The sequence below is a fragment of the Mycobacterium sp. NGS45 genome (assembly GCF_059812645.1).
Genome location: NZ_JCALDB010000030.1, coordinates 1 through 41,432, shown reverse-complemented (window position 1 = coordinate 41,432; position 41,432 = coordinate 1). Strand labels below are relative to the sequence as shown.

The window sequence follows — 41,432 nt, the reverse complement described above, 5'->3', positions numbered from 1 at the left end:
GCTCAATTCCGACATGATGCTGCACCTCGCTGCGCGTTGGGGTTGCCCTCAACGTACTCGTCCGGACCGCGATGACCTAGCAAAGCCCGAGGTTCGGGCCCGGATTGGCCGAGACGGTGCGGCGCACGGCTCGGGCTATTTGGTCAGCGTGAACTGGTGCACGCTGATGTGGCCCGAGGCGAAATACTTCTGGCAGCCGTTGAGGTACTTGTGGTAGCGGTCATAAACCACCTGCCCCTGGATGGCGATGGCCTCGTCCTTGTTCGCTTCCAGCGCGTCGGCCCAGATCTCGAGCGTGCGCACGTAGTGCGGGCCGATCTCCTGCAGCTGGCTGATTTTGAACCCGGCTTCGGTGGCCTTTTCCCGCTCCAGCTCCACCGAGGGCAGCCGCCCGCCGGGGAAGATCTCGGTCATGATGAACCGGGCGAACCGGGCGTCTTCGAAGGTCATGTGCAGGCCGAGCTTCTTGCCCTGGCGCAGGTCGAATCCGGTGATGTTGTGCAACAGCATGACGCCGTCGTCGGGCAGCGCGTCGTAGGCCATCTCGAAGAACGCCGGATACCGCTCGAACCCGAAGTGCTCGAAGGCGCCGATCGACACGATCCGATCGACCTTGTCGGTGAACTCTTCCCAGCCCTGCAGTCGGACCTCGACATTGCGTTCGGTGCGGACCTTGGCCAGTTTGTCGATGGCGTACTTGCGTTGCTCACCCGACAGGGTCAAACCGATCACGTTGACGTCGTACTTCTCGATGGCCCGCTGCATGCAGGCACCCCAGCCGCAGCCGATGTCCAGCAGCGTCATTCCGGGCTCGAGTCCGAGCTTGCCCAGTGCCAGGTCGAACTTGGCCAACTGGGCTTCGTCGCCGGTCATGTCTTCGCGCTCGAAGTAGCCGCAGGTGTAGCCCATGGTTGGCCCCAGGAACAGTTCGTAGAACTCGTTCGAGATGTCGTAGATGGACTGCAGCTCGTCGTACTTCGGTGTCAGCTTCGACGTTTGTGCCACAGAAAGCTCCCGCCTGTGTGTGTACCCAGAGCCGAGCATACGACACCGAAGTGGCCCGACGGCGGCTCGAACCGCCGAGCAAACTCACTAAAATCCCAGGTCAGGTGGGGCACTATGGGGTGCCTCGGCGCGCCGGGGGAGCCTGGTTTCGGGGCACTCACCTGGGCCGGGAATCAGCGGGCGGCGCTGTTGAAGGTCAGCGCCAATTGATCGATCACCGGGTCCCAAAGTTCTTCCGGCAAATCGTGTCCCATGCCCGGGAAGAGCACCAGACGGGCTCCGGTGATGTTGTTGGCCACCGCTCGGCCGCCGGCCGGGCGCATCAGCCGGTCGGCCAGCCCGTGGATCACCACGGTGGGAGCTGCGATGCGCTGGTCGTGCCGACGCAGGCTGCCGCTGCCCAGGATTGCGCCGAACTGCCGCGCGACGCCGACCGGGTAGAAGCTGCGCTGGTAGCCGCGCTCGGCGTCGGCGCGCAGTTGGGATTCGGGTTTCGGGTAGGCCGGGCTGCCGATGATCCGCGACACCCGCACCGCGTTGTCGATGATCACCTCGCGCGGGGAATCCGGCGCCGGGCCCTTGATGACCGCGAACAGCGCACGCGGGTCCGGCGGCGGCAGCGCGGCCTGGTTGTTGCTGGAGAAGATCACGCCCAGCGAGGCCGTGCGCGGCGCATGCCGCGCCGCGAACACCTGCGCGATCATCCCGCCCATCGACGCCCCGACGACGTGCGCGTGCTCCAGGTCCAGATGGTCGAGCAGCGCGGCGGCGTCGTCGGCCATGTCCTCGAGGGTGTAGACCGCCGGGCTGGGCCGGCCGATCAGCGAGCGCAGCATGCTCGGATACTGCGAGCCTGCCACCCGCTGACCGTCCAACTTGCTGGACAGGCCGACGTCGCGGTTGTCGAACCGGATCACCCGCAGGTCGCGGTCGACCAGGCGTTGGCAGAACTCGTCGGGCCACAGCAGCAGCTGGGCGCCCAAACCCATCACGAGCAGCACCGGCGGCGCGCCGATATCGCCCATGTCTTCGTAGTAGATGTCCAGGTCGCCGGATTTGGCGAAGCCGGTGCGGATCAGTGAGGTGGACACGACTAGACCTCGACCTGCTTTCCGTCCTCGTCCAGATCCGTGCTGTGCTCCCGGCTGACCTCCACCATGAAGTTGGCGAAGTAACCGGAGAACTGCGGATCGTTCATCATCTGCCACTTCGGCGCCAGCAGTTTCATGTACCGCTCGACGTAGAGGAACTGCTTGCCGATCAGCACCAGTTCGCGGGGCAGCTTGACGTCGTAGGCGTCGGCGAGCGTGGACAGCTGCTTGCCGATCTCGGCGTAGCTCATGTCGCCCAGCGTCTTGAGGGTCAACGGCTGGGCGAAGGACTCCAGATCCTTGGCGGCCTGGGCTTCGGGTTTGACCGTGCCGACCGCGCCGAGCAGCACCACGATCTTGCCGGCCGCCGCGTGATCCTTCTTGACCAGCAGCGAGTAGATCAGCTCGCGCAGCAGCCAGCGGGTGCGCGGATCGATGCGGCCCATGATGCCGAAATCCAGGAACACCACCCGGCCGGTGTCGTCGACCAGCAGGTTGCCGGCGTGCAGGTCACCGTGGAACAAGCCGTGCCGCAGGCCGCCCTCGAAGGTGGAGAACAGCAGCGCCTTGACCAGCTCCTCACCATCGAAGCCCTGCTTGCGGATGGCGGCGACGTCGTCGATGCGCACGCCGTGCACGCGCTCCATGGTGAGCACTCGTTCGGAGGTGAACGGCCAGTGCACCTCGGGCACCTTGATGTTGCGGCCCAGCGGGGAGGCGTGCAGGTGGCTGACCCAGGCCTCCATGGACTGCGCCTCGATCCGGAAGTCGAGCTCTTCGGCCAGGTTGTCGGCGAAGTCGGCGACCACGTCCTGCGCCGAGAGCCGCCGGCCCAGCTTGGCCACCTCGACCAACCACGCGAACCGCTTGAGGATCTGCAGATCGGCGGCGACCCGGCGGCGGATGCCGGGGCGCTGGATCTTGACCACGACGTCCTCGCCGCTGTGCAGCGTCGCGAAGTGCACCTGGGCGATCGACGCCGACGCGAACGGCTTGTCCTCCCAGTGCTTGAACAGGTTCTGCGGCTCGTCGCCGAGGTCCTCCTGGATGAGCTTGTGCACTTCGTCCGGATCGGCCGGCGGCACCGCGTCCAGCAGGGTGCGGAACTCGCGGGACAGCGGTTCACCGAACGCACCCGGGCTGGAGGCGATGATCTGGCCGAACTTGACGTAGGTGGGGCCGAGATCGGCGAAGGTCTGCGGAATCTCCTTGACCACCTTGGACTGCAGGCTGCCGCGGCCGCGCAGCTTGGTGAGCACCCGGCCGGCGGTGCGGGTGAGCTGCCAGCCGGTGGTGCCGACCCGGATGGCTTCGAACGGCAGCGGCACCCGGTCCAGCTTGGCGACCTCCCGGTGAGGTTTGGTCGGACTCATTGTTGTAGTGTGCCAAACCCGCTGTGCCCGGTCCCAATTCTGGTGAGCTGAGCCACAGCGCACGACCGGGGCTATGTCCGACTCGGCTGCCAGGGCGTCAGCCACGGCTGCGGTGCCCAGCCCTCTTGACCAGCGATCAATTCGTACATGGTGGCGCCGTCGATGTGTTCGCGGATGATGTCGGCGTGCCCGGCGTGCCGGGCCAGTTCGTTGATCACGTGCAGGAACACCCAGCGCACCGACCAGGCGTCGATGTCGGGAGGAAACCACGGCGCGTCGCGGGGCACCGGGACGGCGGCGTCCAGGTCGGCGGTTTCCACCAGCCGCAGTGTTTCGGCGTTCTGCGCGGCCAACCGGTCCAAGGCGGCGGCCAGGGTGTCGTCGGCGGCTAGCCGGTACTCGTTCTCGCGTTCGGCGACCCGCAGCTCGAACGGCCGGTCGTCGACCGGCGGGATGCCGGGGGCGGCCGCGACCCGGGCCATCCAGGCGCGCTGCACACCGGCGGCGTGCTGGACCAGACCGCCGATCGACAGGGCACTGCACGTCGGCGTGGCCCGGGCTTGCGCATCGGTCAGCCCGTAGGCCACCGCGGGATAGGCGGCCTGGTGATAGGCCAGGTAGCTGCGTAGCGCGTCGCGCTCGTCGTGCACGGGTGGGGCCAAGGCGGGCATCCGGTTCCTCTCAGGATCGGCGGTTCGGTTGGTGGGTGTAAAGATCACGGATACAGGCGATTTCAGCGCCGTGCCAATGCAACTCGAGTTGTCCGGCGAGGTGCGCTGCCAGGGCCATGAACTCAGCGTGCCAGCAACAAAGGACAGTTTCTGTCCTTTGAATGCGAAAGACTGGGTTCCATGGCGGAGACCACGGCCCGGGTGCTGCAGCTGCTCGGGTTGCTGCAGTCGCGCCGGGTGTGGGGCGGGGCCGAGCTGGCCGAGCGGCTCGGGGTCACGGTCCGCAGCGTGCGTCGTGACGTCGACCGGCTGCGTGAGCTGGGCTATCCGGTGCTGGCCAGCAGAGGGCACGGGGGCGGCTACCAACTGGGCGCCGGGGCGGCCATGCCGCCGCTGCTGCTCGACCCCGACGAGGCGGTCGCCGTCGCGGTGTGTCTGCGGCTGGCTGCCGGCGGCAGTGTCGCCGGCGTGGCGGAGACCGCGTTGCGCGCGCTGTCCAAGTTGGACCAGGTGCTGCCGCCCCGGCTGCGCTCCCAGGTCGGTGCGGTACACGCCAGCACCGTGACGCTGACCGCGGAGTCGGCCGTACCCGTGCAGCCCGAGGTCCTGATGACGCTGGCGCGCGCCTGCCGCGACCATGAGCACGTCGAAGCCGATTACACCGACCGGGCCGGGGCTGCCACGCAGCGCCGGTTGGAGCCTTATCAGCTGGTCACCACCGGTCGGCGGTGGTATCTGCTGGCCTTCGACCGGGACCGGGCCGATTGGCGCACCCTGCGGCTGGATCGACTGGCCGGCGTGCGAGCCTGCGGAACCACCTTCGCGCCGCGCGCGGCGCCCGACGCCGCCGCGTTCGTCAGCCGGTCGTTGAGCAGCTCGCCGTACCGCTACGTGGCGCGGGTGCGCTACCGCTGCGCCGCGGACGTGGTGGCCCGCTACTTCTCGTCGAGTGCGGTGACCATCGAGGCCGACGGCCCGGATGCCTGCGTGGTCAGCGCCGGCGCCGATGATCCGGCCCGGCTGGCGTTGTACCTGGCCATGGTGGACGCCGAGTTCGAGATCCTGAGTCCGCCCGAGGTGATCGCGGCAGCACAGCAGCGCGCGGCCCGGCTGGCCCGAGCCGCGCAATAGCTCGCTGCGCGGAGACGTGCCATCGCAGCCGCAGCAGCAGCAGGCCGCGATGGGCCTGCCAGCCCAGCGACAATGGGTCTCGCCAGCTGCGTTCGCCGTGGTGTCCAGCTTGTTGCTCGGTCACAATGTCTCCACCGTGCCACGGGTTCGGCCACTCGGCATGCCACGCAGGTCAGCCGGGGTGTGAACGATTTCCGAACAATCGGCGAGCCGGGGAAAGTCGGCCCGGACCCGGCGTGTCGAGCGACCCCGGTCAGCCCGGCGCGGGATGGTGAGGTGTGCTCTCTGCGGAGGCGACCGAACTGTTCGTCGGGCCCGATGACGCACCGCTGCAACTGGTCCGGGTGACCTACTGCGGCCTGACCGAGGCCGCTTCGGTGCAGGTGCGCGGCGACGGGCTTTCCACCCCGGAACCGGGGCGCGCCGAAGCGGGCGACGGGGTGGTCGACGTCGCCGTCGTGGTGCGTGATCCCGAACCCGGTCGGCGCCGCGCGGCCCAGGTCGAACTCGGCGCCCAGCGCTGCGATTTCAGCTTCCTCGACGCCGAACCCGGCTGGACCATGTACATGGTCAGCCACTTCCACTACGACCCGGTGTGGTGGAACACCCAGGCCGCCTACACCAGCGAGTGGACCGAAGACCCGCCCGGGGCCTGCCGGCAGACCAACGGCTTCGCGCTGGTGGCCGCCCACCTGGAACTGGCGCGGCGGGACCCGCAGTACAAGTTCGTGCTCGCCGAGGTGGACTACCTCAAGCCGTACTGGGACACCCGGCCCGAGGACCGCGCCGATCTGCGCCGTTTCCTGGCCGAAGGCCGGGTGGAAGTGATGGGCGGCACCTACAACGAACCCAACACCAATCTCACCAGCGCCGAGACCGCGATCCGGAACCTGGTGCACGGCATCGGTTTTCAGCGCACCGTGCTGGGCGCCGACCCGGCCACCGCCTGGCAGCTCGATGTGTTCGGGCACGACCCGCAGTTCCCCGGGATGGCGGCCGACGTCGGCCTGACCTCGAGCTCGTGGGCCCGTGGGCCGTTCCACCAGTGGGGCCCGATGGCCGACGGCGGCGACCCCGAACGCATGCAGTTCGCCAGCGAGTTCGAGTGGATCGCACCGTCGGGCACCGGGTTGCTGACCCACTACATGCCGGCGCACTACTCGGCCGGCTGGTGGATGGATTCGGCCGCGACGCTGGCCGACGCCGAGACGGCCACCCACGAGCTGTTCCGCAGCCTGCAGAAGGTGGCCGCGACCCGCAACGTGCTGCTGCCGGTCGGCACCGACTACACACCGCCGAACAAGTGGGTCACCGAGATCCACCGGGACTGGAACGACCGCTACACCTGGCCGAAGTTCGTCTGTGGACTGCCCAAGGAGTTCTTCGCCGCGGTGCGCGCCGAGCTGGCCGAACGCGGTGCGACGCCGTCGCCGCAGACCCGGGACATGAACCCGATCTACACCGGCAAGGACGTGTCGTTCATCGACACCAAGCAGGCCAACCGGGCTGCCGAGGCCGCGCTGCTGGACGCCGAACGCTTCGCGGCCTTCGCGCACCTGCTGACCGGGGCGGCCTACCCGGAGGCCGCGCTGGCCAAGGCCTGGGTGCAGTTGGCCTACGGCGCGCACCACGACGCCATCACCGGCTCGGAATCCGATCAGGTCTACCTGGATCTGCTCACCAGCTGGCGTGACGCCTGGGAGATCGGGCACCACACAGCGGCCAACGCGCTGACGGCGCTCACCGCGGCCGTCGGTGCGGCACCGTTGACGGTGTGGAACCCGTTGGCGCGCAACCGCACCGACATCGTGACCGCGCACCTGACGCAACCGGCCGGCCCGCGCAGCTGCGTTCTCGACGACACCGGCGCCCCGGTGCCCACCGTCGTCGGCGACGACGGTCACACCGTGAGCTGGCTGGCCGCCGACGTGCCGTCGCTGGGGTGGCGGGCCTACCGACTGGGCGACGCCGCGACCGACACCGGCTGGCAGCCGGTCGACGGTGTGCGGATCAGCAACGCGCACTACGAGATCCAGGTGGATCCGGATCGTGGCGGTGGTGTGGTGTCGCTGCGCCACGGCGGCCGAGAACTGATCGCCGACGGCCGGGTGGGCAACGAGCTCGCGGTCTACCAAGAGCATTCCGCGCACCCGAAAGCCGGGGAAGGGCCCTGGCATCTGCTGCCCAAGGGTCCGGTGCGGACCTCGTCGAGCGCGCCCGCGCAGGTCCATGCGGTGCGCTGTCCGCTCGGTGAGCGGCTGGTGATCCGCGGCGGCATCGACGGAGTGCTGCGCTACACCCAAACCCTGACCCTGTGGCACGGACTGGACCGGGTGGACTGCCAGACCGTGCTGGACGACTTCGTCGGCGAGGACCAACTGGTGCGGTTGCGCTGGCCCACCCCGGTACCGGGTGCGGTGCCGGTCTGCGAGGTCGGCGACGCAGTGATCGGGCGGGGTTTCGGTCTGCTGCACACCCCGGGCTCGACCGAGTCGGTGGACACCGCAACGCAGCCCTGGACGTTGGAGAACCCGGCCTTCGGCTGGTTCGGGTTGTCCTCGGCGGCGCGGCTGCGGTGCAGTGCCGAGCAGGTGCAGGCCGTCGCGGTGGCCGAGGTGATCACCCCGGCCGACGCCGAATCCGGGCCGTTGGCGCGTGAGCTGCTGGTGGCGCTGGTGCGCGCGGGTGTGACGGCCACCTGCTCGGCGGCCGACCGGCCGCGCTACGGACATCTGGAGGTGGACTCCAACCTGCCCGACACCCGGATCGCCATCGGCGGCCCGGACCGCAACCCGTTCAGCGCGGCGGTGCTGGCCGCCGCCGACCCGGACTACACCGCCGAGCTGGAACGTCAACTGACCCAATCCGACAGCGCCCGGGTGCTGATCCCGGCGGTCAATCCGGTGGCCGACGAGTGGGTGCCCGACGCCGATTTGCGGGCGGTGCGCGCGCTGCCGGTGCTGGTGCTCGCCGGCCGCGACGAGGCGGCCCTGGTCCGGGCCGTGCGCGCGGTGGCCGCCGATCTCGACGACGCCGAGATCGAGGTACCGCAGCACCCGCCGGGAGTGCGCACCGGGTTCGAAGCCGGCACCGTCGCAGTGCTTAACCGCGGCGTGCCGAGCTTCGCGGTCGAATCCGACGGCACCTTGCACACGTCGCTGATGCGCTCGTGCACCGGTTGGCCGTCCGGGGTGTGGACCACACACGAGCGTCGTTCGGCGCCCGACGGGTCCAACTTCCAACTGCAGCACTGGTCGCACACCTTCGACTACGCCGTGGTCGCCGGGACCGGCGACTGGCGCGCGGCCGGTGTGCCGGCGCACAGTGCCGAGTTCTCCCGCCCGCTGTATGCCGTGCCCGGGCTCGACGTAGCCGCAGAACCCGTGCCGGGCAGCGGGTCCCTGCTGCGCGTGCGCGGCGGCCAGGCGCACGTCGAAGCAGTGAAACTGGCCGGCAATCCCACCCCGGCGGGCAGTGCGGCCGCGGTGTCGGGCCAGTTGGCGGTGCGGCTGGTGGAGGCCTGCGGCCGCGACGTCGAGATCGAATTGGGTTCGGATGTGGCGGCCCTGACGGTGCGGGCCAAGGCCGATCTGCTCGAGCAGTCCCGTCAGCCGATCTCCGCGGTCCGGCTGCACGGTTACGAAATCGCCACGGTGCTCACCGAATTCGAGTCCCACCGCGGGTCGGCAGCCGATCCGCCGGTCCGCCTCGCGCCCGATGCCGAAGCCGCCCAACCGCTCTACGCCCGGTACTGGCTGCACAATCGCGGACCGGCACCGCTGGGCGGGCTACCCGCCGTCGCTCATCTGCACCCGCACCGGATCCAGACCGACGACGCCGAGTTCGGGTTGCGCCTGACCGCGGCCAGTGACTGCACCGACGTCGCACTGCGCGGCCAAGTCCGGCTGCACTGCCCGCCGGGCTGGTCGGCCAGGCCGGCCGTGCTGCCGTTCACACTGGAACCCGGTGCTCATCTGGAAGCCGAGATCCGGATCAGCGCGCCGAGTACCGCACCGGGATGCTACCCGGTGCGCGCCGAGCTGGCCCTGACCGGAACGGACCTGCCCGCGGCGTGGCGGCAACCGGTCGAAGACGTCTGCCTGGTGCAACTGGGCCAACCGGCCGACGCCGACGCGGCCGCGTTCCGGCTGATCGACGGTCCGCACGACGTCGAGTTGGCAGCCGGACACACCGGCCGGCTGACCGTGCAGGTGGCCGGTGACCTGGCCGGCGACCTGGCGCTGGAAGCCCACCTGATCAGCCCGTGGGGCACCTGGGAATGGCTGGGTCCGGCCGCGGTGGGCGCGCTGCTGCCGGCCGCCGGCCAGATCGAGCTGGCCTTCGACGTCAGCCCGCCGCGCTGGCTGGAACCCGGGCAGTGGTGGGCGCTGATTCGGGTGGCCGGCGCCGGGCAGTTGGCCTACAGCTCGGCGGCCCGGGTGGTGGTGACATGAACGTGCTGGCCGCGCGGGTGGCCGGAACGGCGGTGTCAATCGACGACGTCGACGCCGCCGAGGCCGAGCTGCGCGCCCGGATGCCGGCTGCCAGCCTGCCGCTGGCCGGCACCAGCGAGGGCCGACAGCTGCGGCGGTGGGTCACCCAGCTGCTGGTGACCCGACGGGTGGTCGCCGTCGAAGCCACCCGACTCGGGGTGTCCGCCGAGCATGCCCCGGGCATCACGGAGCTGCTCCCGGATGCGACCGCGCGGTTGGAGATCGGCAGCGTACTGGCCGACGTGCTGGCCGAACCGCTGGCGCGGGCGTTGTTCGACTACGTCACCGCCGACGTCACGGTGCCCGACGCGCAGATCGCCGCCTACCACTCCCGCAACCCGACCCGGTTCGCCGGGACCGTCGCGGTGGGTGCCGGCTGGCAGGCCCCGGTCTCGGCGCCGCCACCGCTCGGGCAGGTGCGCGACCAGATCCACCGGCACCTGCACGGCGCGGCCCGCCGGCGGGCGTTTCGGTGCTGGCTGGACACCCGTTGCGCCGATCTGGTCGAACTCGCGCCCGGCTACGAACATCCCGGTGACCCCCGCCAACCCGACAACATCCACCGGCACTAGATGACCGACCTGACCCTGGCCCTCGACATCGGCGGCACCAAGATCGCCGCCGGGTTGATCGACGACGACGGCACGGTGGTGCGGCGTACCCAGCAGCCGACCCTGCGCGGCACCGACCCCGAGCTGCCGTTCGCAGTGGTCGCCGACCTGATCGCGACGATGTCGGCCGGGCGCACCCTGCGCGGCGTCGGGATCAGCTCGGCCGGCCCGGTCGACCTGGCGGCGGGCAGCATCAGTCCGGTCAACGTGCCGGCCTGGCGCGGTTTCCCGATCCGCGACAGGGTCGCGCAACTGCTTCCCGGTCTGCCGGTCGAGTTGGGAATGGACGGGCTGTGCATGGCGTTGGGGGAGCACTGGTGCGGCGCCGGGCAGGGCGCATCGTTTTTGCTCGGCATGGTGGTGTCCACCGGCGTCGGCGGCGGACTCGTGCTCGACGGCCGGCCCTACGAAGGGCGCACCGGCAACGCCGGGCACGTCGGGCATGCCGTCGTCGACCTGGCCGGACCGCCGTGCGCGTGCGGCGGCCGCGGCTGCGTGGAAGCCATCGCCAGCGGTCCGCGGATGGTGGCCTGGGCGCGTGAAAATGGTTGGCAGGCACCGGAATCCGCTGATGCCAAAGTGCTGGCGCAGGCCGCGGCCGGCGGCGACGCCGTCGCGGTCCAGACGTTCCGGCGCGGCGCCACCGCGGTGGCCGCGATGATCGCGTCGGTGGCCGCGGTGTGCGATCTGGACCGGGTGGTGATCGGCGGCGGCGTGGCCAAGTCCGGCCCGGTGCTGTTCGACCCGTTGCTGGCGGCGTTGGCCGGCTACACCGGGCTGAGCTTCATCGAGGGGCTGACGGTCAGCCCGGCGCTGCTCGGCGGGGACGCCGGGCTGGTCGGTGCGGCCGCGCTGCTGCGGGTGCCGCGATAGCTCGGCGAGTACCGGCGGGCCTCGTTTTGGTTGATCGGTCCCGGGCGCGCTATGGTGGTCGGCGATCCACCGAAGACCGTCGGTCACCGAGAAATCGGTTGAAGGTCCGGGAACATCCCGGCGGCCCACGCAGGAGGACGAGGCAGTACCGCTGAGCCGAGCTCAGCAGTCTTTCACGCCCCGGCCGCATCCTGCGCCGGGGCGTTCGTGATTTTCACCGCAGCTTCGTTCGGGTGGAGCGCAACCACTACACATCAGGAGGCATGCATGGCCCGGGCTGACAAGGCCACTGCCGTTGCAGAGATCACCGAGCAGTTCAAGGCCTCGACTGCGACCGTCATCACCGAGTACCGCGGTCTGACCGTAGGCAACCTGGTCGATCTGCGCCGTTCGCTCGGCGACTCGGCCACCTACACCGTCGCCAAGAACACGCTGGTGAAGCGGGCCGCATCGGAAGCCGGCATCGAGGGTCTCGATGAGCTGTTCACCGGACCGACCGCGATCGCGTTCATCTCCGGTGAGCCGGTCGACGCCGCCAAGGCACTGAAGAAGTTCGCCAAGGACAACAAGTCCCTGGTGATCAAGGGCGGCTACATGGACGGCGCGCCGCTGTCCGTCGCGCAGGTCGAGCAGATCGCCGACCTGGAGTCCCGCGAGGTGCTGCTGGCCAAGCTGGCCGGTGCGATGAAGGCCAACCTGTCCAAGGCCGCGGGGCTGTTCAACGCTCCGGCTTCGCAGGTCGCTCGCCTGGCTGCGGCGCTGCAGGACAAGCGGGTCGCCGCGGGCGAGACCGCCGAGGCACCGGCCGCCGCCGAGGCGCCGGCCGCCGAGGCACCTGCCGAGACTGCTGAAGCCGCTGAGCCGGCAACCGAGACAACCGAATAACCACCCGAACAACCACTGGTTTCACAACCCATCAGGAAGGACGCCACATCATGGCAAAGCTGAGCACTGACGAACTGCTCGACGCGTTCAAGGAACTGACCCTGCTCGAGCTCTCCGAGTTCGTGAAGAAGTTCGAGGAGACCTTCGAGGTCACCGCGGCCGCTCCGGTCGCCGTCGCCGCGGCCCCGGCCGCCGGTGGTGGCGCTGCCGCCGAGGCCGCCGAGGAGCAGTCCGAGTTCGACGTCATCCTCGAGGGCGCCGGCGACAAGAAGATCGGCGTCATCAAGGTGGTCCGCGAGATCGTCTCCGGCCTGGGCCTCAAGGAAGCCAAGGACCTGGTCGACGGCGCCCCCAAGCCGCTGCTGGAGAAGGTCGCCAAGGAAGCCGCCGAGGAAGCCAAGGCCAAGCTCGAGGCTGCCGGCGCGACGGTCACCGTCAAGTAGTTTCCGCCTGACGCAGGCTGCGAAATCCCCCGAAGATCACCGATCTTCGGGGGATTTTCGTCGTGCAGTCGAACGTGCGGCGACGGCGGCTTGGGAGGCGGCCAGCGACTTGGGGTCGTCGCCGAGCGCGACCAGCTGCTGGAAGGCCAACGCGCCCAGCACCGGTCCGAGCGCGGCGTCCGGCGGGCCGAAGAAGCCGGCCAGCTCGAGCATCACGAACCCGTGCATCATGGTCCAGAACTGGCCGGCCACGGCCAGCACGGCCGCGTCCTCGTCGGCCGAATGCGCCGTGATCCGGCCGGCCTGCATGCAGCGGTGCACGTGGCGCACCAGATGCGCCAGGCTGGGATGCAGCACCCCGACCTCGGCGACCCCCAGCGCCAGCACGTCGCCGGCCGGCGCATTGATGCCGTGCGCGCTGGTGCTGCCGAACATCAACCGGTACAGGTGTGGCCGTTCGGTGGCGAACCGCCGATAGGCCATCCCGCACCACAGCAGGTCGGCCACCGGGTCGTCGCTGTCCGGGGAGTCCAGCGCGGCGTCGAACTGCCGCAGACCCTCCTGGGCGACCGCGGCGATCAGTTCGCGCATACCGCCGAAATGGGTGTAGACCGCCATCGTGGACGTGCTGGCCGCCGCGGCGACCTTGCGAGTTTGCAGTGCGTCCGGGCCGTGGTCATCGAGCAGACCGAGGGCTGCGCGCAGCAGGTCGGAACGCACATTGCGGGTAGCCGACGAAGTCATCGTTGCCAATCGTCTCACAACCGGCGTACTCTGCTAATAACGTCGTCATAACAAGGTTATACCTGCTGGAGGAGCCTCATGAGCACCATCGACGAACGCCCGGTGAAGACCAACCCGTATCTGTCCGGCTACCTGGCGCCGGTGGCCGCCGAGATCACCGCGGTCGACCTCGAAGTCACCGGCACCATCCCCACCCACCTCAATGGTCGCTACCTGCGTAATGGGCCCAATCCGGTCGCCGAAGTGGATCCCGCGACCTACCACTGGTTCGCCGGGGACGCCATGGTGCACGGGCTGGCGCTGAGCGACGGCGCGGCCCAGTGGTACCGCAACCGCTGGGTCCGCACTCCACGGGTGTCGCGCGCGCTGGGTGAGCCGACCGTGGGCGGTCTGGACCCGCGCGCCGGCATGATCGCCGTCGGGCCCAACACCAACGTGCTGCCCATCGGTGGCCAGACCACTGCCCTGGTCGAGGGCGGCGGTGCCTGCTATCGCCTGACCGACGAGTTGGACACCGTCGGGACCTGCGACTTCGACGGCACGCTGTACGGCGGCTACACCGCCCACCCGCACCGCGATCCCAAGACCGGCGAACTGCACGCGGTGTCGTACTCGTTTGCCCGCGGCCGCACCGTGCAGTACTCGGTGATCGACACCGCCGGTCGGGCCAAGCGCACGGTGGACATCGAGGTCGGCGGGGCGCCCATGATGCACGACTTCTCGTTGACCGACCGCTACGTGGTGATCTACGACCTGCCGGTGACCTTCGATCCGGCCGACGTGGTCCCGCGCACGGTGCCGACCTGGCTGCAGGCCCCGGCCCGGCTGGTGATGTCGGCGCTGGCCGGCCGGGTGCGGGTGCCCTCGCCGTTGGCCGCGCAGATCAACCGCCGGATCCCGCCGGTGAACTCGATGCCGTTCTCGTGGGACGAGAGCTATCCGGCCCGGATCGGCGTGCTGCCGCGCGACGGCGACAACGCCGACGTGCGCTGGTTCGACATCGAGCCGTGCTACGTCTTCCACCCGCTCAACGCCTACAGCGAACAGCGCGGCGGGCACGAGGTGCTGGTGCTCGACGTGCTGCGGCACGAGCGGATGTTCAGCACCGACCGCAACGGCCCCAGTGACGGGCATCCCACGCTGGACCGCTGGGAGATCAACCTGAGTACCGGCGCGGTGCACACCGAACGTCGCGACGACCGCGCGCAGGAGTTCCCCCGGATCAACGAGACGTTGACCGGGCTGCGGCACCGCTACGGCTACACCGTGGGTATCGAAGGTGCCTTCGACGGCGGGGACTCGACCGCCACCCGCACCGCGCTCTACAAGCAGGACTTCGACGCCGACAGCACGGCCAAGGCGGCGCTGGACGACGAACTGCTGATCGGCGAGATGTCGTTCGTGCCCAACCCGGGGGCGCAGGCCGAGGACGACGGCGTGTTGCTCGGGTTCGGCTACCACCGGGGCCGCGACGAGGGCCAACTGCTGATCCTGGACGCGCCGACGCTGGAAACCGTGGCGACCGTGCACTTGCCGCAGCGGGTGCCGATGGGCTTCCACGGCAACTGGTGCCCGGCTGAGGAATCTGGCACTAGCTGGGCGGGCGAACGAGGTCGTACGCTACAGTGACTCAAGCCACAGGCGTGCACTGACGCGTGGCTACTGGACTTATAGGGCGGAAGGATCTCGCGTGGGAATTGGCATCCAGGTAGAAGGACTCACCAAATCCTTCGGATCCCAGCGAATCTGGGAAGACGTCACGATGGACATCCCCGCGGGCGAGGTCAGCGTGCTCCTGGGCCCGTCCGGTACCGGTAAGTCGGTGTTCCTTAAGTCGCTGATCGGTCTGCTGCGCCCGGAGCGCGGCAAGATCATCGTGGACGGCACCGACATCATCCAGTGCTCGGCCAAGGAGCTCTACGAGATCCGCACCCTGTTCGGCGTGATGTTCCAGGACGGCGCGCTGTTCGGCTCGATGAACCTGTACGACAACACCGCCTTCCCCTTGCGTGAGCACACCAAGAAGAAGGAAAGCGAGATCCGCAACATCGTCATGGAGAAGCTGGACCTGGTGGGTCTGGCCGGTGACGAGAACAAGTTCCCCGGTGAGATCTCCGGCGGTATGCGCAAGCGTGCCGGCCTGGCCCGCTCGCTGGTGCTGGACCCGCAGATCATCCTCTGTGACGAGCCGGACTCCGGTCTGGACCCGGTCCGTACCGCCTACCTGAGCCAGTTGCTGATCGACATCAACGCGCAGATCGACTGCACCATCCTGATCGTGACGCACAACATCAACATCGCCCGCACCGTGCCGGACAACATGGGCATGCTGTTCCGCAAGCACCTGGTCATGTTCGGCCCCCGCGAGGTGCTGCTGACCAGCGACGAGCCGGTCGTCAAGCAGTTCCTCAACGGCCGCCGGATCGGTCCGATCGGTATGTCCGAGGAGAAGGACGAGACCACGATGGCCGAGGAGCAGGCGCACCTCGACGCGGGTCACCACGACGGCGGTGTCGAAGAGATCGAAGGCGTGCCGCCGCAGATCGTCCCGACCCCCGGCATGCCGGAGCGCAAGGGTGTGGCCCGTCGTCAGGCCCGGGTGCGCGAGATCCTGCACACCCTGCCGCCGGCCGCCCAAGAGGCCATCCGCGAGGAACTCGACCGCTCGGGCGCCCCGCAGCCGGTGCCCCAGTACGCCGAGCACACCACGGTGGAGACCACCACACCGGTCGCGGTGGACGCCGACGAGACGCCCACCACCACGATTCCCGTACAGCGGGAGGGCTGAGACGCGAGATGATGATCAGGGCCGAGCGGAGAGCTCGGCCCTGATTGCTGTCCGTCAACTTCTGGGGGAGCCCTCCGATGCACGTCGCCCTACCGCGGCATGAGCAGTTGCCCAACGGCGTCCTGCGCACCCACGGGGTTGCCGATCGCCGGCTGACCGATGCGCTGGCCTACGCCGAATTCCGGTGCAGCCCAACCATGTGGGTCGCGGTACTGCCGGGGCTGATCCTGCTGCCGATGATCGTGGGCAGCTCGCTGTTCGGTTTGGTGCTCGGGGGTCCGTCGACGTGGCAGTACCACACGGTGACCACCGTCGGTCTGCTGCTGGCGGCAGCGGTGCTCGCCGCAGTGCTGCTGCTCGGCCTGCCGGTGTTCGGGTCCATCGCCCGCGGGCGCTGGCGGTGGCGGCTCGAGCTGCCGCCGGGTACGCCGATATACGCCGACTTCGGTCCGGAATGGATCGGCACCGGGTGGAGCGGGACTTACCGTGCGGTTCAGCTGGTCCAGTTGCAGCGGGTGCGACGCATCGGGACCACGCTGGTGCTCAGTGGGGGCGGAAACACGGTGCTGTTGCCCTCGGTGTTGGTACCCGCCGACGTCGGCACCGAACTGCAGTCCGGGGCCTGGCGCGCGCGGCTGCGGAGACCGGTGCGCCAGCAGCTCCAACAGCTGCACCCGGCCGCGGCCCCGCCCCGGCACGGCGCAGATGCCGGGGTGCTGCACCTGCGGGCGACCGCGGATTCCGGGTTGGCCGCTCGGTTGGCGGCGGCCGCGAACCGCAGTCCGGCGATGCGCCGCGTGCTGTGGCTGATGCTGGTGATGCCGCTGGTGGCTCTGCTGCTGATGTGGGCCAAGAACGGTGGGCGGCTGGAACCCGCGGCGGTGCTGACGCTGGTGGCGGTATTCGGCTCCGGGGCCGCCGTGGTGGGCTACTTCGCGTGTTTCGGTACGGCGGCCAAGATGCGCGAACTGGTACCCGCCGGTGCGCCGATCTCCGCCGACTACGGTCCGGGCTGGGTGGGTGTGCGGCTCGGCAGTCACGTCCAGACCGCGCAGCTGGACCAGGTCAAGCGGATCGATGAGATCGATGGAATCTGGGTGCTGACGATGCGCGGCATGCAGCCCGGACTGGTCGTCCCGGCGGAGCTGGTACCGCCGCAGGTCCGGGCCGAGTGGGTGCAGCGCAGCCGCCCGTGAGTGCCGAACCCCGCAGATCGACGGCGCGTCACCTCTTGACGGACGGGCCTCGCTGGGTCAGTCTGTTGGGCAGCATGTTCGTAACGGATCAGTCGGGACGCCAGGCAGCGCTCAACCTCAGGGTTTACCGGGCCGAACATGTGGTTACCGAAGGGTAGTTGAGGAATGCGCGGTCCTGCGCTATCGTTGGACGTTGCGCTGGCTGCCTCCTGCCCATCTCTGCATTGACACCGTAGGTCTCTGATCTTCGTGGCGTGCCGTGGTTCAGGCTCAAGGGTCATCCAGCCGAACCGACGAAGATAGCGCGGCGATTAGGCCCCGATCAGGTGCCCGGTGAACCGCATGAGGTGCTGGAAGGATGCATCTTGGCAGTCTCTAGCCAGAGCAAGTCAGTAACCACCAACAACTCCGTCCCTGGAGCACCCAACCGAGTTTCCTTCGCGAAGCTGCGGGAACCGCTCGAGGTTCCCGGACTCCTCGATGTTCAGACCGAGTCCTTCGAATGGTTGGTCGGCGCCGAGAGCTGGCGCGAGCGTGCCCTGCAGCGCGGCGACGTCGCCCCCAAGGGTGGTCTCGAGGAAGTCCTCGATGAGCTGTCCCCGATCGAAGACTTCTCCGGCTCGATGTCGCTGAGCTTCTCCGACCCGCGCTTCGACGAGGTCAAGGCGCCGGTCGACGAGTGCAAAGACAAGGACATGACGTACGCGGCGCCGCTGTTCGTCACGGCCGAGTTCGTCAACAACAACACCGGTGAGATCAAGAGCCAGACGGTCTTCATGGGTGACTTCCCGATGATGACCGAGAAGGGCACCTTCATCATCAACGGCACCGAGCGTGTCGTGGTGAGCCAGCTGGTCCGCTCTCCGGGCGTGTACTTCGACCACTCCGTGGACAAGGGCACCGAGAAGGACCTGCACAGCGTCAAGGTGATCCCGGGCCGCGGCGCCTGGCTCGAGTTCGACGTGGACAAGCGCGACACCGTGGGCGTGCGCATCGACCGCAAGCGTCGTCAGCCGGTCACCACCCTGCTGCAGGCGCTGGGCTGGACCCGCGAGCAGATCCACGAGCGGTTCGGCTTCTCCGAGATCATGATGGCCACCCTGGAGAAGGATCCGAACTCCAACCAGGACGAGGCGTTGCTGGACATCTACCGCAAGCTGCGCCCGGGCGAGCCGCCCACCAAGGAGTCCGCGCAGACCCTGCTGGAGAACCTGTTCTTCAAGGAGAAGCGCTACGACCTGGCCCGGGTGGGCCGCTACAAGGTCAACAAGAAGCTGGGCCTGAACCTGGACCAGCCGGTGCAGTCCTCGGCGAACACGCTGACCGAAGAGGACATCGTCGCGACCATCGAGTACCTGGTGCGGCTGCACGAGGGCCAGACCACGATGACCGCCCCCGGCGGCTCCGAGGTTCCGGTCGAGGTCGACGACATCGACCACTTCGGCAACCGCCGGCTGCGCACCGTCGGTGAGCTGATCCAGAACCAGATCCGGGTCGGCCTGTCCCGCATGGAGCGCGTCGTGCGCGAGCGGATGACCACCCAGGACGTCGAGGCCATCACGCCGCAGACCCTGATCAACATCCGTCCCGTGGTGGCGGCGATCAAGGAGTTCTTCGGAACCAGCCAGCTGTCCCAGTTCATGGACCAGAACAACCCGCTGTCCGGACTGACCCACAAGCGCCGCCTCTCGGCGCTGGGCCCGGGCGGTCTGTCCCGTGAGCGCGCCGGCCTGGAGGTGCGCGACGTGCACGCCAGCCACTACGGCCGGATGTGCCCGATCGAGACCCCGGAAGGTCCGAACATCGGCCTGATCGGTTCGCTGTCGGTGTACGCCCGGGTCAACCCGTTCGGCTTCATCGAGACGCCCTACCGCAAGGTGATCGACGGCAAGGTCAGCGACCAGATCGACTACCTGACCGCCGACGAGGAAGACCGGCACGTGGTGGCGCAGGCCAACTCGCCGATCGACGACGAGGGTCGCTTCACCGAGGAACGTGTCCTGGTCCGCCGTAAGGGCGGCGAGGTCGAGTACGTGTCGTCGGCCGAGGTGGACTACATGGACGTCTCGCCGCGCCAGATGGTGTCGGTCGCGACGGCCATGATCCCGTTCCTCGAGCACGACGACGCCAACCGCGCCCTGATGGGTGCCAACATGCAGCGCCAGGCGGTTCCGCTGGTGCGCAGCGAGGCCCCGCTGGTCGGCACCGGTATGGAGTTGCGTGCCGCGATCGACGCCGGTGACGTCGTCGTCGCCGATAAGGCCGGCGTGATCGAAGAGGTCAGCGCCGACTACATCACGGTGATGGCCGACGACGGCACCCGGCAGACCTACCGGATGCGCAAGTTCGCCCGCTCCAACCACGGCACCTGCGCCAACCAGCGCCCGATCGTGGACGCCGGGCAGCGCGTGGAGGCCGGCCAGGTCGTCGCCGACGGGCCGTGCACCGAGAACGGCGAGATGGCCCTGGGCAAGAACCTGCTCGTGGCGATCATGCCGTGGGAGGGCCACAACTACGAGGACGCGATCATCCTGAGCCAGCGGCTCGTGGAAGAGGACGTGCTCACCTCGATCCACATCGAGGAACACGAGATCGATGCCCGCGACACCAAGCTGGGCGCCGAGGAGATCACCCGGGACATCCCGAACGTCTCCGACGAGGTGCTCGCCGATCTCGATGAGCGCGGCATCGTCCGGATCGGCGCCGAGGTCCGCGACGGCGACATCCTGGTCGGCAAGGTCACCCCGAAGGGCGAGACCGAGCTGACCCCGGAGGAGCGCCTGCTGCGTGCCATCTTCGGTGAGAAGGCCCGGGAGGTCCGCGACACCTCGCTGAAGGTGCCGCACGGCGAGTCCGGCAAGGTCATCGGCATCCGGGTGTTCTCCCGCGAGGACGACGACGAGTTGCCGGCCGGTGTCAACGAACTGGTCCGCGTCTACGTCGCGCAGAAGCGCAAGATCTCCGACGGTGACAAGCTGGCCGGCCGGCACGGCAACAAGGGCGTCATCGGCAAGATCCTGCCGATCGAGGACATGCCGTTCCTGCCGGACGGCACCCCGGTCGACATCATCCTGAACACCCACGGTGTGCCGCGCCGGATGAACATCGGCCAGATCCTGGAAACCCACCTCGGGTGGGTGGCCAAGACCGGCTGGAACATCGATGTCGCGGCGGGCGTCCCGGACTGGGCCGACAAGCTGCCCGAGCAGCTGTACAGCTCGGCGCCGGACACCAAGACCGCCACCCCGGTGTTCGACGGTGCCAAGGAGGCCGAACTGGCCGGGCTGCTGTCCTCGACGCTGCCCAACCGCGACGGCGAGGTCATGGTCGACGGCGACGGCAAGGCCGTGCTCTACGACGGCCGCAGCGGCGAACCGTTCCCGTACCCGGTGACGGTCGGCTACATGTACATCCTCAAGCTGCACCACCTGGTGGACGACAAGATCCACGCCCGCTCGACCGGTCCGTACTCGATGATCACCCAGCAGCCGCTGGGCGGTAAGGCGCAGTTCGGTGGTCAGCGGTTCGGCGAGATGGAGTGCTGGGCCATGCAGGCCTACGGCGCCGCCTACACGCTGCAGGAGCTGCTGACCATCAAGTCCGACGACACCGTCGGCCGGGTCAAAGTGTACGAGGCGATCGTCAAGGGCGAGAACATCCCCGAACCCGGTATCCCGGAGTCGTTCAAGGTGTTGCTCAAGGAACTGCAGTCGCTGTGCCTCAACGTCGAGGTGCTCTCCAGCGACGGTGCCGCGATCGAGATGCGCGACGGCGACGACGAAGACCTGGAGCGCGCTGCGGCGAACCTGGGCATCAACCTGTCGCGCAACGAATCCGCGTCCGTCGAGGACCTCGCCTAGTCATCCGCTATGAGCGCTTGCCCCACGAACCGACAAGCGCGCCAATCCCGCAAGGGGAAAGGGAGTTTACGTGCTAGACGTCAACTTCTTCGATGAACTCCGCATCGGTCTGGCCACCGCGGACGACATCCGGAACTGGTCCTTCGGCGAGGTCAAGAAGCCGGAGACGATCAACTACCGCACGCTCAAGCCGGAGAAGGACGGCCTGTTCTGCGAGAAGATCTTCGGACCGACTCGCGACTGGGAGTGCTACTGCGGCAAGTACAAGCGCGTCCGGTTCAAGGGCATCATCTGTGAGCGCTGCGGGGTTGAGGTGACCCGGGCCAAGGTGCGCCGCGAGCGGATGGGCCACATCGAGCTGGCCGCGCCGGTCACGCACATCTGGTACTTCAAGGGTGTGCCGAGCCGGTTGGGTTACCTGCTCGACCTGGCCCCGAAGGATCTGGAAAAGATCATCTACTTCGCGGCCTACGTGATCACCTCGGTCGACGACGAGATGCGGCACAACGAGCTGTCCACGCTCGAAGCCGAGATGGTGGTCGAGAAGAAGGCCGTCGAGGATCAGCGCGACGCCGACCTGGAGGCTCGGGCCCAGAAGCTCGAAGCCGACCTCAAGGAGCTCGAGGACGAGGGCGCCAAGTCCGACGTCAAGCGCAAGGTGCGCGACGGCGGCGAGCGCGAGATGCGTCAGCTCCGCGACCGCGCCCAGCGTGAGCTGGACCGGCTCGACGAGATCTGGACCACCTTCACCAAGCTGGCCCCCAAGCAGCTGATCGTCGACGAGAACCTGTACCGCGAGCTGGTGGACCGCTACGGCGAGTACTTCACCGGCGCGATGGGTGCCGAGTCGATCCAGAAGCTGATCGAAACCTTCGACATCGACGCCGAAGCCGAGTCGCTGCGCGACGTGATCAAGAACGGCAAGGGCCAGAAGAAGCTGCGGGCGCTCAAGCGGCTCAAGGTCGTCGCGGCCTTCCAGCAGTCCGGCAACTCGCCGATGGGCATGGTGCTCGACGCCGTCCCGGTGATCCCGCCGGAGCTGCGTCCGATGGTTCAGCTCGACGGTGGCCGGTTTGCCACCTCCGACCTGAACGATCTGTACCGCCGCGTGATCAACCGCAACAACCGGCTCAAGCGACTGATCGACCTCGGCGCGCCCGAGATCATCGTCAACAACGAGAAGCGCATGCTGCAGGAGTCGGTGGACGCGCTGTTCGACAACGGCCGTCGTGGCCGGCCCGTCACCGGGCCGGGCAACCGTCCGCTCAAGTCGCTGTCGGATCTGCTCAAGGGCAAGCAGGGCCGGTTCCGGCAGAACCTGCTCGGTAAGCGCGTCGACTACTCGGGCCGTTCGGTCATCGTGGTCGGCCCGCAGCTCAAGCTGCACCAGTGTGGTCTGCCCAAGCTGATGGCGCTCGAGCTGTTCAAGCCGTTCGTGATGAAGCGGCTGGTCGACCTGAACCACGCGCAGAACATCAAGAGCGCCAAGCGCATGGTGGAGCGGCAGCGTCCGCAGGTGTGGGACGTCCTCGAAGAGGTCATCGGCGAGCACCCGGTGCTGCTGAACCGTGCCCCCACGTTGCACCGCCTGGGTATTCAGGCCTTCGAGCCGCAGCTGGTGGAGGGCAAGGCCATCCAGCTGCACCCGCTGGTGTGTGAGGCGTTCAACGCCGACTTCGACGGTGACCAGATGGCCGTGCACCTGCCGTTGAGCGCAGAGGCCCAGGCCGAGGCGCGCATCCTGATGCTGTCTTCCAACAACATCTTGTCGCCGGCGTCGGGCAAGCCGCTGGCCATGCCGCGTCTGGACATGGTCACCGGGCTGTACTACCTGACCACCGAGATCGAGGGCGCCGAGGGTGCCTACGTTCCGGCGGCCAAGGATGCCCCCGAGACCGGTGTGTACTCCAGCCCGGCCGAGGCCATCATGGCGATGGACCGCGGCGCGCTGAGCGTGCGGGCCCGGATCAAGGTCCGGCTCAGCGATCTGCGTCCGCCGGCCGAGCTGGAAGCCGAGCTGTTCCCGGAGGGCTGGCAGCCCGGTCAGTCCTGGACCACCGAGACCACGCTGGGTCGGGTGCTGTTCAACGAGCTGCTGCCGAAGGGCTATCCCTTCGTCAACAAGCAGATGCACAAGAAGGTGCAGGCTTCGATCATCAACGATCTGGCCGAGCGCTTCCCGATGATCGTGGTCGCCCAGACCGTCGACAAGCTCAAGGACGCCGGCTTCTACTGGGCCACCCGTTCGGGCGTGACGGTCTCGATGGCCGACGTGTTGGTGCCGCCGCAGAAGTCCGAGATCCTGGACCGCTACGAGAAGGAAGCCGACGGGATCGAGAAGAAGTACCAGCGCGGCGCGCTCAACCACGACGAGCGCAACGAGGCCCTGGTCAAGATCTGGCAGCGGGCCACAGAAGAGGTCGGTGACGCGCTGGAGGCTTACTACCCGGACGACAACCCGATCACGTTGCTGCCCAAGTCGGGTGCCACCGGCAACATGACGCAGGTGCGCAACCTGGCCGGCATGAAGGGTCTGGTGACCAACCCGAAGGGTGAGTTCATCCCGCGTCCGATCAAGTCCTCGTTCCGCGAGGGCCTGACGGTGTTGGAGTACTTCATCAACACGCACGGCGCGCGTAAGGGTCTGGCCGACACCGCGCTGCGGACCGCCGACTCGGGTTACCTGACCCGTCGTCTGGTGGACGTCAGCCAGGACGTCATCGTGCGCGAGCACGACTGCGGCACCGAGCGCGGCATCTCGGTGACCATCGCCGACGTGCAGCCCGACGGCAGCCTGATCCGGCATCCGCACGTCGAGACCAGCGCCTACGCGCGCACCCTGGCCACCGACGCCGTCGACGCCGACGGCAACGTGGTGGTCGAGGCCGGTCACGATCTCGGTGACCCGGCGATCGACGCGCTGCTGGCCGCCGGCGTCAACTCGGTGCGGGTGCGTTCGGTGCTGACCTGTGGTTCCGGCAACGGTGTGTGCGCGCTGTGCTACGGCCGTTCGATGGCCACCGGCAAGCTGGTCGACATCGGCGAGGCGGTCGGCATCGTGGCCGCGCAGTCCATCGGTGAGCCCGGCACGCAGCTGACCATGCGTACCTTCCACCAGGGTGGTGTGACCGGTGGCGCCGACATCGTCGGTGGTCTGCCGCGGGTGCAGGAACTGTTCGAGGCCCGCGTGCCGCGCAACCGTGCGCCGATCGCGGACGTCACCGGGCGGGTCCAGCTGGAGGAGAGCGACAAGTTCTACAAGATCACCATCGTTCCCGACGACGGGTCCGAGGAGGTCGTGTACGACAAGCTGCCGCGCCGTCAGCGCCTGCGGGTGTTCAAGCACGAGGACGGCTCCGAGCGTCCGCTGACCGACGGCGACCACGTCGAGGTCGGGCAGCAGCTGATGGAAGGCTCGGCCGACCCGCACGAGGTGCTGCGCGTGATGGGGCCGCGTGAGGTGCAGGTGCACCTGGTCAACGAGGTCCAGGAGGTCTACCGGGCCCAGGGCGTGTCGATCCACGACAAGCACATCGAGGTGATCGTCCGGCAGATGCTGCGCCGGGTGACCATCATCGACTCGGGCTCCACCGAGTTCCTGCCCGGTTCGCTGACCGAGCGCAGCGAGTTCGAGTCCGAGAACCGTCGCGTGGTGACCGAGGGTGGCGAGCCCGCCGCCGGACGTCCGGTGCTGATGGGTATCACCAAGGCATCGCTGGCCACCGATTCGTGGCTGTCGGCGGCGTCGTTCCAGGAGACCACCCGCGTGCTGACCGATGCGGCGATCAACTGCCGCAGCGACAAGCTGCAGGGTCTGAAGGAGAACGTGATCATCGGCAAGCTGATCCCGGCCGGTACCGGCATCAACCGGTACCGCAACATCCAGGTTCAGCCCACCGAGGAGGCCCGCGCAGCGGCGTACACGATCCCGTCCTACGAGGATCAGTACTACAGCCCGGACTTCGGTCAGGCCACCGGCGCTGCGGTGCCGCTGGACGATTACGGATACTCCGACTACCGGTAGTCGACAACGAAGAAGCCCCCGCCGCGTGCGGGGGCTTTTTCGTGCACGGACACCCGAGCCCACCGGTCTAGGCTCGGTAACCGTGACGACCGACAGCCGCAGACCGTCGTGGCGGGACCGGCTCGCGTCGGTCGGTTTCGGCATCGCGGTGGCGCTGCTGATCGGGGCGGCCGCGTTGACCGCGTGGGGGTTGTGGGCCGCCTCGACCCCGGTGCTGTCCGCCGAACCGCCGCGGCAGGTCGCCGACAGTTCGGTGACCGGTACCGGTTGGCTGGTGCTGATCGGAAGTCTCGGGCTGCTGGTCGGCATCTTCGTGGACCGCCGCGATCCCGCGGAATACTCGGCCGCCGGCGGTGTGACGACGCTGGTGGCTGCGGTGGTCGGGGTGGTTCTGGCGGCGGTCGGTTGGAATCTGCCGGCGCGTACCGAGTTCCTGTCGACCCACCTGCCGGCCACCGGGCAGGCCCCGGCGGTGCTGCTGGGCTGGCTGCTGGCCCTGGCCGGCTGCGGCACCGCTTTCGTGCTGGGCTGGCTGATGACCGTCGACGGTCTGCCGGCACCCCGCGGTCCGGTGCTGGTCGGCGCGCTGCTCGGGCTGATCGCGGTGTTGGTGGGCGTGACGACGGCGGTGCGACTCGGTGACGATGCCCGGCACATCGATGCGACCACGGCCGCCGCGCTCGACGCCCCGGTAGTGCCGGATCGGTTGGGGGAGCGCCGATTTACGCTGGCCGCACCGGCCGGCGTGGAGCGCGCCGTCGACGGATCACCGCCGTGGCTGGCTGCCGGCGGCGCGGGCTTCATCATGCTGCGCGACGGCGGTGTGCGGGCCTACGACGATGCGGGCAACGAACGCTGGCATTACCTGCGCACCGGTCCGGACGGGATGCAGACCGCCGCGATGTCCGTGTACGACGACGGACGCACGGTCGTGCTGTGGTACGGCGACGGCGCCTTCGGTGGTCAGCTGGTCAACCGTGTGCTGGCCTTGGACGCGATGACCGGCGAAATCCTTTGGCAGAAAGACGATCCGGACCACACCTACTGGTATCGGCCGCCGACGCAGCTGGCGGGGCACCCGCAGTTCGTGATCGTCGAAGACGGCCGGCTCCGGTGGAGCCGGATCGACACCCGCACCGGCGAGCGCAGCTGGTCGGTCGACCTGCCCACCGGCTGCCCGTACGAGGCCGCGGTGACCCGCGCCCGGGTCTCCTACGTCAGGGGCTGCGCGGACGGTGCGGACGCGGTGCTGACCTTGGTGTCGCTGGACGCCGAGACCGGGGAAACCGTGCTGGAGCAGGAGGTCGGGCGCCGGCCGCTGGTCGAGGACCCGGCCACCCCGCTGCAGGGCGCCTGGGAGATCGACGTGACCGTCGACCCGGGCAGCGACGAGGCACTGCCCTTCAGCGATGGGGCGCAGTGGCGCACCGCGAACCTGATCACCGGTGCGGTCACCCCGCTCGACCGGCAGCCGGTGCGCTTCCGCGGCGACCCGGGCCCGGATCTGGCGGTCGCGGCACCGTATCCGGCCGAGCGGATCGAGCTGCACACCGGGCCCAGTGCTGTGTTCCGGTGCGCCATCCCGACCGACAGCTGGCAGGGCAAGCCGATCGCCTGGCTCGGCGAGCAGGCGGTGCTGCTGACCGCACCCACCGACATCGCGGCGTTCTCGCGGTCGGATTGCGCGCCGGGGCCTCGGTATTCGGTGACCGAAGGGGAGCTGGTGGCGGTCATGCCGGCGCCCGGTGTGCTGCTGGCAGTGCGGGTGCGCGACGGCCACACCTTTATCGACGGCTACGCAGCCGGTCGCTGAGTCCGCCGACGGCTGCGCCGACCAGCGCGCCGACCGTCACCCACCACCACTGGCCGGCCATCGTGGCCAGCACCGTCCCGAAGATCACGCCGAAGATCAGCGCCAGATAGAACCGGTTGCTCGTCTTCTTCGTCTTGGTCATGCCCTTCAACGGTAGCGACGGCCGCCGCCGGTGTCGCGCAGACGAACCGGCGGTGATCAGCTGGTGAACTATGCTCAGGCCAAGCCAGGGTCGGCTCGCCGACGCATCGGGAGGCACTGTGTCGGCAATCGATGAAACACCCATCGCGGTGGCGGCCCCGGCTGGCCCGGCACCGGCTGACCCGGCACCGACCAGCACCTGGACCAGGCAGCGCCGGCTGACCCTGCTCCGCTGGACCGCGGTGACGATCTGGGCCGTGGTGGTCGGGTACCGCACCGTGACCGACGGTTTCGCGTTCAACCGGGAACTGCTGCTGCTCTACATCTGCATCGGGTTGGCGGCCGCCAGCATCGGGCGCGGCCGGCGGATGCTGTACGTGATCCGGGACTGGCTGCCGTTCGCCCTGGTGCTGATCGCCTACGACCTGAGCCGGGGCGCGGCCGACCTGATCGGCCGGCCCACGCTGTGGCACTGGCAGGTCGACGCCGACCGCTGGCTGTTCTTCGGCACGGTGCCTACGGTGTGGCTGCAGGAACAGCTCAAGCTGCCGCATCCGCCGTGGTGGGAAGTGCTGCTCAGCACCGTCTACATGTCGTTCTTCATCCTGCCGTACGTGATCGCCGGGGTGCTGTGGCTGCGCGACCGCGAGGAGTGGAAGCGGTTCGTCAAGCTGTTCGTGGTGCTGTCGTTCGCGGCTCTGGCGATCTATGCGCTGCTGCCGGCCGCGCCGCCGTGGGCCGCTGCCCGCTGCGGCGCCGACGACGTCGCCGGCGGACCCTCGGGCCCGCGCTGCATGTTCCGATCGGCCCGTGAAGCCGCCGATGGCGGCCTGCTCGGCGCCATGCAGTCCAGCCAGGTCGGTGCGCACGACTGGATCGAGCGGATCACCACCCGCGGCTGGAACAAGCTGAACCTGCACACCGCGACCGCGCTGATCGATCAGGGGCAGGCCAGCGTCAACCTGGTCGCCGCCATCCCGTCGCTGCACGCCGGCATGTCGGCGGCCATCGCGGCGTTCCTGTGGACCCGGGTCAACCGCGGCTGGCGTCCGGTGCTGGTGGCCTACCCGCTGCTGATGGCCTTCACGCTGGTCTACACCGCCGAGCATTTCGTCGTCGACATCCTGCTGGGCTGGCTGTTCGCCGCGGTGGTGATGTACCTGCTGCACCGGATCGAGATCCGGCGCGCCGCCCGGGCCGGCTAGGTGACCCGGCCGCCGTTGACGCCGATGATCTGCCCGGTGACATAGCCGGCGTCATCCGAGCACAGGTAGCTGCAGGCCCCGGCGATGTCGTCGGGCTCCCCGATCCGGCGCACCGGCAGCCGTGCGGCCAGCGCCTCGATGTCGCCGAGCATGCCCTTCTCGGCCGAGGAGGCCATCATCGGCGTCATGATCGAGCCCGGCGGGATGGTGTTCACGGTGATACCGCTGGGTCCGAGTTCCAGGGCCAGACACTTGGTGAACGCGATCATCCCGCCCTTCGAGGACGCGTAGTGCGCCATGTATTCGGTGCCGGTCTGCGCGCTCGACGACGAGATGTTGACGATCCGGCCCCAGCCGACCTCGGTCATGTCCGGCACCACGTTCTGGGTGCAGTAGAACGCACTGTTCAGGTTGACCCGGATGATCCGGTCCCACTGCTCGTCGGTGATGTCCAGGAACCGCTTGAAGCCGGTGATGCCGGCGTTGTTCACCAGCACCAGGATCGGGCCGAGTTGCTCGCGCACCTGCGCAAAGGCCTCGTTGACCGCGGCGCGGATCGAGACGTCCACCCCGCCCAGTGCGATCGCGCGGTGGCCGGCCGCGGTGATCTCGTCGGCCACCCGGGTGGCGGCTTCACCGTCGAGGTCGACGATGGCGACCGCGAAACCGTCGCGGGCCAGTCGTTTCGCGATCGCCTCGCCCATGCCCTTACCGCCGCCGGTGACGACGGCGGCGCGGGCCGCGCCGGTGTTCTGGTTGTCGGTCATGCTGTTACTCCGTTTCGGAATCGGTTTCTCTACAGGTTTCTTGGTTCGGTTGGTCTCGGAGGTCAATGGCCGGACAGCGCGGCCACGATCGGGGCGAACTCGTCGATCTGCGGCTGCTGGACGGTCACATAGTTGACGCCGAACTGCTCGCGGCGGTGCTGCAACGTATCGATGATCGACGGCGCCGGACCGACCAGCACGTTGGGGTGGTCGGTGAGCACCGCCACCTCGATGCCGGTCTGCGCGCTGATGGTCTGCAGCGCGGTCTGCGGATCGTCGGTGACCGCCGTGAAGTACGGCGAGCTTTCCAGGTCCAGGCCGGCCAGCCGCTGGCCGGCGGCGGCAGCGACGTAGCCGAAACGCCGCGCGGCCTCCTGCGTCGGGGTCAGCCCGTCGGCGTTGAGTGCGGTGAACGGGACGTTCGAGACGCTCACGATGTCGGCTTCGCGGGCAGCCAGCGACAGCACCCGCGGACCGGCGCCGCCGATCATGATCGGCGGGTGCGGCTGCTGCACCGGTCGGGGCCGACCGGCGTACCCGGTGGCCTGGACGAACTCGCCCCGGTAGCCGAGTTCGGTGCCGGCACAATGCTGTTTGAACAGGGCCACCATTTCGGTGAGCTTGCCCACCCGCTGGCGGGCCGGTCCGAAGCTCAGCCCGAGCGCCTGGTACTCGCCGGCACTCCAGCCCGCTCCGATGCCGAACTCCAGCCTGCCGTCGGACAGCAGATCCAAGGTGGCGGCCTCCTTGGCCAACACCGCGGGCACGTGATAGTCCACGCAGAACACCCGGGCACCTACCCGTAGCGTCTCGGTGCCGGCCGCGGCCGTCGCCAGCGCCGCGATCGGCGCCAGGTCTTGGCGCGGGGTGTGCGAGGCGCGCTGCGCCGGGCCCGGACCCAGGTAGTGGTCGGCCACGAACAACGTCGAATAGCCGAGTTGTTCGACCTGCCGCGCCAGCGCCCGCCACTGCCGGCCCGAGGTCGCATTGCTCGCCTGCACGGCGAAGCGGAACGGGCGGTGCGGCATGCGGCTAGCGTAGCTAACTACCGGGCGAAAAGAAACATCGGTGTTTACTTTCGCCGGGGCGGCGCTCAGCGCGCTGCCGCACCCTGCAGGAACAGTCGCACCGCGTCGCGCAGATGACGTTCCTGCTGGGCGGCCGAGCGGTAGATGCCGAAGTCGGCCAGCCGGGCCGGCACCGATTCGACCAGCGCCACGAAGTGCTCGGCGGTCAACTCCAGGTCGTCGATCGCGAGAGTGCCCCGGGCCACGTGTCGACCCAGCAGCTCGGTCAGGGCGCGCAGTCGCGCGGCCCACATCAGCGAATCGGCGGCCACCGCGAACTCCGGGAACTGCTCGGCCTCGGTCATCGCAATCCGCTTGAGTTGCACATTGCGCGGGTCGGTGACGCGCTGGATTGCCCCTCGTCCGAACGCGATCAGATCGGCCTCGACGTCGTCGGTGTCCTCGATGTCGAACGAGCCGTCGTCGGCCAGGCCGGACAGCGCCCACGGGATGACGTCGACGAACACCGCGTGCTTGTCGGGGTAGCGCGCATACAGCGTCTTGCGGGTGATGCCGGCGGCCCGCGCGATGGCATCCATGCTGGTCGCGGCGTAGCCGGAGGTCAGGAACACCTCAACGGCGGCTTGGCGCACGCGCAGGTTGAGCTGCTGTGCCTCGGCCTGGGTGGGCCGGCCGCGCCGCGTGGTCACCACGCGTGCAGTGTAGGGAAGTGCGACGTCGCCAGAGTCCGCTCTGCCGCCTCCCACGCGCTCTGCGGGCCCGCAGAGCGGCTCAGGGATGGCAGAGCGAGAGTCGAAGGGCGATATTACAACTGGCGTTCAAATGTAGAAAAACTGTAATATCGAGTCATGTCCATCACGCACGCCGTCACCAATCAGGTGCCCCCGCTGGAGAACTACAACCCGGCCACGTCCCCGGTGCTCACCGAGGCGTTGATCCGCGAAGGCGGCCAGTGGGGCCTGGACGAAGTGCATGAACTCGGTGCGCTGTCCGGCAGCCCACAGGCCCAACGCTGGGGTGAGCTGGCCGACCGCAACCGCCCGGTGCTGCGCACCCACGACCGCTACGGTCACCGGGTCGACGAGGTCGAATACGACCCGGCCTACCACGAACTGATGAACGTCGCCGTCACGCACGGGCTGCATGCCGCGCCCTGGGCCGACGACCGGCCCGGGGCGCACGTGGTGCGCGCCGCCAAGACCTCGGTGTGGACCGTCGAGCCGGGACACATCTGCCCGATCTCGATGACCTACGCCGTGGTGCCCGCACTGCGGTTCAACCCGGAGCTGGCCGCGATCTATGAACCGCTGCTCACCAGTCGGGTCTACGACCCCGAACTCAAACTGGCCACCGGCAAGGCCGGCATCACCGCGGGCATGTCGATGACCGAGAAGCAGGGCGGCTCCGACGTCCGCGCCAACACCACCGAGGCCACCCCCAACGGTGACGGCAGCTACCGGCTGACCGGGCACAAATGGTTCACCTCGGCGCCGATGTGCGACTTCTTCCTGGTGCTCGCGCAGGCCCCGAACGGATTGAGCTGTTTCTTCCTGCCGCGCATCCTGCCCGACGGCACCCGCAACCGGATGCTGCTGCAACGACTCAAGGACAAGCTGGGCAACCACGCCAACGCCTCCAGTGAAGTCGAATACGACGGCGCCACCGCGTGGCTGGTCGGCGAGGAAGGCCGTGGCGTCCCGACCATCATCGAGATGGTCAACCTGACTCGGCTGGACTGCACCCTGGGTAGCGCCACCAGCATGCGCAACGGTTTGAGTCGGGCGGTGCACCACGCCCAGCACCGCAAGGCGTTCGGCGCCTACCTGATCGATGCGCCGTTGATGCGCAACGTGCTGGCCGACCTGGCGGTGGAGGCCGAGGCCGCGACCATGCTGGCGATGCGGATGGCCGGCGCCACCGACCGCGCGGTCGGCGGCGACGAACGCGAGGCGCTGTTGCGCCGGATCGGGCTGGCGGCCGGCAAGTACTGGGTCTGCAAGCGGGCCACCCCGCACGCCGCCGAGGCGATGGAGTGCCTGGGCGGCAACGGCTACGTCGAGGAGTCCGGCATGCCCCGACTGTTCCGGGAGGCCCCGCTGATGGGCATCTGGGAGGGCTCGGGCAACGTCAGCGCGCTGGACACCCTGCGCGCCATGGCAACTCGGCCGGAATCCGTCGAGGTGCTGTTCGACGAACTCGCCGCGACCGCCGGACAGGATCCCCGGCTGGACCGGCACGTCGAGACTTTGCGCGCCGACCTCGCCGACCGGGCGACCATCGACTACCGCGGCCGCAAGGTGGCCGAGGACATCGCGTTGGCGTTGCAGGGCGCGCTGCTGGTCCGGCACGGCCATCCGGCGGTGGCCGAGGCCTTCCTGGCCAGCCGGTTGGGCGGAGCGCGCGGCCACGCGTTCGGCACGCTGCCGACCGGACTGGATCTGGCGCCGATCCTCGAGCGGGCGCTGGTCAAGGGATGACCCGGATGACCGCCCGGTCGGTGGTGCTCAGCGTGCTGCTCGGAGCGCACCCCGCCTCGGCCAGCGCGGCCGAATTGATCCGGCTGACTGCCGATTTCGACATCCGCGAACCCACCTTGCGGGTTGCGCTGACCCGCATGGTCAGTGCCGGCGACCTGGTGCGGGCCGAGGACGGCTACCGGCTCTCGGATCGCCTGCTGGCCCGGCAGCGCCGCCAGGACGACGCCATCGACCCGCGCTTGCTGCCCTACCGCGGCGACTGGTCGACGCTGGTGATCACCAGCGTCGGGACCGACGCCAGGACCCGCGCCGCACTGCGTAATACGTTGCTGCAGTGCCGCTTCGGTGAGCTGCGCGAAGGTGTGTGGATGCGGCCGGACAACCTGGATCAGATGCTGCCGCAGGAGGTCACCGAACGGACCCGGTTGCTGCGCACCCGGGACCAGAACCCGGCCGAACTGGCGGCCACCCTGTGGGATCTGCCCGGCTGGGCCCGCGCCGGCGCGCAACTGCTGCACCAGCTGGCCGCGGCCACCGACGTGCCGACCCGGTTCGTCACGGCTGCCGCCATCATGCGGCATCTGCTGACCGATCCGGTGCTGCCCGCCGAGCTGCTGCCGGAACCCTGGCCCGGCGCCGAATTACGTTCGGCCTACCGGGCTTTCGTCGACGAACTGGCGGCTCGGCGTGATCTGGTGGAGGCGCCGTGACCGAACCCGTGCGAGTCGAACGCAACGGCCCGGTGAGCACCGTGATCCTGGACCGGCCGGATGCGCGCAACGCGGTGGACCGGCCGACCGCGGCCGCACTGCACACCGCCTTCACCGAGTTCGACGCCGACCCGCAGGCCGCCGTGGCCGTGCTCTGGGGTGCCGGCGGAACCTTCTGCGCCGGAGCCGATCTCAAGGCGTTCGGCACCGAGCGGATGAACCGGGTCGAGCCCAGCGGCCCGGGCCCCATGGGCCCCACCCGGATGACACTGTCCAAGCCGGTGCTGGCCGCGGTCAGCGGCCACGCGGTGGCCGGCGGACTGGAGTTGGCGCTGTGGTGCGATCTGCGCATCGCCGAGGAGGACGCCGTGTTCGGGGTGTTCTGTCGACGCTGGGGTGTGCCGCTGATCGACGGCGGGACCGTGCGGTTGCCCCGGCTGATCGGTCACAGCCGGGCGATGGACCTGATCCTGACCGGACGTCCGGTGGCTGCCCAGGAGGCACTGGCGATCGGGCTGGCCAACCGGGTGGTGCCGCGCGGGCAGGCTCGCCAGGCAGCCGAGGCGTTGGCCGCCGAACTGGCGGCGCTGCCGCAGGGCTGTCTGCGCGCCGACCGGGCCTCGGCGGTGCGGCAGTGGGGGATGACCGAGGCCGACGCGATGGACTTCGAGTTCGGCAGCCTGGCCCAGGCCGGGGCCGAATCGCTGGCCGGCGCCCGACGCTTCGCCGACGGCGCCGGCCGGCACGGCCAACCCGGCTGACCCGGCCGGCTGGCTACTCGGTGCGGATGTCGTTGCCGCTGCCGAGGTTGGACACCTTGGGCGAGCCGTTGCGGTACACCACGGTGTTGTTCAGGCCCACCACGGTCAACTCCTGATCCACCTGATCGACGTCGATCCGGTTGTCCGAACCGGTCACGCTGACCGTTCCGCACCGACCGGACACGGTCAAGGTGTTGTTGGAGCCGCCGATGTTCAGCGCCCGCCCGTCACCGCAGTCGATCTCGGTGCTGGTGCCGAACGAGCCGTAGTTGATCGTGTTGCCGACCTCGACCCGGGCTCCGGCGCTGTCCGCGGTGGCCGTCGTCGGCCCGGAATCCTGCGAACCGCAACCGGCCGACAGCACCGTCGCCGCGAACAGGGCCACCCCCAGCCGCGTCATCATCCGGACGCTCATGCCGCGACGCGATCCAGTCGGTTGGTCATACCCAGTTCGCGGCCGCGGTCGATCAAGGCCGGCTCACCGAACTTGAACAGCGCGGTCTGATTGAAGCCGTACACCGTGATGTCGTTGACCACGCGGTCGGCCACCACGGTGTTGTTGGCGCCTTGCATCGTGACGGCCCAGCAACTGCCCAGTGCGGTGATCACGTTGTCGGAGCCGTTGACGAACAGCGTGGCGTCCTTGCAGTCGACGGTCTGCACCACACCCACTCCGGTGATGTGGGTGTCGCTGTTCTTGGCGGACGCCACCGGCGCACCCACCGCACCGGCGACCACGAGTGCGCAGGCGGTCAACGCGGTCGTCGAGGCCCAGCTGACCCTGTTCATCACGGTGCCCTTCCGTTGCGATGCTGCGTGGTGTGGACCGAGCCTACGTTGCCGGTCCGGCGTGCGGACCCGTCTGGCCGCGATCTTCGTCTGCTGGCCGGTGAAACCGCTGCTGGGTAGCGTGTGGATCGGTGAACAGCATCCGGACCGGGCGGGCAGCGCTGGCCGTCGCAGCAATCGCGGCCGGCGTGCTGTCGGCGTCCTGCGCCCGCACCGTCGACGGCAGCGCCGAACGGGCCGTCCCGGCTGCTGCCGAACACGGCTTCGGCTACGCCGACGACCGCTGCGCCATGCTCGAGGACTCCACCGTGCAGGACCTGCTGGACGCCCAGGCCGTCGTGCGGCCCTACTCCGGCGCGGTGTGCCACTACGTCCTGCAGCGCGCCGGCGGCACCGTCGATGCCATCTTCTCCTGGTTCGAACACGGCAGCCTGGACCGCGAGCGCGCGGTCGCGGCCGAGCGCGGCGCGCAACTCTCCGACGAGATGATCGAACGCCACCCGACGCTGCTGGCGCGCAGCTCAGGCGGTGGTGCGGCGTGTTCGGCCACCACGGCGGCCGGCGTCGAGCATCCGACCGGGCCCGGCGTGTTGAGTTGGTGGGTTCAGTTCCGCGGCCAGGATGCGGTCGACCCGTGCGCGGCGGCCACCCGGCTGTTGGCGGCGACGTTGTCCTCGGCGATGTGACGCTCATGCTGTGCGGCAGACGAGTCCCGATCACGTCGGCACTGACCGGCGCGGTGCTGGCGGCGGTGCTGCTGACCGGCGGCTGCCGCGCTGAGCCGGCACCGTCCTGGCCGGCGCCGGCCGGCCCGACCGGCTCTGGCTTCCGCAGCGGCCCGTGCAATCAGGTCACCGACGCCGACCTGCGTGCCGCGGTCCCCGGCGCTCTGACGTTCACCAAGGTGGTCGACGGTGTGGCCGGCTGCTTCTGGCAGGAGGACACCATGCTGGGCTCGGTCGGGGCCGGCATGGGTATCTCGACTTGGTGGTATCGCGGCAGCGACCTGGACACCGAACGCCGGCTCGAAACGCAGGCCGGCCGCACCGTCGTCGAGCGGGACCTGGCCGGACACCGCGGCTTCAAGGCCTTCGACGACAACGCCTGCAGCATCTACGTCGGCAAGGACGATGACGTGATCGCCTGGTCGGTGCAAACCCTCAACCCGGCGCAGCTGCCCGATCTGTGCGGCATCGTGGACCAGCTGGCACAGCTGACCCAGGACCGGGTGAACTAGAGTTCATTCGCTGGCTACCGCAAGATTCATTTCTGCCCAGTTGCGCTGCGCCCGGCGCGCGAACTGGCACCAAACCGATGGGACGCGCATGGCTGATCAGCCCGACCGGGCACCGGCCGGCGGTCGCGCGCGGCCCGGCGCCCGGGTCACCAAACTGAGCCGCGACGTCATCGTCAACGCGGCCCTGACCTTCCTGGATCGCGAAGGCTGGGATGCGCTGACCATCAACGCGCTGGCCAACCATCTGGGCACCAAGGGACCGTCGCTCTACAACCACGTCGACAGCCTCGACGATCTGCGCCGCTCGGTGCGGATGCGGGTGATCGGCGACATCATCGAGATGCTCAACACCGTCGGCCAGGGCCGCGCCGGCGAAGACGCGGTGATGGTGATGGCCGGGGCCTACCGCAGTTACGCGCACCACCACCCGGGCCGGTACTCGGCGTTCACCCGGATGCCGTTCGGCGACGACGACCCGGAGTATTCGGCGGCCACCAAGGAGGCCGCCGCACCGGTCATCGCGGTGCTGGCCTCCTACGGACTGGGCGACCTCGAGGCGTTCTACGCCGCGCTGGAGTTCTGGTCGGCCATGCACGGTTTCGTGCTGCTGGAGATGACCGGGGTGATGGACGACGTCGACACCGACGCGGTTTTCGCCGACATGGTGCTGCGGTTGACCTCCGGATTGGAGCGTCGGCGGTAGTCTTGGCGCCGAACGCTGCGCGGTGAATCCGCGGGTCAAGCGAAACTGCTGGTGAGCAGGTTTTGTCGGGCTGCCCGGCCCTGGTATCGTGGACTGCCGTGCCTGGCCCACAAGGCGCACGCGGCTGCAACGAACAAGGCATGCGCGCACGCCGGGCCACTTCGCATGTGCACCAACCAGATCGGTCCCTCGGGTCGAGCCGGGCCCGTGCGACACGCCCGGATGCGGGGTACGCAAACGGGACATAACTGCAGTACATGGACTTAGAACGACAAACTTCAAGCACCAAAGAAGCAACACAGAAAGCCGGTAGATGCCAACCATCCAGCAGCTGGTCCGCAAAGGGCGCCGCGACAAGCCAGGCAAGGTGAAGGTTGCTGCCCTCAAGGGCAGCCCGCAGCGGCGAGGCGTGTGCACCCGCGTGTACACCACCACCCCGAAGAAGCCGAACTCGGCGCTTCGCAAGGTCGCGCGCGTCAAGCTGACCAGCCAGGTCGAGGTCACCGCCTACATCCCCGGTGAGGGCCACAACCTGCAGGAGCACTCCATGGTGCTGGTGCGCGGCGGTCGTGTGAAGGACCTGCCGGGTGTGCGCTACAAGATCATCCGCGGCTCGCTGGACACCCAGGGTGTCAAGAACCGCAAGCAGGCACGCAGCCGCTACGGCGCCAAGAAGGAGAAGAGCTAATGCCGCGCAAGGGCCCCGCGCCGAAGCGTCCGCTGGTCAACGACCCGGTCTACGGTTCGCAGCTGGTCACCCAGCTGGTCAACAAGGTCTTGCTGGACGGCAAGAAGTCGCTGGCAGAGCGGATCGTCTACGGCGCCCTCGAGCAGGCTCGGGAGAAGACCGGCACCGATCCGGTGGTGACCCTCAAGCGCGCCCTGGACAACGTCAAGCCCTCGCTCGAGGTGCGCAGCCGCCGCGTCGGTGGCGCCACCTACCAGGTGCCCGTCGAGGTGCGCCCGGACCGCTCCACCACGCTGGCGCTGCGCTGGCTGGTCAGCTTCTCCAAGGCTCGCCGGGAGAAGACCATGATCGAGCGGCTGGCCAACGAGATCCTGGACGCCAGCAATGGGCTGGGTGCGGCCGTCAAGCGCCGGGAAGACACCCACAAGATGGCCGAGGCCAACCGGGCGTTCGCGCACTACCGCTGGTGAGTCCTCGCCGGCGTGACCGCCGGCGAAACCCGACGATGGCGCCGAGCACACGTGACCACTGAATTACTTAGCAAGAGATTGGGAATCTAGCCGTGGCACAAGACGTGCTGACCGACCTGAGCAAGGTCCGCAACATCGGCATCATGGCGCACATCGATGCCGGCAAGACCACCACCACCGAGCGCATCCTGTACTACACCGGGGTCAACTACAAGATCGGTGAAACCCACGACGGTGCCTCGACCACCGACTGGATGGAGCAGGAGCAGGAGCGGGGTATCACCATCACCTCGGCCGCGGTGACCTGCTTCTGGAAGAACAGCCAGATCAACATCATCGACACCCCCGGCCACGTCGACTTCACCGTCGAGGTGGAGCGTTCGCTGCGCGTGCTGGACGGCGCGGTCGCGGTGTTCGACGGCAAAGAGGGCGTGGAGCCGCAGTCCGAGCAGGTGTGGCGCCAGGCCGACAAGTACGACGTGCCGCGCATCTGCTTCGTCAACAAGATGGACAAGCTGGGCGCGGACTTCTACTTCACCGTGCAGACCATCAAGGACCGCCTGGGCGCCAAGCCGCTGGTGATCCAGCTGCCGATCGGTGCGGAGAACGACTTCGAGGGCATCGTCGACCTGGTCGAGATGAACGCCAAGGTGTGGCGCGGCGAGACCAAGCTCGGCGAGAGCTACGAGACCGTCGAGATCCCGGCCGAGTTGGCCGACAAGGCTGCCGAGTACCGCAACGCGCTGCTCGAGACGGTCGCCGAGTCCGACGAGGAGCTGCTGGAGAAGTACCTCGGCGGCGAAGAGCTGACCATCGAGGAGATCCAGGCCGGCATTCGCAAGCTGACCGTGAGCAGCGAGCTGTACCCGGTGCTGTGCGGCAGCGCGTTCAAGAACAAGGGTGTGCAGCCCATGCTGGACGCCGTGGTCGCCTACCTGCCGTCGCCGCTGGACGTGGAGTCGGTGCAGGGCCACGTGCCCGGCAAGGAAGACGAGATCATCAGCCGCAAGCCGTCGGTCGATGAGCCGTTCGCCGCACTGGCGTTCAAGATCGCGGTGCATCCGTTCTTCGGCAAGTTGACCTACGTCCGGGTGTACTCCGGCAAGGTCGACTCCGGTGCCCAGGTGGTCAACTCCACCAAGGGCAAGAAGGAGCGCCTCGGCAAGCTGTTCCAGATGCACGCCAACAAGGAGAACCCGGTCGAATCGGCCTCGGCCGGTCACATCTACGCCGTGATCGGTCTGAAGGACACCACCACCGGTGACACCCTGTGCGACGCGCAGAACCAGATCGTGCTGGAGTCGATGACCTTCCCGGATCCGGTGATCGAGGTGGCCATCGAGCCCAAGACCAAGAGCGACCAGGAGAAGCTGGGTCTGGCGATCCAGAAACTGGCCGAAGAGGACCCGACCTTCAAGGTGCACCTGGATCAGGAGACCGGCCAGACCGTCATCGGCGGTATGGGCGAGCTGCACCTGGACATCCTGGTGGACCGGATGCGCCGCGAGTTCAAGGTCGAGGCCAACGTCGGTAAGCCGCAGGTGGCCTACCGCGAGACGATCAAGCGCACCGTGCAGAACGTGGAGTTCACGCACAAGAAGCAGACCGGTGGTTCGGGCCAGTTCGCGAAGGTCATCATCAACCTCGAGCCGTTCGTCGGCGAGGACGGTGCGACCTACGAATTCGAGAACAAGGTCACCGGCGGCCGGATCCCGCGCGAGTACATCCCGTCGGTGGATGCCGGTGCCCAGGACGCCATGCAGTACGGCGTGCTGGCCGGTTACCCGCTGGTGAATGTGAAGGTCACGCTGCTCGACGGCGCCTACCACGACGTCGACTCGTCGGAAATGGCCTTCAAGATTGCCGGGTCCCAGGTGATGAAGAAGGCAGCCGGTGCTGCCCAGCCTGTCATCCTGGAGCCCATCATGGCCGTCGAGGTCACCACGCCCGAGGACTACATGGGCGACGTGATCGGCGACCTGAACTCCCGCCGTGGTCAGATCCAGGCCATGGAGGAGCGCAGCGGTGCGCGCGTCGTCAAGGCCGCGGTACCGCTGTCGGAGATGTTCGGCTACGTCGGCGACCTTCGGTCGAAGACCCAGGGCCGGGCAAACTACTCCATGGTGTTCGATTCCTATGCTGAAGTTCCGGCACAGGTGTCGAAGGAGATCATCGCTAAGGCGACCGGGGAGTAATTCCCAGTTGTCTTGCGGGACCACACAACTGAAGAAATCATCATTGCTTTAACCAAAGCACCAACAAGTCCAGGAGGACACAGAAGTGGCGAAGGCGAAGTTCGAGCGGACGAAGCCGCACGTCAACATCGGGACCATCGGTCACGTTGACCACGGCAAGACCACTACGACTGCAGCGATCACCAAGGTTCTGCACGATAAGTTCCCCGATTTGAACGAGTCGCGCGCATTCGACCAGATCGACAATGCGCCCGAGGAACGTCAGCGCGGTATCACGATCAACATCTCCCACGTGGAGTACCAGACCGACAAGCGGCACTACGCCCACGTGGATGCCCCCGGTCACGCTGACTACATCAAGAACATGATCACCGGTGCCGCCCAGATGGACGGTGCGATCCTGGTCGTGGCCGCCACCGACGGTCCGATGCCGCAGACCCGCGAGCACGTGCTGCTGGCGCGTCAGGTGGGTGTGCCCTACATCCTGGTGGCCCTGAACAAGGCCGACATGGTCGACGACGAGGAGCTGCTCGAGCTCGTCGAGATGGAGGTCCGGGAGCTGCTGGCTTCGCAGGACTTCGACGAGGACGCCCCGGTCATCCCGATCTCGGCGCTCAAGGCGCTCGAGGGTGACCCGAAGTGGGTCAAGTCGGTCGAGGACCTGATGCAGGCCGTCGACGACTCGATCCCGGATCCGGTTCGTGAGACCGACAAGCCGTTCCTGATGCCCGTCGAGGACGTCTTCACCATCACCGGCCGCGGCACCGTGGTGACCGGTCGTGTGGAGCGCGGCGTCGTCAACGTGAACGAGGAAGTCGAGATCGTCGGCATCCGCCCGGAGACCACCAAGACCACGGTCACCGGTGTCGAGATGTTCCGCAAGCTGCTCGACCAGGGCCAGGCCGGCGACAACGTCGGTCTGCTGCTGCGCGGCATCAAGCGTGAGGACGTCGAGCGCGGCCAGGTCGTCGTGAAGCCCGGCACCACCACCCCGCACACCGAGTTCGAGGGCAGCGTCTACATCCTGTCCAAGGACGAGGGTGGTCGGCACACGCCGTTCTTCAACAACTACCGTCCGCAGTTCTACTTCCGGACCACGGACGTGACCGGCGTGGTGACCCTGCCCGAGGGCACCGAGATGGTGATGCCCGGTGACAACACCGACATCTCCGTCACGCTGATCCAGCCCGTCGCCATGGACGAGGGCCTGCGCTTCGCGATCCGCGAGGGCGGCCGTACCGTCGGCGCCGGCCGGGTTAC

The 41,432-nt window shown here is 68.4% G+C and carries 34 protein-coding genes; 23 read left to right on the top strand and 11 right to left on the bottom strand.

Going from position 1 to position 41,432, the window contains the following annotated elements:
* Positions 1–135 precede the first annotated feature (135 nt).
* The 4 genes from AC5Y3P_RS20855 to AC5Y3P_RS20840 form a co-directional block, all read right to left on the bottom strand.
* On the bottom strand, positions 136–1,005 hold the full coding sequence (locus AC5Y3P_RS20855) for a cyclopropane mycolic acid synthase family methyltransferase (protein WP_500047844.1): 870 nt from the start codon (positions 1,003–1,005) through the stop codon (positions 136–138).
* 173 nt (positions 1,006–1,178) lie between these two features.
* Positions 1,179–2,030 (bottom strand): alpha/beta fold hydrolase, encoded by an 852-nt coding sequence (locus AC5Y3P_RS20850; RefSeq protein ID WP_500047847.1) that lies wholly within the window; start codon positions 2,028–2,030, stop codon positions 1,179–1,181.
* A 68-nt stretch (positions 2,031–2,098) separates the two neighbouring features.
* The gene (locus AC5Y3P_RS20845; RefSeq protein WP_500047843.1) at positions 2,099–3,469 is read right to left on the bottom strand and encodes an ABC1 kinase family protein; all 1,371 of its coding nucleotides are present in this window, start codon (positions 3,467–3,469) and stop codon (positions 2,099–2,101) included.
* A gap of 71 nt (positions 3,470–3,540) precedes the next feature.
* Positions 3,541–4,140 (bottom strand): DinB family protein, encoded by a 600-nt coding sequence (locus tag AC5Y3P_RS20840; RefSeq protein ID WP_500047842.1) that lies wholly within the window; start codon positions 4,138–4,140, stop codon positions 3,541–3,543.
* A gap of 180 nt (positions 4,141–4,320) precedes the next feature.
* On the opposite strand from AC5Y3P_RS20840, the gene AC5Y3P_RS20835 reads away from it, so the two are divergent.
* From AC5Y3P_RS20835 to rplL, 6 genes are all read left to right on the top strand, one after another.
* On the top strand, positions 4,321–5,271 hold the full coding sequence (locus tag AC5Y3P_RS20835; protein ID WP_500047841.1) for a helix-turn-helix transcriptional regulator: 951 nt from the start codon (positions 4,321–4,323) through the stop codon (positions 5,269–5,271).
* A 278-nt stretch (positions 5,272–5,549) separates the two neighbouring features.
* A complete protein-coding gene (locus AC5Y3P_RS20830) occupies positions 5,550–9,725 on the top strand; it encodes a glycoside hydrolase family 38 N-terminal domain-containing protein (RefSeq protein ID WP_500047840.1) in 4,176 nt (1,391 codons plus the stop codon).
* Positions 9,722–10,336 carry a DUF7158 domain-containing protein gene (locus AC5Y3P_RS20825; RefSeq protein ID WP_500047839.1) on the top strand — a complete coding sequence of 205 codons (615 nt, stop codon included), beginning with the start codon at positions 9,722–9,724 and terminating at the stop codon, positions 10,334–10,336. Before AC5Y3P_RS20830 ends, AC5Y3P_RS20825 begins: the two co-directional genes overlap by 4 nt.
* Positions 10,337–11,248, top strand: a complete 912-nt coding sequence (locus AC5Y3P_RS20820) for an ROK family protein (protein ID WP_500047838.1) — start codon at positions 10,337–10,339, stop codon at positions 11,246–11,248.
* 267 nt (positions 11,249–11,515) lie between these two features.
* On the top strand, positions 11,516–12,133 hold the full coding sequence (gene rplJ, locus AC5Y3P_RS20815) for a 50S ribosomal protein L10 (protein WP_500047837.1): 618 nt from the start codon (positions 11,516–11,518) through the stop codon (positions 12,131–12,133).
* A 50-nt stretch (positions 12,134–12,183) separates the two neighbouring features.
* On the top strand, positions 12,184–12,576 hold the full coding sequence (gene rplL / locus AC5Y3P_RS20810; protein WP_500047836.1) for a 50S ribosomal protein L7/L12: 393 nt from the start codon (positions 12,184–12,186) through the stop codon (positions 12,574–12,576).
* Positions 12,577–12,612: 36 nt separating this feature from the next.
* Here the strand turns inward: rplL and AC5Y3P_RS20805 are convergent, their stop codons facing one another.
* A complete protein-coding gene (locus AC5Y3P_RS20805) occupies positions 12,613–13,329 on the bottom strand; it encodes a TetR/AcrR family transcriptional regulator (RefSeq protein WP_500047835.1) in 717 nt (238 codons plus the stop codon).
* 69 nt (positions 13,330–13,398) lie between these two features.
* On the opposite strand from AC5Y3P_RS20805, the gene AC5Y3P_RS20800 reads away from it, so the two are divergent.
* From AC5Y3P_RS20800 to AC5Y3P_RS20775, 6 genes are all read left to right on the top strand, one after another.
* A complete protein-coding gene (locus AC5Y3P_RS20800; protein ID WP_500047834.1) occupies positions 13,399–14,949 on the top strand; it encodes a carotenoid oxygenase family protein in 1,551 nt (516 codons plus the stop codon).
* Positions 14,950–15,010: 61 nt separating this feature from the next.
* Positions 15,011–16,108, top strand: coding sequence for an ABC transporter ATP-binding protein (locus AC5Y3P_RS20795; RefSeq protein WP_500047833.1), 1,098 nt, complete (start codon positions 15,011–15,013; stop codon positions 16,106–16,108).
* A gap of 77 nt (positions 16,109–16,185) precedes the next feature.
* Positions 16,186–17,304, top strand: a complete 1,119-nt coding sequence (locus AC5Y3P_RS20790; RefSeq protein WP_500047832.1) for a hypothetical protein — start codon at positions 16,186–16,188, stop codon at positions 17,302–17,304.
* A gap of 347 nt (positions 17,305–17,651) precedes the next feature.
* Positions 17,652–21,164 carry a DNA-directed RNA polymerase subunit beta gene (rpoB, locus tag AC5Y3P_RS20785; RefSeq protein ID WP_500047846.1) on the top strand — a complete coding sequence of 1,171 codons (3,513 nt, stop codon included), beginning with the start codon at positions 17,652–17,654 and terminating at the stop codon, positions 21,162–21,164.
* Positions 21,165–21,234: 70 nt separating this feature from the next.
* Positions 21,235–25,188 carry a DNA-directed RNA polymerase subunit beta' gene (locus AC5Y3P_RS20780; RefSeq protein WP_500047831.1) on the top strand — a complete coding sequence of 1,318 codons (3,954 nt, stop codon included), beginning with the start codon at positions 21,235–21,237 and terminating at the stop codon, positions 25,186–25,188.
* 82 nt (positions 25,189–25,270) lie between these two features.
* Positions 25,271–27,001 (top strand): outer membrane protein assembly factor BamB family protein, encoded by a 1,731-nt coding sequence (locus tag AC5Y3P_RS20775; RefSeq protein WP_500047830.1) that lies wholly within the window; start codon positions 25,271–25,273, stop codon positions 26,999–27,001.
* Here AC5Y3P_RS20775 and AC5Y3P_RS20770 read toward each other — a convergent pair.
* Positions 26,973–27,143, bottom strand: coding sequence for a hypothetical protein (locus tag AC5Y3P_RS20770; protein WP_500047829.1), 171 nt, complete (start codon positions 27,141–27,143; stop codon positions 26,973–26,975). The genes AC5Y3P_RS20775 and AC5Y3P_RS20770 overlap by 29 nt on opposite strands.
* Before the next feature lie 118 nt (positions 27,144–27,261).
* Here AC5Y3P_RS20770 and AC5Y3P_RS20765 point away from each other — a divergent pair, with 118 nt between their 5' ends.
* Positions 27,262–28,347, top strand: a complete 1,086-nt coding sequence (locus AC5Y3P_RS20765; RefSeq protein WP_500047828.1) for a phosphatase PAP2 family protein — start codon at positions 27,262–27,264, stop codon at positions 28,345–28,347.
* Here AC5Y3P_RS20765 and AC5Y3P_RS20760 read toward each other — a convergent pair.
* The 3 genes from AC5Y3P_RS20760 to AC5Y3P_RS20750 form a co-directional block, all read right to left on the bottom strand.
* Positions 28,344–29,114, bottom strand: coding sequence for an SDR family NAD(P)-dependent oxidoreductase (locus AC5Y3P_RS20760; protein WP_500047827.1), 771 nt, complete (start codon positions 29,112–29,114; stop codon positions 28,344–28,346). The genes AC5Y3P_RS20765 and AC5Y3P_RS20760 overlap by 4 nt on opposite strands.
* A gap of 62 nt (positions 29,115–29,176) precedes the next feature.
* Positions 29,177–30,142, bottom strand: coding sequence for a TIGR03621 family F420-dependent LLM class oxidoreductase (locus AC5Y3P_RS20755; RefSeq protein ID WP_500047826.1), 966 nt, complete (start codon positions 30,140–30,142; stop codon positions 29,177–29,179).
* A 65-nt stretch (positions 30,143–30,207) separates the two neighbouring features.
* Complete coding sequence (locus tag AC5Y3P_RS20750) at positions 30,208–30,834, bottom strand: TetR/AcrR family transcriptional regulator (RefSeq protein ID WP_500047825.1); 627 nt, start codon at positions 30,832–30,834, stop codon at positions 30,208–30,210.
* 156 nt (positions 30,835–30,990) lie between these two features.
* Here AC5Y3P_RS20750 and AC5Y3P_RS20745 point away from each other — a divergent pair, with 156 nt between their 5' ends.
* From AC5Y3P_RS20745 to AC5Y3P_RS20735, 3 genes are read left to right on the top strand one after another with little or no spacing between them, the layout of a single operon-like run.
* Positions 30,991–32,619, top strand: coding sequence for an acyl-CoA dehydrogenase family protein (locus AC5Y3P_RS20745; RefSeq protein ID WP_500047824.1), 1,629 nt, complete (start codon positions 30,991–30,993; stop codon positions 32,617–32,619).
* 5 nt (positions 32,620–32,624) lie between these two features.
* On the top strand, positions 32,625–33,329 hold the full coding sequence (locus AC5Y3P_RS20740) for a PaaX family transcriptional regulator C-terminal domain-containing protein (RefSeq protein ID WP_500047823.1): 705 nt from the start codon (positions 32,625–32,627) through the stop codon (positions 33,327–33,329).
* Positions 33,326–34,090 carry a crotonase/enoyl-CoA hydratase family protein gene (locus AC5Y3P_RS20735; RefSeq protein WP_500047822.1) on the top strand — a complete coding sequence of 255 codons (765 nt, stop codon included), beginning with the start codon at positions 33,326–33,328 and terminating at the stop codon, positions 34,088–34,090. The genes AC5Y3P_RS20740 and AC5Y3P_RS20735 overlap by 4 nt, the downstream gene beginning before the upstream one ends.
* 13 nt (positions 34,091–34,103) lie before the next feature.
* On the opposite strand, the gene AC5Y3P_RS20730 is transcribed toward AC5Y3P_RS20735, so the two are convergent.
* Positions 34,104–34,505 carry a DUF3060 domain-containing protein gene (locus tag AC5Y3P_RS20730; RefSeq protein ID WP_500047821.1) on the bottom strand — a complete coding sequence of 134 codons (402 nt, stop codon included), beginning with the start codon at positions 34,503–34,505 and terminating at the stop codon, positions 34,104–34,106.
* A complete protein-coding gene (locus tag AC5Y3P_RS20725) occupies positions 34,502–34,879 on the bottom strand; it encodes a DUF3060 domain-containing protein (protein ID WP_500047820.1) in 378 nt (125 codons plus the stop codon). The genes AC5Y3P_RS20730 and AC5Y3P_RS20725 overlap by 4 nt, the downstream gene beginning before the upstream one ends.
* Positions 34,880–35,010: 131 nt before the next feature.
* Here AC5Y3P_RS20725 and AC5Y3P_RS20720 point away from each other — a divergent pair, with 131 nt between their 5' ends.
* The 7 genes from AC5Y3P_RS20720 to tuf form a co-directional block, all read left to right on the top strand.
* Positions 35,011–35,565 (top strand): DUF3558 domain-containing protein, encoded by a 555-nt coding sequence (locus AC5Y3P_RS20720; RefSeq protein ID WP_500047819.1) that lies wholly within the window; start codon positions 35,011–35,013, stop codon positions 35,563–35,565.
* A 5-nt stretch (positions 35,566–35,570) separates the two neighbouring features.
* Positions 35,571–36,116, top strand: coding sequence for a DUF3558 domain-containing protein (locus AC5Y3P_RS20715; RefSeq protein WP_500047845.1), 546 nt, complete (start codon positions 35,571–35,573; stop codon positions 36,114–36,116).
* A gap of 88 nt (positions 36,117–36,204) precedes the next feature.
* Positions 36,205–36,819 carry a TetR/AcrR family transcriptional regulator gene (locus AC5Y3P_RS20710; protein ID WP_500047818.1) on the top strand — a complete coding sequence of 205 codons (615 nt, stop codon included), beginning with the start codon at positions 36,205–36,207 and terminating at the stop codon, positions 36,817–36,819.
* Between the two features lie 313 nt (positions 36,820–37,132).
* Entirely contained in the window at positions 37,133–37,507 is a 375-nt protein-coding gene (gene rpsL / locus AC5Y3P_RS20705; protein ID WP_500047817.1) for a 30S ribosomal protein S12, read from the top strand.
* On the top strand, positions 37,507–37,977 hold the full coding sequence (gene rpsG / locus AC5Y3P_RS20700; protein WP_500047816.1) for a 30S ribosomal protein S7: 471 nt from the start codon (positions 37,507–37,509) through the stop codon (positions 37,975–37,977). The genes rpsL and rpsG overlap by 1 nt, the downstream gene beginning before the upstream one ends.
* Before the next feature lie 92 nt (positions 37,978–38,069).
* The gene (gene fusA / locus AC5Y3P_RS20695; protein ID WP_500047815.1) at positions 38,070–40,172 is read left to right on the top strand and encodes an elongation factor G; all 2,103 of its coding nucleotides are present in this window, start codon (positions 38,070–38,072) and stop codon (positions 40,170–40,172) included.
* An 85-nt stretch (positions 40,173–40,257) separates the two neighbouring features.
* Positions 40,258–41,432 (top strand): elongation factor Tu (tuf, locus tag AC5Y3P_RS20690; RefSeq protein ID WP_500047814.1); only part of this gene is annotated, 1,175 nt, incomplete at its 3' end.

What these genes read in the sequence shown, in the direction of transcription:
- AC5Y3P_RS20850 (WP_500047847.1), bottom strand. Translation starts at nt 2,030, where the DNA reads ATGGGCGATATCGGCGCGCCGCCGGTGCTGCTCGTGATGGGTTTGGGC.
- AC5Y3P_RS20845 (WP_500047843.1), bottom strand. Translation starts at nt 3,469, where the DNA reads ATGAGTCCGACCAAACCTCACCGGGAGGTCGCCAAGCTGGACCGGGTG.
- AC5Y3P_RS20840 (WP_500047842.1), bottom strand. Translation starts at nt 4,140, where the DNA reads ATGCCCGCCTTGGCCCCACCCGTGCACGACGAGCGCGACGCGCTACGC.
- AC5Y3P_RS20835 (WP_500047841.1), top strand. Translation starts at nt 4,321, where the DNA reads ATGGCGGAGACCACGGCCCGGGTGCTGCAGCTGCTCGGGTTGCTGCAG.
- AC5Y3P_RS20825 (WP_500047839.1), top strand. Translation starts at nt 9,722, where the DNA reads ATGAACGTGCTGGCCGCGCGGGTGGCCGGAACGGCGGTGTCAATCGAC.
- AC5Y3P_RS20820 (WP_500047838.1), top strand. Translation starts at nt 10,337, where the DNA reads ATGACCGACCTGACCCTGGCCCTCGACATCGGCGGCACCAAGATCGCC.
- rplJ (WP_500047837.1), top strand. Translation starts at nt 11,516, where the DNA reads ATGGCCCGGGCTGACAAGGCCACTGCCGTTGCAGAGATCACCGAGCAG.
- rplL (WP_500047836.1), top strand. Translation starts at nt 12,184, where the DNA reads ATGGCAAAGCTGAGCACTGACGAACTGCTCGACGCGTTCAAGGAACTG.
- AC5Y3P_RS20800 (WP_500047834.1), top strand. Translation starts at nt 13,399, where the DNA reads ATGAGCACCATCGACGAACGCCCGGTGAAGACCAACCCGTATCTGTCC.
- AC5Y3P_RS20790 (WP_500047832.1), top strand. Translation starts at nt 16,186, where the DNA reads ATGCACGTCGCCCTACCGCGGCATGAGCAGTTGCCCAACGGCGTCCTG.
- AC5Y3P_RS20770 (WP_500047829.1), bottom strand. Translation starts at nt 27,143, where the DNA reads ATGACCAAGACGAAGAAGACGAGCAACCGGTTCTATCTGGCGCTGATC.
- AC5Y3P_RS20760 (WP_500047827.1), bottom strand. Translation starts at nt 29,114, where the DNA reads ATGACCGACAACCAGAACACCGGCGCGGCCCGCGCCGCCGTCGTCACC.
- AC5Y3P_RS20755 (WP_500047826.1), bottom strand. Translation starts at nt 30,142, where the DNA reads ATGCCGCACCGCCCGTTCCGCTTCGCCGTGCAGGCGAGCAATGCGACC.
- AC5Y3P_RS20745 (WP_500047824.1), top strand. Translation starts at nt 30,991, where the DNA reads ATGTCCATCACGCACGCCGTCACCAATCAGGTGCCCCCGCTGGAGAAC.
- AC5Y3P_RS20740 (WP_500047823.1), top strand. Translation starts at nt 32,625, where the DNA reads ATGACCGCCCGGTCGGTGGTGCTCAGCGTGCTGCTCGGAGCGCACCCC.
- AC5Y3P_RS20730 (WP_500047821.1), bottom strand. Translation starts at nt 34,505, where the DNA reads ATGAGCGTCCGGATGATGACGCGGCTGGGGGTGGCCCTGTTCGCGGCG.
- AC5Y3P_RS20725 (WP_500047820.1), bottom strand. Translation starts at nt 34,879, where the DNA reads ATGAACAGGGTCAGCTGGGCCTCGACGACCGCGTTGACCGCCTGCGCA.
- AC5Y3P_RS20715 (WP_500047845.1), top strand. Translation starts at nt 35,571, where the DNA reads ATGCTGTGCGGCAGACGAGTCCCGATCACGTCGGCACTGACCGGCGCG.
- AC5Y3P_RS20710 (WP_500047818.1), top strand. Translation starts at nt 36,205, where the DNA reads ATGGCTGATCAGCCCGACCGGGCACCGGCCGGCGGTCGCGCGCGGCCC.
- rpsL (WP_500047817.1), top strand. Translation starts at nt 37,133, where the DNA reads ATGCCAACCATCCAGCAGCTGGTCCGCAAAGGGCGCCGCGACAAGCCA.
- rpsG (WP_500047816.1), top strand. Translation starts at nt 37,507, where the DNA reads ATGCCGCGCAAGGGCCCCGCGCCGAAGCGTCCGCTGGTCAACGACCCG.